Annotated in this window: 52 protein-coding genes and 2 pseudogenes (1 of these 54 running past the window's edge); 26 read left to right on the top strand and 28 right to left on the bottom strand. The window is 70.7% G+C overall.

Going from position 1 to position 55,175, the window contains the following annotated elements; translation table 11 throughout:
• The 4 genes from FHS87_RS13890 to FHS87_RS13875 all read left to right on the top strand — a co-directional run.
• Positions 1-592 carry the 3' portion of an alpha/beta fold hydrolase gene (locus tag FHS87_RS13890; protein ID WP_184519382.1) on the top strand. Its footprint begins 101 nt before the window's first position, so only the last 592 of its 693 coding nucleotides appear in the window; the start codon falls outside the window, past its left edge; its stop codon occupies positions 590-592.
• Between the two features lie 44 nt (positions 593-636).
• Positions 637-993, top strand: a complete 357-nt coding sequence (locus FHS87_RS13885) for a hypothetical protein (RefSeq protein ID WP_184519379.1) — start codon at positions 637-639, stop codon at positions 991-993.
• Between the two features lie 43 nt (positions 994-1,036).
• A complete protein-coding gene (locus FHS87_RS13880; RefSeq protein WP_184519376.1) occupies positions 1,037-2,197 on the top strand; it encodes a DNA topoisomerase IB in 1,161 nt (386 codons plus the stop codon).
• Positions 2,198-2,279: 82 nt separating this feature from the next.
• On the top strand, positions 2,280-3,266 hold the full coding sequence (locus FHS87_RS13875; RefSeq protein ID WP_246418400.1) for an amidohydrolase family protein: 987 nt from the start codon (positions 2,280-2,282) through the stop codon (positions 3,264-3,266).
• 48 nt (positions 3,267-3,314) lie between these two features.
• Here FHS87_RS13875 and FHS87_RS13870 read toward each other — a convergent pair whose 3' ends face one another.
• Entirely contained in the window at positions 3,315-4,313 is a 999-nt protein-coding gene (locus FHS87_RS13870) for an aldo/keto reductase (protein ID WP_184519373.1), read from the bottom strand.
• 95 nt (positions 4,314-4,408) lie between these two features.
• Between FHS87_RS13870 and FHS87_RS13865 the strand changes: the two genes are divergently transcribed.
• The gene (locus tag FHS87_RS13865) at positions 4,409-5,296 is read left to right on the top strand and encodes a LysR family transcriptional regulator (protein ID WP_184519370.1); all 888 of its coding nucleotides are present in this window, start codon (positions 4,409-4,411) and stop codon (positions 5,294-5,296) included.
• Between the two features lie 4 nt (positions 5,297-5,300).
• Here the strand turns inward: FHS87_RS13865 and parE are convergent, their stop codons facing one another.
• Positions 5,301-7,274 carry a DNA topoisomerase IV subunit B gene (parE, locus tag FHS87_RS13860; RefSeq protein ID WP_184519367.1) on the bottom strand — a complete coding sequence of 658 codons (1,974 nt, stop codon included), beginning with the start codon at positions 7,272-7,274 and terminating at the stop codon, positions 5,301-5,303.
• Between the two features lie 134 nt (positions 7,275-7,408).
• On the bottom strand, positions 7,409-7,930 hold the full coding sequence (gene dps / locus FHS87_RS13855; protein WP_184519364.1) for a DNA starvation/stationary phase protection protein Dps: 522 nt from the start codon (positions 7,928-7,930) through the stop codon (positions 7,409-7,411).
• Positions 7,931-8,156: 226 nt separating this feature from the next.
• Between dps and FHS87_RS13850 the strand changes: the two genes are divergently transcribed.
• Positions 8,157-8,966, top strand: coding sequence for a fumarylacetoacetate hydrolase family protein (locus FHS87_RS13850; protein WP_184519361.1), 810 nt, complete (start codon positions 8,157-8,159; stop codon positions 8,964-8,966).
• Positions 8,967-8,970: 4 nt separating this feature from the next.
• Here the strand turns inward: FHS87_RS13850 and FHS87_RS13845 are convergent, their stop codons facing one another.
• Entirely contained in the window at positions 8,971-10,566 is a 1,596-nt protein-coding gene (locus FHS87_RS13845) for an MFS transporter (protein WP_184519358.1), read from the bottom strand.
• A gap of 104 nt (positions 10,567-10,670) precedes the next feature.
• On the opposite strand from FHS87_RS13845, the gene FHS87_RS13840 reads away from it, so the two are divergent.
• A complete protein-coding gene (locus tag FHS87_RS13840) occupies positions 10,671-11,000 on the top strand; it encodes a DUF962 domain-containing protein (protein ID WP_184519355.1) in 330 nt (109 codons plus the stop codon).
• A gap of 12 nt (positions 11,001-11,012) precedes the next feature.
• Here the strand turns inward: FHS87_RS13840 and FHS87_RS13835 are convergent, their stop codons facing one another.
• The 3 genes from FHS87_RS13835 to FHS87_RS13825 all read right to left on the bottom strand — a co-directional run bounded on the left by FHS87_RS13835 (position 11,013) and on the right by FHS87_RS13825 (position 14,090).
• Positions 11,013-11,861 carry a hypothetical protein gene (locus FHS87_RS13835; RefSeq protein ID WP_184519352.1) on the bottom strand — a complete coding sequence of 283 codons (849 nt, stop codon included), beginning with the start codon at positions 11,859-11,861 and terminating at the stop codon, positions 11,013-11,015.
• Between the two features lie 113 nt (positions 11,862-11,974).
• Entirely contained in the window at positions 11,975-13,267 is a 1,293-nt protein-coding gene (locus tag FHS87_RS13830; protein ID WP_184519349.1) for an NCS2 family permease, read from the bottom strand.
• Positions 13,268-13,343: 76 nt separating this feature from the next.
• A complete protein-coding gene (locus FHS87_RS13825; RefSeq protein WP_184519346.1) occupies positions 13,344-14,090 on the bottom strand; it encodes a GntR family transcriptional regulator in 747 nt (248 codons plus the stop codon).
• A gap of 367 nt (positions 14,091-14,457) precedes the next feature.
• Here FHS87_RS13825 and FHS87_RS13820 point away from each other — a divergent pair, with 367 nt between their 5' ends.
• The 4 genes from FHS87_RS13820 to FHS87_RS13805 all read left to right on the top strand — a co-directional run bounded on the left by FHS87_RS13820 (position 14,458) and on the right by FHS87_RS13805 (position 18,496).
• Positions 14,458-15,204: a Bug family tripartite tricarboxylate transporter substrate binding protein gene (locus FHS87_RS13820; RefSeq protein WP_312862003.1), complete on the top strand. Its 747-nt coding sequence runs from the start codon at positions 14,458-14,460 to the stop codon at positions 15,202-15,204.
• Positions 15,205-15,292: 88 nt separating this feature from the next.
• Complete coding sequence (gene araD, locus FHS87_RS13815) at positions 15,293-17,086, top strand: L-arabinonate dehydratase (RefSeq protein WP_246418399.1); 1,794 nt, start codon at positions 15,293-15,295, stop codon at positions 17,084-17,086.
• Between the two features lie 10 nt (positions 17,087-17,096).
• Positions 17,097-17,813: a ribonuclease activity regulator RraA gene (locus tag FHS87_RS13810; protein WP_184519343.1), complete on the top strand. Its 717-nt coding sequence runs from the start codon at positions 17,097-17,099 to the stop codon at positions 17,811-17,813.
• Between the two features lie 71 nt (positions 17,814-17,884).
• Positions 17,885-18,496 carry a cysteine hydrolase family protein gene (locus FHS87_RS13805; RefSeq protein WP_184519340.1) on the top strand — a complete coding sequence of 204 codons (612 nt, stop codon included), beginning with the start codon at positions 17,885-17,887 and terminating at the stop codon, positions 18,494-18,496.
• A gap of 31 nt (positions 18,497-18,527) precedes the next feature.
• Here the strand turns inward: FHS87_RS13805 and FHS87_RS13800 are convergent, their stop codons facing one another.
• The 4 genes from FHS87_RS13800 to FHS87_RS13785 form a co-directional block, all read right to left on the bottom strand.
• Positions 18,528-20,045 (bottom strand): glycosyltransferase family 4 protein, encoded by a 1,518-nt coding sequence (locus FHS87_RS13800; protein WP_184519337.1) that lies wholly within the window; start codon positions 20,043-20,045, stop codon positions 18,528-18,530.
• Positions 20,046-20,255: 210 nt separating this feature from the next.
• Entirely contained in the window at positions 20,256-20,957 is a 702-nt protein-coding gene (locus FHS87_RS13795; protein ID WP_184519334.1) for a histidine phosphatase family protein, read from the bottom strand.
• Positions 20,958-20,961: 4 nt separating this feature from the next.
• Positions 20,962-22,731 (bottom strand): histidine kinase famiy protein, encoded by a 1,770-nt coding sequence (locus tag FHS87_RS13790; protein WP_221299903.1) that lies wholly within the window; start codon positions 22,729-22,731, stop codon positions 20,962-20,964.
• 154 nt (positions 22,732-22,885) lie between these two features.
• Complete coding sequence (locus FHS87_RS13785) at positions 22,886-23,152, bottom strand: helix-turn-helix domain-containing protein (RefSeq protein WP_184519327.1); 267 nt, start codon at positions 23,150-23,152, stop codon at positions 22,886-22,888.
• Positions 23,153-23,544: 392 nt separating this feature from the next.
• Here FHS87_RS13785 and gnd point away from each other — a divergent pair, with 392 nt between their 5' ends.
• Together gnd and FHS87_RS13775 are read left to right on the top strand one after the other, a co-directional pair.
• The gene (gene gnd, locus FHS87_RS13780) at positions 23,545-24,549 is read left to right on the top strand and encodes a phosphogluconate dehydrogenase (NAD(+)-dependent, decarboxylating) (protein ID WP_184519694.1); all 1,005 of its coding nucleotides are present in this window, start codon (positions 23,545-23,547) and stop codon (positions 24,547-24,549) included.
• 45 nt (positions 24,550-24,594) lie between these two features.
• Positions 24,595-25,170 carry a gluconokinase gene (locus FHS87_RS13775; RefSeq protein WP_184519324.1) on the top strand — a complete coding sequence of 192 codons (576 nt, stop codon included), beginning with the start codon at positions 24,595-24,597 and terminating at the stop codon, positions 25,168-25,170.
• A gap of 111 nt (positions 25,171-25,281) precedes the next feature.
• Here FHS87_RS13775 and FHS87_RS13770 read toward each other — a convergent pair whose 3' ends face one another.
• The 8 genes from FHS87_RS13770 to FHS87_RS13735 all read right to left on the bottom strand — a co-directional run bounded on the left by FHS87_RS13770 (position 25,282) and on the right by FHS87_RS13735 (position 33,891).
• Positions 25,282-26,001 (bottom strand): ABC transporter permease, encoded by a 720-nt coding sequence (locus FHS87_RS13770; protein ID WP_312861995.1) that lies wholly within the window; start codon positions 25,999-26,001, stop codon positions 25,282-25,284.
• Complete coding sequence (locus tag FHS87_RS13765; protein ID WP_184519322.1) at positions 25,998-26,945, bottom strand: ABC transporter ATP-binding protein; 948 nt, start codon at positions 26,943-26,945, stop codon at positions 25,998-26,000. The genes FHS87_RS13770 and FHS87_RS13765 overlap by 4 nt, the downstream gene beginning before the upstream one ends.
• Positions 26,942-28,093 carry an ABC transporter permease subunit gene (locus FHS87_RS13760; protein WP_184519688.1) on the bottom strand — a complete coding sequence of 384 codons (1,152 nt, stop codon included), beginning with the start codon at positions 28,091-28,093 and terminating at the stop codon, positions 26,942-26,944. The genes FHS87_RS13765 and FHS87_RS13760 overlap by 4 nt, the downstream gene beginning before the upstream one ends.
• Entirely contained in the window at positions 28,093-29,013 is a 921-nt protein-coding gene (osmF, locus tag FHS87_RS13755) for a glycine betaine ABC transporter substrate-binding protein OsmF (protein WP_184519320.1), read from the bottom strand. The genes FHS87_RS13760 and osmF overlap by 1 nt, the downstream gene beginning before the upstream one ends.
• A gap of 83 nt (positions 29,014-29,096) precedes the next feature.
• Positions 29,097-31,358, bottom strand: coding sequence for a xanthine dehydrogenase family protein molybdopterin-binding subunit (locus tag FHS87_RS13750; RefSeq protein WP_184519319.1), 2,262 nt, complete (start codon positions 31,356-31,358; stop codon positions 29,097-29,099).
• 3 nt (positions 31,359-31,361) lie between these two features.
• The gene (locus FHS87_RS13745; RefSeq protein WP_184519317.1) at positions 31,362-32,390 is read right to left on the bottom strand and encodes an FAD binding domain-containing protein; all 1,029 of its coding nucleotides are present in this window, start codon (positions 32,388-32,390) and stop codon (positions 31,362-31,364) included.
• A 1-nt stretch (position 32,391) separates the two neighbouring features.
• A complete protein-coding gene (locus FHS87_RS13740; RefSeq protein ID WP_221299902.1) occupies positions 32,392-32,862 on the bottom strand; it encodes a (2Fe-2S)-binding protein in 471 nt (156 codons plus the stop codon).
• 429 nt (positions 32,863-33,291) lie between these two features.
• Complete coding sequence (locus FHS87_RS13735) at positions 33,292-33,891, bottom strand: helix-turn-helix domain-containing protein (protein WP_184519313.1); 600 nt, start codon at positions 33,889-33,891, stop codon at positions 33,292-33,294.
• A 252-nt stretch (positions 33,892-34,143) separates the two neighbouring features.
• Here FHS87_RS13735 and FHS87_RS24255 point away from each other — a divergent pair, with 252 nt between their 5' ends.
• From FHS87_RS24255 to FHS87_RS13710, 6 genes are read left to right on the top strand one after another with little or no spacing between them, the layout of a single operon-like run.
• Positions 34,144-34,278, top strand: coding sequence for a hypothetical protein (locus FHS87_RS24255; RefSeq protein WP_281394422.1), 135 nt, complete (start codon positions 34,144-34,146; stop codon positions 34,276-34,278).
• 4 nt (positions 34,279-34,282) lie between these two features.
• On the top strand, positions 34,283-35,239 hold the full coding sequence (locus tag FHS87_RS13730; protein WP_184519311.1) for an ABC transporter permease: 957 nt from the start codon (positions 34,283-34,285) through the stop codon (positions 35,237-35,239).
• Between the two features lie 11 nt (positions 35,240-35,250).
• Positions 35,251-36,135 carry an ABC transporter permease gene (locus tag FHS87_RS13725; protein WP_184519308.1) on the top strand — a complete coding sequence of 295 codons (885 nt, stop codon included), beginning with the start codon at positions 35,251-35,253 and terminating at the stop codon, positions 36,133-36,135.
• Between the two features lie 14 nt (positions 36,136-36,149).
• Positions 36,150-37,196 carry an ABC transporter ATP-binding protein gene (locus tag FHS87_RS13720; RefSeq protein ID WP_184519305.1) on the top strand — a complete coding sequence of 349 codons (1,047 nt, stop codon included), beginning with the start codon at positions 36,150-36,152 and terminating at the stop codon, positions 37,194-37,196.
• Complete coding sequence (locus FHS87_RS13715) at positions 37,193-38,218, top strand: ABC transporter ATP-binding protein (RefSeq protein ID WP_281394419.1); 1,026 nt, start codon at positions 37,193-37,195, stop codon at positions 38,216-38,218. Before FHS87_RS13720 ends, FHS87_RS13715 begins: the two co-directional genes overlap by 4 nt.
• Positions 38,215-38,949 (top strand): MOSC domain-containing protein, encoded by a 735-nt coding sequence (locus FHS87_RS13710; protein ID WP_184519302.1) that lies wholly within the window; start codon positions 38,215-38,217, stop codon positions 38,947-38,949. The genes FHS87_RS13715 and FHS87_RS13710 overlap by 4 nt, the downstream gene beginning before the upstream one ends.
• 15 nt (positions 38,950-38,964) lie before the next feature.
• On the opposite strand, the gene FHS87_RS13705 is transcribed toward FHS87_RS13710, so the two are convergent.
• The 4 genes from FHS87_RS13705 to FHS87_RS13690 all read right to left on the bottom strand — a co-directional run bounded on the left by FHS87_RS13705 (position 38,965) and on the right by FHS87_RS13690 (position 44,198).
• Positions 38,965-40,638 (bottom strand): peptide ABC transporter substrate-binding protein, encoded by a 1,674-nt coding sequence (locus tag FHS87_RS13705; RefSeq protein WP_184519299.1) that lies wholly within the window; start codon positions 40,636-40,638, stop codon positions 38,965-38,967.
• A gap of 247 nt (positions 40,639-40,885) precedes the next feature.
• Positions 40,886-42,157, bottom strand: a complete 1,272-nt coding sequence (locus FHS87_RS13700) for an NAD(P)/FAD-dependent oxidoreductase (protein WP_184519296.1) — start codon at positions 42,155-42,157, stop codon at positions 40,886-40,888.
• A gap of 2 nt (positions 42,158-42,159) precedes the next feature.
• On the bottom strand, positions 42,160-43,497 hold the full coding sequence (locus FHS87_RS13695; protein ID WP_184519293.1) for an NAD(P)/FAD-dependent oxidoreductase: 1,338 nt from the start codon (positions 43,495-43,497) through the stop codon (positions 42,160-42,162).
• Positions 43,498-43,526: 29 nt separating this feature from the next.
• A complete protein-coding gene (locus FHS87_RS13690) occupies positions 43,527-44,198 on the bottom strand; it encodes a haloacid dehalogenase type II (RefSeq protein ID WP_184519290.1) in 672 nt (223 codons plus the stop codon).
• A gap of 245 nt (positions 44,199-44,443) precedes the next feature.
• Between FHS87_RS13690 and FHS87_RS13685 the strand changes: the two genes are divergently transcribed.
• From FHS87_RS13685 to FHS87_RS13675, 3 genes are all read left to right on the top strand, one after another.
• The gene (locus FHS87_RS13685) at positions 44,444-45,304 is read left to right on the top strand and encodes a GNAT family N-acetyltransferase (protein WP_184519287.1); all 861 of its coding nucleotides are present in this window, start codon (positions 44,444-44,446) and stop codon (positions 45,302-45,304) included.
• Between the two features lie 6 nt (positions 45,305-45,310).
• Positions 45,311-46,237, top strand: coding sequence for a 2-hydroxyacid dehydrogenase (locus FHS87_RS13680; protein WP_184519284.1), 927 nt, complete (start codon positions 45,311-45,313; stop codon positions 46,235-46,237).
• 106 nt (positions 46,238-46,343) lie between these two features.
• Positions 46,344-46,841, top strand: coding sequence for an Lrp/AsnC family transcriptional regulator (locus FHS87_RS13675; RefSeq protein WP_184519281.1), 498 nt, complete (start codon positions 46,344-46,346; stop codon positions 46,839-46,841).
• Between the two features lie 59 nt (positions 46,842-46,900).
• Here FHS87_RS13675 and pdxR read toward each other — a convergent pair whose 3' ends face one another.
• Positions 46,901-48,421, bottom strand: a complete 1,521-nt coding sequence (pdxR, locus tag FHS87_RS13670) for a MocR-like pyridoxine biosynthesis transcription factor PdxR (RefSeq protein ID WP_184519278.1) — start codon at positions 48,419-48,421, stop codon at positions 46,901-46,903.
• Positions 48,422-48,514: 93 nt separating this feature from the next.
• On the opposite strand from pdxR, the gene FHS87_RS13665 reads away from it, so the two are divergent.
• Positions 48,515-49,138, top strand: a complete 624-nt coding sequence (locus FHS87_RS13665) for an FMN-binding negative transcriptional regulator (protein WP_184519275.1) — start codon at positions 48,515-48,517, stop codon at positions 49,136-49,138.
• Positions 49,139-49,221: 83 nt separating this feature from the next.
• Entirely contained in the window at positions 49,222-49,872 is a 651-nt protein-coding gene (locus tag FHS87_RS13660; protein WP_184519272.1) for a LysE family translocator, read from the top strand.
• A gap of 176 nt (positions 49,873-50,048) precedes the next feature.
• Here FHS87_RS13660 and FHS87_RS13655 read toward each other — a convergent pair whose 3' ends face one another.
• Entirely contained in the window at positions 50,049-50,786 is a 738-nt protein-coding gene (locus FHS87_RS13655) for an HAD family hydrolase (protein ID WP_221299901.1), read from the bottom strand.
• Positions 50,776-51,984, bottom strand: coding sequence for a hypothetical protein (locus FHS87_RS13650; RefSeq protein WP_184519269.1), 1,209 nt, complete (start codon positions 51,982-51,984; stop codon positions 50,776-50,778). Before FHS87_RS13650 ends, FHS87_RS13655 begins: the two co-directional genes overlap by 11 nt.
• A gap of 574 nt (positions 51,985-52,558) precedes the next feature.
• On the opposite strand from FHS87_RS13650, the gene FHS87_RS13645 reads away from it, so the two are divergent.
• Both FHS87_RS13645 and tnpC read left to right on the top strand, forming a co-directional pair.
• Complete coding sequence (locus FHS87_RS13645; RefSeq protein WP_184519266.1) at positions 52,559-52,792, top strand: hypothetical protein; 234 nt, start codon at positions 52,559-52,561, stop codon at positions 52,790-52,792.
• Positions 52,770-53,617: pseudogene (gene tnpC, locus FHS87_RS23785) on the top strand (IS66 family transposase); the annotation flags it as partial. The gene FHS87_RS13645 and the pseudogene tnpC, both read left to right, overlap by 23 nt.
• Positions 53,618-53,665: 48 nt before the next feature.
• Here tnpC and FHS87_RS13625 read toward each other — a convergent pair.
• Together FHS87_RS13625 and FHS87_RS13620 are read right to left on the bottom strand one after the other, a co-directional pair.
• Positions 53,666-54,143 (bottom strand): annotated as a pseudogene (locus FHS87_RS13625) (transposase); the annotation flags it as partial.
• A gap of 153 nt (positions 54,144-54,296) precedes the next feature.
• A complete protein-coding gene (locus FHS87_RS13620; protein ID WP_184519257.1) occupies positions 54,297-54,914 on the bottom strand; it encodes a hypothetical protein in 618 nt (205 codons plus the stop codon).
• Positions 54,915-55,175 lie beyond the last annotated feature (261 nt).

Genomic DNA, 55,175 nt, shown 5'->3' with positions numbered 1-55,175 from the left:
GGCGGATCTCACGCTCGATTCGGATGTGGCGACCATGGCGGCGCGGGCCATTGCCTCGGTCGAGGGGCCCTTCGCCCTGGCCGGCCTCTCCATGGGCGGCTACGTCGCGCTGGAGGTGATGCGCCGGGCGCCGGGGCGCGTCGAGCGGCTGGCGCTCTTCGACACCTCGGCCCGGCAGGACACGCCGGAGGGGTCCCGCCAGCGGCGCGGGCTGATTTCGCTCACCCGCTCCGGGCAGTTCCGGGGCGTCACCCCGCGCCTGCTGCCGCGCCTGCTCCACGAGCGGAACCTCGGCGGGCCGCTGGCGGGGGAGGTGATGGAGATGGCCGAGCGCGTGGGGCGTGAGGCCTTCCTGCGCCAGCAGGCGGCCATCCTCGGGCGCCCGGATTCCCGCGGCGATCTGCCGGGCATCGCGGTGCCGACGATGGTGGTCTGCGGGGAGGCGGACATCCTCACCCCGCCCGATCTCGCGCGGGAGATCGCGGAGGGCATTCCCGGCGCCGCACTGCACATCCTGCCCGGCTGCGCGCACCTGCCAAGCATGGAGGAGCCGGAGCGGGTGACGGCGCTGATGCGGGACTGGCTAGGCTGATCCGGGGGCTTCCGCCGGGTGGGGCGGCTTCCCATCTCAGGAGGATGATCGATGCCAGGCGCCTCCTCCTCGCCGCGGCGCTGCTCGCCGCCCCTCTTTTCCCCGCTGCGCCCGCCGAGGCGCGGGGCGGGGTGAGCTTCGGCGTCGGGATCGGGACGGGGTATCCGTACTACCCCGCTTATCCCTACGATCCCTTCCCCTATGCCTACAGCGTGCCGGTCGTGCCCGCCGTGCCCTATGTGGCGCCCTATCCGGCCTACGCCCCGCCCGCGCGCCCGCTGGGCCAGGCCTGCTATGCCGGGGCCTATATCTGCCCGCTGGAGCGCGCGGCGCCCGCCGGCGATGCCTGCGCCTGCCCCGCGCGCGGCGGGCAGAGCGCCTGGGGGCGTGTCGGCGGCTGAAACCGGGATCGGGGCGGGGGGGTTCCTCAGCTGGAGGAACATGATGCCCGCCACCGACCAGGACGATAACAGCAGCGCAGGCGCGATCGTGGAGCCGCGCGAGGCCGCCCGCGCCGCGGGGCTCCGCTATGTCAGCGACACCAGGCCCGGCATCACGCGCCATCCCAAGGGGGACGGCTTCGTTTACCGCGCGCCCTCGGGTGACCCGATCCGGGACGAGGCGGAGCTGGAGCGGATCCGCTCCCTGGCCATTCCCCCTGCCTACACCGATGTCTGGATCTGTCCCCACGCCAACGGCCACATCCAGGCCACGGGGCGCGACGCGCGCGGGCGCAAGCAGTACCGCTACCACCCGCGCTGGCGGGAGACGCGGGACGCGACGAAGTACGAGCACATGGCCGAGTTCGCCGAGGTGCTGCCGAAGATCCGCGCGCGGGTGGCCGCCGATCTCGCGCGCAAGGAGCTGGGCCGGGAGAAGGTGCTCGCCACCGTCGTCCGCCTGCTGGAGACGACGCTGATCCGCGTGGGCAACGACGACTACGCGAAGGAGAACGGCTCCTTCGGCCTGACCACGCTGCGCAACAAGCACGTGAAGGTCGAGGGCGGCAGCATGCGCTTCGCCTTCCAGGGCAAGAGCGGCAAGACCTGGAAGCTCGGGCTGCAGGACCGGCGCATCGCGAAGGTGGTGAAGGCCTGCCAGGACCTGCCGGGGCAGGAGCTCTTCGCCTGGCCGGCCGAGGACGGCACGATGCACGACGTCACCTCCGGCGACGTGAACGAGTACCTGAAGGAGATCACGGGGCGGGACATCACGGCGAAGGACTTCCGCACCTGGGCGGGCACGGTGATGGCCGCGCTCGCGCTGCGCGAGTTCGAGGCCTTCGACAGCCACACCGCCGCTAAGCGCAACGTGCGCGCGGCGATCGAGAAGGTCTCCGCCAAGCTGGGCAACACGCCCACTGTCTGCCGCAAATGCTACGTCCATCCCGACCTGCTGGAGGGCTACATGGCCGGGCAGCTCGCCCTGGAGATCGCCGAGCGCGCCGAGGAGGAGCTTCGCGAGGAGATGGAGACGCTCCGGCCGGAGGAAGCGGCGGTGCTCGCCCTTCTCGCCCGGCTGAAGGCGGACAAGCCGGCCCCCGCGGCCAAGGCGGGGCGCGCGCGGGCCGTGAGGAGCGCGAAGGCCCTGGCCGCCGCGGCCTGAGCCCCCCGGTCGACACGGCAGCCGGCTTGCCGCCATTCTTCCCGCGCCCGCCCGCAACGAGAGGCGCGGCAGGAGGAAAACGATGCAGCAATCCATGTCCCGTCGCGCCACGCTGGGCGGCGCGGGGGTCTTCCTCGCGGGCGCCTCCCTCACATCGGGCGGAGCGATGGCGCAGCCGCCGGCGAGCCCTGTCCGCGGCGAAGCGGGGGCGGTGAAGTTCTCCGCCGGCACGGAGGCGCCCCGCATGCCGGCCCCGCCACTGGCCGCGGATTGCCACCACCACGTCTACGACGCGCGCTTCCCCGCCGATCCGCGCACGCAGCTCCGGCCGCCCGATGCCTCGCCGGAGGACTATCGCGCCCTCGCGCGGCGGCTGGGGACGCAGCGCTCGGTTCTCGTCACGCCCTCCACCTACGGCACGGACAACCGCCTCCACCTCCAGGCCCTGCGGGAGCTGGGGCCGGAGCGGACGCGCATGGTCGCGGTGGTCGACACGAGTGTGACCGATGCCGATCTGCGCGCGATGCACGAGGCCGGGGTGCGCGGCATCCGCTTCAACCTCGTCCAGGCCGGGGTGACGACGATCGACATGGTGGAGCCGCTCTCGGCCCGCGTCGCGCCGATGGGATGGCACGTCCAGATCCACATGCTGGGGGGGCAGATCGCCGAGAACGAGGCGCTCTTCGCCCGCCTCCCCTCGCAGGTGGTGTTCGACCATCTCGGGCGCGTGCCGATGGACAAGGGGGTGGAGCATCCGGGCTACCTCGCCGTGCGCCGGCTGCTCGAGGGCGGCAAGGCCTGGGTGAAGCTCTCCGGTGCCTATATGGACACCAAGGTCGGCGCCGCCGGGCGCTGGTCGGACACGGTGCCGGTTGCGCGGGGCTACGTGGCGGCCGCGCCGGAGCGCTGCGTCTGGGCGAGCGACTGGCCGCACGTCACCGAGCCGGCCGAGAAGCCCGACGACGCCGCGCTCTTCGACCTCCTGACCGAATGGGTGCCGGACGAGGCCGCGCGGCGGCGCGTGCTGGTGGACAATCCTGCCGCCCTCTACGGCTTCCCCCGCGCCTGAGCCGGGCGGGGCCCCGTGCCGGTGTGCCCGGCCCGGGGCCGCTGCCCGTCAGCGCCGGGCCTCGCTGTCCATATGGGCGAGCTGCGCCTCGGGATAGCGGGCGCCGGCGGCGGCGCCGGGCGGGATGGCGGCCTCGATCCCGGCCAGCGCCGCTTCGTCCAGCCGGATGTCGAGCGCGCCGAGCGCTTCCTCCAGCCGGTCGCGTCGCCGCGCGCCGACGAGGGGCACGATGTCCTCCCCTCGCGAGGCGACCCAGGCGATGGCGAGCTGCGCCGTCGTCACGCCCAGCCGGGCGGCCACGGCGCCCAGCGCTTCCGCGAGCCCGAGGTTGCGGTCGAGGTTCTCCCCCTGGAATCGCGGGGAGATGCCGCGGAAGTCGCCCCTGGTCGTCGGCTGCCGCGACCAGTGCCCGCTGATCAGCCCGCGCGACAGCACGCCATAGGCCGTGACGCCGATGCCCAACTCCCGGCAGGTGGGCAGGATCTCGTCCTCGATGCCGCGGGAGAGAAGGGAGTACTCGATCTGCAGGTCGGCGATGGGGTGGACGGCATGGGCACGGCGGATCGTCTCCGCCCCGACCTCGGAGAGGCCGATATGCCGGATCCAGCCCTTCCTCACCATCTCGGCCATGGCGCCGACCGTCTCCTCGATGGGCACGTCCGGGTCGAGCCGGGCGGGGCGGTAGATGTCGATGTGGTCGGTGCCGAGGCGGGTGAGGGAGTAGGCAAGGAAGTTGCGGATGGCGGCGGGGCGGGAGTCGTAGCCGCTCCACCCGTTCTCCGGGTCGCGCAGCGCCCCGAACTTCACGCTGATCTGGAGCCGGTCGCGCGGCAGGCCTCGCAGCGCCTCGCCGATCAGCATCTCGTTGTGGCCCATGCCGTAGAAGTCGCCGGTGTCGAGCAGGGTGACGCCGCGCTCCACCGCCATGGCGATGGTGGCCAGGCTCTCGGCCCGGTCGGCGGGGCCGTACATGCCCGACATGCCCATGCAGCCCAGGCCGAGGGCGGAAACCTGGGGGCCGGTGCGGCCGAGTTGGCGCTGTTCCATGGGATCTCTCCACTGGTTTCGGTGCCCCCGATATGCGCCCCATCCGCCCAGCGCTTAATCCCGTATGATCCGCATGGGCCGTTCGGGAATCGCGAATGATCGGGGCGTCGCTGGAGGATCTGGAGCTGCTGGCGGCGGTGGCGCGGCACGGCAGCTTCCGCCGGGCGGCGCTGGAGGCCCGCATCTCCCCCTCCAGCGCGACGGAGCGCATCCGGGCCCTGGAGGACCGGGTCGGGGCGCGGCTGCTGAACCGCAGCACCCGCAGCGTGGCGCCCACCGAGGCCGGGGCCGCGCTGCTCGCCCGCCTCGGCCCGGCGCTGGGCGAGATCGCGGCGGCGCTGGACGCGGCGGGGGAGGCGGGGAACGCCGTCTCCGGCACGCTCCGCATCAACGCGCCCCCGCCGGCGGCCGAGCTGGTGCTCGCGCCGCTGCTGCCGCGCTTCCTCGCGCGGCATCCGCGCGTGGTGGTGGACGTCACCGCCGAGAGCGGTTTCGTGGACATCGTCCAGCGCGGCTACGACGCCGGGGTGCGCTACGGCGAGAGCCTAGCGCGGGACATGATCGCGCTGCGGCTCGGCGGACCGCAGCGCTACGTTCTCGTGGCCTCGCCGGCGCTGGTCGCGGCGACCGGCCTGCCGGAGGAGCCGCAGGCGCTCCTCCGCATGCCCTGCATCCGCCTGCGCTTCGCCGGCGGCACCATGCCGCCCATGGAATTCGAGCGGGACGGGCGAGTGGTGACCGTCCGCCCGGAGGGTGGGCTGGTCACCAATGACGGGCATCTCGGCCTCATCGCCGCGATCGGGGGGCTCGGCTACTTCCTCACCTTCGAGGGCTGGGCGCGGCCCGCCATCGATGACGGGCGGCTCGTCTCCGTGCTGGAGGACTGGCTGCCGCCCTTCGAGGGGCCCTTCCTCTACTACCCCTCCCGCCGGCACATGCCGGCGGCGCTGCGGGCCTTCGTGGACTTCGTGAAGGGGGCCTGAGGGATCAGACGTCCACCTCCGCCTCGTCCAGCTTCGACGCGTTCTCCTGGATGAACCTGAAGCGCAGCTCGGGCTTGCGGCCCATCAGCGCCTCGATCAGCTCCGCCGTCTCGGCCCGGGCCTCCTGCGGCAGCACCACCTTGAGCAGGGTGCGCTTCCGCGGGTCCATCGTGGTCTCCTTCAGCGAGGCCGGGGGCATCTCGCCCAGGCCCTTGAAGCGGGAGACCTCGACCTTCTGGTTCGGCTTGAATTCGCGCTTGAGGATGCGCTCGCGATCCGCGTCGTCCCGCGCGTAGATCGACTTCGCGCCGTGCTGCAGCCGGTAGAGCGGCGGCTGGGCGAGGAAGACGCGGCCCTCGCGCACCAGCGCCGGCAGTTCCTTGTAGAAGAAGGTCATCAGCAGGGCCGCGATATGGGCGCCGTCCACATCGGCATCCGTCATGACGATGATGCGGCCGTAGCGCAGCCGCGCCATGTCGAAGCGCTCGCCCACGCCGCAGCCCAGCGCCTCGACGAGGTCGCGCAGCTCCTGGTTGGCGCGCAGCTTCTCCGTGCTGGCGGAGGCGACATTCAGGATCTTGCCGCGCAGCGGCAGCACCGCCTGCGTCATCCGGTCCCGCGCCTGCTTGGCGGAGCCGCCGGCGGAATCGCCCTCGACGAGGAACAGCTCGGTCGCCTCGGCATTCTCGCTGGAGCAGTCGGCCAGCTTGCCGGGGAGGCGCAGCTTGCGGGTGGCCGTCTTGCGCGGGACGTCCTTCTGCTCGCGCCGGCGGATACGGTCCTCGGCCCGCTCGATCGCCCAGGAGAGAAGGTTGTCGGCGTTGCGGGTGTCGCCGGTCAGCCAGTGGTCGAAATGGTCGCGCAGCGCACCCTCGACGAGGCGCGCGGCCTCGGGGGAGGTGAGCTTGTCCTTCGTCTGCCCCTGGAACTGCGGTTCGCGGACGAAGACGGAGACGGTGCCGGCGAGGCCGCCGAACAGGTCCTCGGCCGTGACATTGGCCGCGCGCTTCTCCTTGCGCAGCTCGCCATAGGCGCGCAGCCCCTTCACCAGGGCGTTGCGGAAGCCGCTCTCATGCGTGCCGCCCTGGGGGGTCGGGATGGTGTTGGCATAGGTGTTGAGGAAGCCCTCGCCGCCCTCCAGCCAGGTCGCCGCCCATTCCGCGCGCCCGGCCCCGCCGGGGAAAGTCGCCTCGCCCGCCCAGGGGGCGGGGGTGACGGTGGGGCGGCCCTCGATGGCGGCGGCGAGGTAGTCGGAGAGGCCGCCGGGGAAGTGCAGCACCGCCTGGGCCGGGGTCTCGTCCTTGACCAGCGAGGGGTCGCAGGACCAGCGGATCTCCACGCCCTTGTAGAGATAAGCCTTGGAGCGGCAGAAGCGGTATAGCCGCGCCGGCAGGAAGTGGAGCTTGCCGAAAATCTCGGGGTCCGGGCGGAAGCGGATGGTCGTGCCGCGGCGGTTGTGCACCGACCCGGCATTCTTCAGCTTGCCCAGCGGCTTGCCGCGCGAATAGGCCTGGGTGAACAGGGTGCGGTCGCGCGCGACCTCCACCTCCATCCGCTCGGACAGCGCGTTCACCACGGAGGAGCCGACGCCGTGCAGGCCGCCCGAGGTGTCATAGGCCTTGCCGGAGAACTTACCTCCTGAATGGAGGGTGGTGAGGATCACCTCCAGCGCCGAAAGCTTGGGAAACTTCGGGTGCGGGTCCACGGGAATGCCGCGGCCGTTGTCGCGCACGGTGAGCCAGTTATCCGGCTCCAGCGTGACCTCGATGCGGTCGGCATGGCCGGCCACCGCCTCGTCCATGGCGTTGTCGATCACCTCGGACGCCAGGTGGTGCAGCGCGTTCTCGTCCGTGCCGCCGATATACATGCCGGGGCGGCGGCGGACGGGCTCCAGCCCCTCCAGCACCTCGATGTCCGCGGCGGAATAGCTCTGCTGGGCCGGACCCTTCGCAGGGCGGCCGCCGAAAAGATCGTTCATGTCTTGTTCTGGTTCCCTGGCCCAAAATAGACAGCCGGGGGTCCATATGCAACCGCCGCCAGCATCCGGGATGCCGGCGGCGGAACATTCAGGCCGGGCCGTGGCCCGGAGAGGTCAGAAGGCGCGGGAAGGGGTCAGTTCTTGCCCTGGAGATGGGCCTCGATCATCCACAGCATCTTATCCAGCTCGCGGGAGACCTGGGTCAGCAGGTCGGAGGTGTCGGCATCGCCGGCCTCGTCCGTCTGGTCGATGCCCTCGCGCAGCTCCTTGGCCATCTGGGCGTAGCGGTCGGCCAGCGCCGCGCAGTGGTCCAGCCCGTCCAGCAGCTTGCTGTCGTAGCGCTCGATCCGCTTGGTGGCCCCGATCGTCTCCGTCGTGCCGTCCGGGATGCCGCCGAGCTGGACGCAGCGCTCGGCGATCTCGTCCGCCTGCGCGTTCAGGATCGTGTAGAACTCCTCGAACATCTTGTGCAGGCCGTAAAAGTGGCTGCCCTTGACGTTCCAGTGCGCCTGCTTCGTGGAGTTGGTCAGGTCGGCCATGTCCACCAGCGCGCCCTGCAGCACGCCGATGGAGACGGCCTTGCCGTTGTTCGGCGTGTCGTTGCGGGTGGGGATCTTGCCGGGAACCTTGCCGGCGGCTTCGGTCTTGGTCGCCACGGGGCGCTCCTTCGTTCTCGTGTCCGATGGGCGGATCCAGGATGGGCTGGATGCCGTCCCCGGCAAGCCGAATGCACGGAGCCGGGGAAGGTTTCCCGGGTAGGGCTGCCGCCCTCCCGGCGCATGGCCGGGGGGCCCCGTTCTCCTGTGCTATGGCAGGCGGGGAGGTCCGGCGTGCTAGCCTCGGCCTCCAAGCCCCGCACGGGGCGGGACGGAGGAGATGGACATGAAGACGAACCGAAGGGCGGTGCTGGGCGCCGCTTTGCCGTTGGGCGCCGCCGGGCTGATCGGGGCCTCGATGGAGGCGGAGGCGCAGGTGGCGAGCGGGACGCGCACCCTCTTCGCCCTGCCGCAGCCCGTGGTGCCCATCGCCGGGAACGAGGCCGCCTTTCCCGTGCGCCGCATCTACTGCATCGGCCGCAACTACGCCGCCCATGCGCGCGAGATGGGCTCGGACCCCGACCGCGAGCCGCCCTTCTTCTTCCAGAAGCCGTCGGACGCCGTGCAGCTCGTGCCGCCGGGCGGGGTGGTGGACCATCCCTATCCGCCGCTGACGAGGAACTACCACTACGAGGTGGAACTGGTGGCGGCGCTCAAATCCGGCGGGCGGAACATCTCCGCCGACCGCGCGCTGGAGCATGTCTATGGCTACGCCGTCGGGCTCGACATGACGCGGCGGGACCTGCAGCGCGGCATGGGCGACCAGAAGAAGCCCTGGGAGATCGGCAAGGCCTTCGACCGCTCCGCCCCGATCGGGCCGATCCATCCCGTGCAGGACGGGAAGCACTTCGCCCGCGGCGCCATCTCGCTCGCGGTGAACGGGCAGGTGAAGCAGAACGCCGACCTCTCCCAGATGATCTGGAGCGTGGCCGAGCAGATCTCCCGCCTCTCCGAGGCCTTCGAGTTGATGGCGGGCGACATCATCTATTCAGGCACGCCGGAGAATGTGGGGCCGGTGGTGCCGGGCGACGTGATCCTCTGCAAGATCGAGGGGCTGCCCGACCTCTCCATCCGGATCACCCCGGCCCAGGCGTGAGCGCCTAAACCGGGAGCTGCACGAAGCGCTCCGCCTGCGCCGCCGTCCCCTCCTGCTGGAAGGCGGTGGCGGCGGCGAGCACGGCGTGGTCCCCGTCCGAGAGGCGGGACTGCTCCCGCAGGTGGTCCGTCCAGGAGCGCACGGCCCAGAGCTCCACGTAGCGCTCGGGATGGGCCACGTCCTCGTAGAGGCGCCAGACGATGGCGCCGGCCCGCAGCCGCACCCCCCGCACCTCCGCCATCGTTGCGAGGAAGGCCTCGCGCGAGGCGGGCGGGACGGCGTAGCGGACGGACTCCAGCAGCCGCGCCTCATCCCCCTGGAGCAGCGGAAGAAGCTCGGCCGCGGGGGCTTCCGGCACCGGCTCGGGATGGGCGGGCGCGAGGGGCGGCGCCACCGGGGCGGCGTCCATCGGCAGGTGGCGGACGAGGACGGAGAGCACGATGCTCGCCACGCCGAAGGCGGCGAGTGTCTCCGGCAGGCCGATGAGCGCCCCGCCCACCCCGCCGAGGGTGGAGCCGAGCGCGAGCGACCCGAAGGTCGCCACCTGATAGAGCCCGATCACCCGCGCCCGCACCCAGGGGCGGGCCGCGAGCTGGGCGGAGGCGCTGAGGGTCGAGGTCATGCCGAGCCAGGAGGCGCCGTAGAGCAGCATGGCCAGACCCGCCGGCGCCGGGTGCGTGGACAGGGCGAGCAGGATCATCGAGAACCCCACGCCGCAGGAGCAGAACACCACCACCCCCGAGCGGGAGAGGCGGTTGCGGAGCGCCGGCAGGAAGAAGCCCGCCACCACCGCGCCCACCCCCATCGCGCCCAGCATCAGCCCGAAGGCCGAGGGCCCCAGGCCGAGGCGGAAGCGCACGACCAGCGGCAGCAATCCCCAGACCGCCGAGCCGGCGAAATGGGGAAGGGCAGCGCGGATGATGATGCCGCGCATCACCGGGCTGGCGAGGACGAAGCGGACCCCGCTCTCCATCGCATCCAGCAGCTTCTCCCGTGGCATGGTCACGGTTTCGGGCGCGCGCTTCCAGAGGAAGAGCGCAGTGATGAGATAGAGGAAGCAGGCGGCGTTGAGCGCGAAGGCCAGCTCCGCCCCCGCCCAGCCGAGCACCAGCCCGCCCAGCGCCGGGCCGATCGCGCGGGCGAGGTTGAAGCCCATGGCGTTCAGCACGATCGCCTGCACCAGGTCCTCCCGCACCACCAGCTCGGGGGTGGTGGCGCCGAAGGCCGGGAAGTTCGCCGCCGCGCCGATGCCGATGCAGAAGGTGAGGGCCAGCAGCCCCCAGGGCCCGAGCAGCCCCGCCGCGGTGAGCGCGCAGAGAAGCAGCGCGCAGCCGAGGATCCAGAACTGGGTAATGAGGAGGAACCGCCGGCGGTCCATGATGTCCGCCAGCGCCCCCGCGGGCAGGGCGAGCAGGAAGACCGGCAACAGGGAGGCCGCCTGGACGAGGCTGACCATCACCGGGGAGGGGGAGAGGGAGGTCATCAGCCACCCCGCGCCCGTGCTCTGCACCCATCCGCCGATATTGCTGACGAGGGTCCCGACCCAGAGCAGCCGGAAGGCGGGGTTCCGGAACGGGACGAAGGCGGCTGGGGCGGGCATCGGGGCTGAGGGACCGATTCGTGGTGGGGTCCGCCGGGCTGGGCGGGCGGAAGGGGTTAGCGGAATTCTCGCCTCCCGTCCCGGCCATGGTCTAGGCTCGGTCCATGGCACAGCGCATCGCCACCTATGCCGAGTTCTGGCCCTACTACCTCCGGGAACATGCGGATCCCCGCACGCGGCGGGTCCATGTGCTCGGCACGCTGCTCGGCATCGGCCTGTTCGTCGCCGGGTTGGCGAGCGGGCGGTGGTGGCTGGTGCTCGCCGGGGTGGTGATCGGCTACCTCTTCGCCTGGGTCAGCCACATGCTCATCGAGCGCAACCGCCCGGCCACCTTCACCCACCCCCTCTGGTCGCTGGGGTCGGACCTCCGCATGGCCTGGCTGTTCCTGACCGGGCGGCTGGAGCGGGAGCTGCGGCGGGCCGGATTGGGCTGAGGGGAGGGAGCGCTACTCCCACAACACCCATTGCAGGGCGAGGGCGACCTGGAAGCGCGGGGTGTCCCGGCTCAGCCCCGTGCCCGCGGCCAGCCCGATCACGGCGCGCCCGCCGGCCAGCCTGTGCCGGACCCCGGCCTGGAGCAGGCTGAAGTCGCGCTCGTCCCGCTCCTGCCGCGAGCGGCTATAGGCGACGACCAGCGCCGTATCCGGGCTCACCGCCTGGGCCAGGGCGGCGTTGAGGAGAGATCGGTTCGTGCGTTCCCCCGGTTGCGGATCGATGCGCGTCGTCCAGCCGAGATTCGCGTAGGCCCCGAAAGGAAGATCCCGGAAGCCGCGGAACGTCTTGCCGAGCAGCAACAGGCCCTCGGCCTCGTAGCCCTTGCGCCCTGGGCCGTACAGCGTCCTCAGCCGCCCGAGCGCGCCGATCGCGGGGGCAGCGTCCCCCTCCTCCGAGATCTGGTAGAGGGCTCCGATGCGCGTCGTGCCGCCCCAACGCGCGCGCTCGTCGCTACCCGTCGCACCTGTCTCCTCCTCCAGCCCGGGCGCGTTGCCGAGCCGGCGCCGCGTCTCCAGCGCGCCATAGGCGCCGCTCCCGCCGATCTGAAGCTCCAGCTGGGGCGCGACGCCGAATTTGAGCTCGGTCTCGCCCGCTCCGGTGCTGCGCACCCTTCCGCGCCGGGCACGCTCGTAGACCCCGACGAAACCGATCCCCGCCGAGCCGGGCGCCGCGGCGGCAGGGCCGGAGATCTCGAAGGGGGCGTCGGCCATCTCCATCGGCTCGTCCTGCGCCGAGGCAGGTGCGGCCGCGGCCAGGAGCGCCGTGAGGAGGAGGGTGGGGCGGGGCTTCGGGCGGCGCATCTCTGCGCTGTAGCCTTGGTCAGCCCGGCAGCGCCAGGAGGAGGACGGGCGGGACCCCGGCGATTTCCGCCGGCGCCCTTGGCAGGGGGACATCTGCCGCCCCGCCCGCGCCTTCAGCCGCCGCTGAGGGCGAACTTCGCCGCGGAGAGCGCCGCGATGAGCCACACGGCGCCGTGCACGTCGCCCGCCCGCCCGGCGACCAGCTTGATAAGGGCATAGGCGATGAAGGCGATGCCGATGCCCGTTGCGATGGAGAAGGTGAAGGGCATCGCGATCGCGCCGAGGATGGCCGGTAGGTACTCCGTCGGCTCGTCCCAGGCGAGGTCGCGCAGCGAGTGCGCCATGAGGCAGGCGACGAAGACGAGGGCGGGGGCGGTGGCGAAGGCCGGGATGGCGGTCGCCAGCGGCGCCAGGAAGAGGGCGAGGAGGAATAGTATGCCCACCGTCAGCGCCGTCAGCCCCGTGCGCCCGCCGGCCTGGATGCCCGCCGCGCTCTCGATGTAGCTCACCGTGGTGGAGGTGCCGAGCACGGCGCCGATCATCGCCCCGCCGCTATCGGCCATCAGCGCGCGGCCCAGCCGCGGCACCGTGCCATCCGGCCGCATCAGCCCCGCGCGATGGGTGGTCGCGATCAGCGTGCCGGCATTGTCCAGCAGGTCTACCATGAAGAAGGTGAAGACGATGCCCGCGAGGCCGAGCGAGACCGCGCCCGCCAGGTCCATCTGCAGGAAGGTGGGAGCGAGGGAGGGCGGGGCGGAGACGATCCCGTTGAAGTTCGTGAGCCCGAAGGGGATGCCCGCCAGCGCCGTGAGGAGGATGCCGATCACGATCGCCCCCGGGACGCGCCGCGCGACCAGCCCGGCGATGAGCACGAAGCCCGCGCAGCCGATCAGCACCGGGGCCGAGCCGATCCTGCCCATGCCGACGAGGGTGGCGGGATGCGCGACGACGAGGCCGAGGTTCTTCAGCCCGATCAGCCCGAGGAAGAAGCCGATCCCCGCCGCGATGCCGAGCTTGAGGGAGATGGGGATGCCGTTGATCAGCCATTCCCGGAACCCTGCGAGGGAGACGAGGAAGAAGATGATGCCCGACAGGAAGACGGCGCCCAGCGCCACCTGCCAGGACACGCCCATGCCGCCCACCACGGCGAAGGCGAAATAGGCGTTCAGCCCCATCCCCGGGGCGAGGGCGATGGGATAGTTCGCGAGGAAGGCCATCAGCGCGCAGCCGATGGCGGCGGCGAGGCAGGTGGCGACGAAGGCCGCGCCCGCATCGATCCCGGCGGCCGCCATGATCTGCGGGTTGATGACGATGATGTAGGCCATCGTCAGGAAGGTGGTGAGGCCGGCGACCAGTTCGGTGCGCGGCGTCGTGCCGTTCTCGGCAAGCCTGAAGAGCCGGTCCATTCCCCCTGCAATCCCCTCTGCGAATCCGCCGGACAGGGAAACAGGCCGCCAGCCCCGGGGCAACCAACAGGTGGCCCTAGCTGAAATAAGCCGGGGAGGCCGCGCGCAGCCCCTCAGCCTCGGCGAAGGTTCCGGCGAGGTGCTGCCGCAGCCGCGCCTCCGCCCGCGCCGCGTCGCCGGCCAGGATCGCACCCGCCAGGGCCTCGTGGTCGGCCAGGATCGCCTCGGCCTTGCCCGGCGAGGGCAGGTGCAGCCGTCGCAGCCGGTCCAGATGGCCGCTCCAGCCATGGACGAGGTCCCGCAGCCCCGGCACGCCGGCGGCCAGGTAGAGCGCGGCGTGGAAGGCCTCATCCGCCCCGGCGACCCCCGCATGGTCCTCCGTGGCGAGCGCCGCCCGCATCCGCGCGATCCCCTCCCGCAGCACGCCAGCCAGGGAGGGGGCGGGGGTCTGCGCAAGCTGCCGCACGATCTCCAGCTCGATCGAGAGCCTGAGGAAATGCGCCTCCCGCGCATTCGCGAGGTCGATCCGCGAGACGCGGGTGGCCGAGTGCGGCACCACCTCGACCAGCCGTTCCTCCTGCAGGCGGATCAGCGCCTCCCGCACGGGGGTCTGGCTCAGGCCCAGCCGCTGCGCGATGGCCCCGCGTGCCAGCACCGTGCCCGGCGGGAGGGAGAGGGAGATCACGGCCTCGCGCAACTGCTCATAGGCGAATTCGGCGGCCGACTTCCGGCGCCCGAGCGGGGCCAGCCCGTCGAGCCCGGTATCCGCCAGGACGGCACCCGGCGCCGCAGGGGCCCGGTCGGAGGAGCGCAGCGAGTTCATCCTTCCTCCTTTCCTAGCAGCCACGGGCGAGTGCCGACAGCGCGGCTTGACTCAGCTCGCATCTCATATATCAGATGTGGGGAGAGAACGAGAGCGGCGAAGCCGCGCCAAGAGGGACTTCCGCCATGCACCTTCTCCATCGCCGCGCCGCGCTCTCGGCCCTTCTGTCGGCGGCCGCGCTGCCCGCCCTCGCCCAGGGCACGGCCCCCTCCTGGCCCAGCCAGCCAATCCGCCTGATCGTGCCCTTCTCCGCCGGCACCTCGGACACGGTCGCGCGGCTGGTCAGCATTGAGATGGGCAAGGCGCTCGGCCAGGCCTTCGTGGTGGAGAGCCGCCCCGGCGCCGGCGGCAATATCGGCTCGGAGGCCTGCGCCCGCGCGCCCGCGCGCCCGCCGACGGCAACACGGTCTGCCTGGGCACGATCAGCAGCCACGCGATCAATCCGTCGATCTACCCGCGCATCCCCTATGACAACCTGCGGGACTTCGCCCCCGTCACGCAGCTCGCCACCCAGCCCAACGCCCTGGCCGTGGCCACGAACTTCCCGGCGAAGAACATCCCCGAGCTGATCGCACTCCTCCGCTCCCGCCCGGCGCGCGACCTCGCCTACGGCACGTCAGGCGTCGGCACCTCGGTCCATCTCGCGGGCGCGCTCTTCGGCCAGCTCACGGGCACGGAGATGGAGCACGTGCCCTATCGCGGCAGCGGGCAGGTCACCACGGCCCTGCTCTCGGGCGAGTTGTCCATCGCCTTCGACAACTTCTCCTCCGTCTGGCCGCTCGCCCGCGAGGGCAAGATCCGCATCCTCGGCGTCACCTCGCAGGGTCGCGCGGAGGCCGCGCCGGACATCCCCGCCATCGCGGAGACGGTGCCCGGCTTCGAGAGCCTCTCCTGGCACGGCCTCTTCGCCCCCGCCCGCACGCCCGCGCCGGTGGTGCAGCGCCTGCAGCGCGAGGCGGCGGCGGCCCTGGCCGCGCCCGCCGTCGCGCAGCGCTTCCGCGAACTCGGCATCACCCCCGTCGGCAGCACGCCCGAGGAGTTCCGCGCCTTCGTGGAAGCGGAGACGAAGCGCTGGGGCGACGTTGCCAAGCGCGCGAATATCAGCATCGATTAGGCGCTCCGGCGGGCCGCCACCTCCCCGCCGCCGCCCTCGCATCGCTGCCGAGGGGGAAACGCCGGAACGAAATGAAGGCAGAATGACCATGGCTGACGATCCGAACCTGCCCCCCGACCCGCTGGAGCCCGGCACCACCAGGAAGGGCCCCGACCGCAAGACTGCGGCCGATCTACGCTCCGCTCGCTGGTTCGGCCCGGCCGACCTCCGCAGCTTCGGCCACCGCTCCCGCGCGATGCAGATGGGCTACTCGCCGGAAGAATGGACGGGCAAGCCGGTGATCGCCATCGTCAACACCTGGTCCGACCTCAACCCCTGCCACGTCCACTTCAAGCAGCGCGTGGACGACGTGAAGCGCGGCATCCTGATGGCGGGCGGCTTCCCCGTGGAGCTGCCGGCGATCTCGGTGAGCGAGAGCTACGTCAAGCCGACGACGATGATGTACCGCAACTTCCTCGCCATGGAGACGGAGGAGCTGCTGCGCTCCCACCCCGTGGACGGCGCGGTGCTGATGGGCGGCTGCGACAAGACGACGCCCGGCCTGCTGCTCGGCGCGACGAGCATGAACATCCCCTGCATCTTCCTGCCGGCCGGCCCGATGCTGCGCGGCAACTGGCAGGGCAAGGTGCTCGGCTCGGGCTCCGACAGCTGGAAGTACTGGGACGAGCTGCGCGCAGGCAAGATCACCGACCAGGACTGGCTCGGCGTCGAGGGCGGCATCGCGCGCTCCTACGGCACCTGCATGACCATGGGCACGGCGAGCACCATGACGGCCATCGCCGAGGCCGTTGGCATGGTGCTTCCGGGCGGCTCCTCCATTCCCGCCGCCGATGCGGGCCATATCCGCCTGGCTAGCGAGAGCGGGCGGCGCATCGTGGAGATGGTCTGGGAGGACCTGACGCCCCAGCGCATCCAGAGCCGCGCCTCCTACGAGAACGCGATCGCGGTGGCGATGGCGATGGGCTGCTCGACCAACGCGATCATCCACCTCATCGCCATGGCGCGCCGCGCGGGGCAGGACATCGGCCTCGAGGACTTCGAGCGCTACTCCCGCCGCGTGCCGGTGATCGGCAATGTCCGGCCTTCCGGCAATGCCTATCTGATGGAGGACTTCTTCTACGCCGGCGGCATCCGGGCGCTGATGAACGAGATCCGGGAGCACCTGGACCTCTCCTGCGTCACCGTCACCGGCAAGACGGTGGGTGAGAACATCGAGGGCGCACGCGTCTACAACAGCGACGTCATCCGCCCCACGAGCAACCCGATCTACGGCGAGGGATCGCTGGCGGTGCTCAAGGGCAACCTCGCCCCCGACGGCTGCGTGATCAAGCCGGCGGCAATGGACCAGAAGTTCCTCAAGCATTCCGGCCCGGCCGTAGTGTTCGACGACTATCCCTCCATGAAGAAGGCCGTGGAGGACGAGGACTATCCCTTCACCCCCGACACGGTGATGGTGCTGCGCAACGCCGGGCCGCAGGGCGGGCCGGGCATGCCGGAATGGGGCATGCTGCCCATGCCGAAGAAGCTGCTGAAGATGGGGCTGCGCGACATGCTGCGCATGTCGGATGCCCGCATGTCCGGCACTTCCTATGGCGCCTGCGTGCTGCATGTGGCGCCGGAATCCTACATCGGCGGGCCGCTCGCCCTGCTGCGGAACGGCGACATCGTGACGCTCGACGTGGATGCGCGGACGATCAACATGGAGGTGTCCGAGGAGGAGCTGGCGCGCCGCCGCGCGGAGTGGAAAGCGCCCGAGCCGCGCTACGAGCGGGGCTACGGCTACATGTTCAGCAAGCACATCCAGCAGGCGAACGAAGGCTGCGACTTCGACTTCCTGCGCACCGAGTTCGGCGCCCCCGTGCCCGAGCCCGCCATCTACTGAGGAACGATCCATGGCCCTGTCCAACGAGACGCGCGAGAAGCTGAAGGGCGTCTCGACCGCCACCCTCGCCACCGCGCTGTACAAGCGCGGCTTCCGCCAGCAGTTCATCCAGGACGTGCACCCGCTCCGCGTGCGGGGCGAGAGCATGGTCGGGGAGGCCTTCACGCTCCGCTACATCCCGGCGCGCGAGGACCTGAACAAGCTCGAGGTCTTCCGCGACCCCGAGCACCCGCAGCGCCGCGGCGTGGAGATGTGCCCGCCCGGCGCCGTGCTGGTGATGGACAGCCGCAAGGACGCGCGCGCGGCCTCCGCCGGCTCCATCCTCGTCACCCGGCTGATGGTGCGGGGCGTCGCCGGCGTGGTGACCGATGGCGGCTTCCGCGACGCGGTGGAGATCGCGGCGATGGACATCCCGACCTACCACTCCCGTCCCTCGGCGCCCACGAACCTGACGCTGAACCACGCGATCGACCTCAACGTGCCGATCGGCTGCGGCGATGCGCCGGTCTTCCCGGGCGACGTCATCGTGGGCGACGGGGACGGGGTGATCGTCATCCCCGCCCATCTGGCCGACGAGATCGCGGCCGAGGCGGTGGAGATGACCGCCTATGAGGACTTCGTGACCGAGCGCGTCCGCGGCGGCCAGCCCATCATCGGCCTCTATCCCGCGACGGACCCCTCCAACCTCGAGGCCTTCGCGGCCTGGCGGAAGGAAAAGGGCCGCTGAGCCCGCGGCCGCGGTAATCCCGCGGCTGCCCCGCGCGTTCCTCCCGGGTCCAATAGCCCGGGGGGAACACGATGCCGGACGAGAAAGGGCTCTACCAGGGGCCGCTGGGCGAGAACTGCGCCCATCTCTGCATCGACATGCAGAACCTCTTCGCCGAGAAGACGGACTGGCACACGCCCTGGATGAAGCGCGTGCTGCCCGTGGTGGAGCGCATCGTCGCCGCCCATCCCGAGCGCACGGTCTTCACCCGCTTCATCACCGCTGCCCGTACAGGGGAGGGCGAGGGCACCTGGCGCCACTACTGGGAGCGCTGGAAGAGCATGACGCAGGAGGCGCTGCCGCCCTCCATGATGGAGCTCATCCCATCGCTCGCGCGTTTCGTGCCGCCCGCGACGGTGCTGGACAAGAAGGTCTACTCGCCCTGGGTGCAGCCGGAGCTGCACGCGCTGCTGAAGGGGCGCGGCGTGGACACGCTGATTATCACCGGCGCGGAGACGGATGTCTGCGTTCTCGGCGCCGTGCTGGGCGCGGTGGACCTGGGCTACCGCGTGGTCGTGCCGACCGACGCCCTCTGCTCATCCTCCGACCACACCCATGACGCGCTGCTCACCCTCTACCGAGAGCGCTACGGCCAGCAGGTGGAGACGGTGACGACGGACGAGTTGCTGGAGGCCTGGCGCTGACGCCGGTCAGGCCTGCCTGACCGGAACCCGGTCAGGCCGGGGTGACCGCCGGCTCCTCCAGCGCGCGGAGGACGGCCCGTGCCGCCTCGTCCCAGGCGACGGGGCGGAAGTCGCGCGCCACCCTCGCCTGCCAGTTCCGCAGCCCCTCCGGGTCCTCCACCACCTCGCGGATCACGTGATAAGCCTCGGTGGTGCTCTCCGGATCGAAGTAGCGGGCCAGCGCGCCGCCGGCCTCGGGGAGGGAGGTGGTGTTGGAGATGATGGCGGGCTTGCCGAAGGCGAGGCTCTCCGTCACCGGCAGGCCCCAGCCCTCGTAGAAGGAGGGGAAGAGGGTGAACTGCGCGCCCTGGTAGAGGGTGGTCAGCTCGCCATCCGTCGGGTCCTGGAAGAGGACGAGCTTGCCGTCGAGGTAGTGGGCGTTCCGCAGCTGCTGCATCAGGTCGGCGACCATCCAGCCCACGCGCCCGGCGAAGACGAGGGTGGGAACCTTATCCCGCGGCATCTCCTCCAGCATCCGGCGCCAGACGCGGAAGAGAAGGATGTGGTTCTTGCGAGCCTCGATGGTGGAGACGATCAGCGCGTAGCTGCCGGGTTCCGGATACTCCCGCCCGGGCAGGCGGATGGCGGGGGCGGGGGCGCCGAAGCCCGTGCCCATCGGGATGGCGACGGGCCTCGCCTGGAGCGGCCAGCCCTTCTCCTTCGCATAGGCCGCGAGGTCGTCCGCACTGGCCTGGGAAATGGCCATCAGCGCGTCCGCATGCGGCAGCACCGTGCTCAGCCAGCCCTCGAAGAGCTGGATCAGGGTGTGGTCGCACCATTCCGGGCGGCGCAGCGGGATGATGTCGTAGATCAGCACACCGAAGCGCAGGCCCTTCTCGGCCTTCACGGCCTGGATGAGCGAGGCGTAGTCCCGATGGAACCAGGGTGAGCCGAGAACGAGGAGGATGTCGCCGGTCCGGGCATCGAAAGACTGCGGCAGCGGCTCCGCCACCACCGGTGCCTTTCGGCCCGGAGTGGGGATGGCCTCCTCCGAGGCCGGTGGGGAAGCGGCCTCCACCTGGGGCAAGGGCGCGGGGCGGCGAGGGAAGGCCGCTTCCCATGCGATCCGCCCGGCATGCATCGCAGTGTGGATTGCGTTGACTTGGTGCAGGAAGGCAGTGCCGAGGGGTTCCCGCAAATGACCAGGCACGCGGCGCGCGGCCCAGCTCAGGAAGCGGCGGCGCAGGCGGCGGCGGGGGGGCGGCGGGATCAGGTCGGGGACGGAAGGCGTGAGGGTTCCCGTCGCGGGGGCCGGATCGTTCGCCGCCTCCTCCTCCGTCGTGGGAGCGGGTGTGCTGAGGCCGGTGAACAGGGTGTCGACCTCGGTCCAGGGCACGGCCTGGAAGGAGGTGCCGCCCGGGCCGTGCCGCAGGAATTTCACGCGCTCCACACCCGCGGAGCGGACAAGGCAGCGGCAGATCTCGTATTCGACCCGCTGGATGCCGCTCGGCCGGGGGTTGACCCGCGCGTAGTCGAACAGATCTTCCACATCGATCCAGATCGTCGTCATGGTTCGTTCGCTCCTGGAAAGGTGGACCGGCTGGCGGTTGGTCGCTGAAAATCGTCCCCGGAGCAAGCCGTCCCCTACCTCGGGAGGGCGCCGGGGCGGTTCATGATCCAGCTTGGGGAAAACCTGCGCCCTGGGTGGAGCTCGGCCGAAAAGGAGCGGGGAAGGGGCGATCCGAGGGGGCGAGCCTAGCTGAGAGAAGCCGTCTGGCCGTCAGCGGCAGGACGGATTCCCGCCGTTCAGCGGCGGCACCAGCGCCAGAATGCCCAGTTCCCGGAACCCACGGCCCGGATCCGGCTCGGCCACGAAGATCCCGGCTTCCGGCAGCCGCGTGCCCGCCACGGGCTCCCCCAGAAGGATCTGCACGGGGCCGCGATGCCCGACGAGGACGCGGTTCGTCCCTGCCGGAACCGGCTCGGATAGCAGGCGCCGGTGCTCCGCCAGCACCCAGGAGAGGCGGGGGCCGGCATAGTCATCGGCCATCAGCCCATCGGTGACCGTCACCTCCGCGGCTCCGAAGGCGAGTTCGGCCGTGTCCCGCCCGCGAAAGACCGGGCTGGCGAGGACCGGCTTCATGAGCGGGATGCCGAGGGCCGCGATACGGCGCCCGAGTTCGGCGGCCTGCGCCCGCCCGGCGGGCGAGATGTTCCGCTGCCCCGCGCGATCGCCGATGACGAAGCTCCGGTCGCAGGGCTCCCCGGCCGTGTCGGCGTGCCGGATGAACAGGACCGTGCCGCCCCGGCGTATCCGGTCGAGCAAGGCGGCGCCGGCGGGCAGGTCCGGGGTCAGCGGAGCGGCATCGAGGGCGCGGGCGGGCCGCGCGAGGGAGGCCGATGAGAGCAGGGCGATGAGGGAACGTCGCCCGCCGCCCAACGCCCGGCCGCGGCGGGAAAGGGAGGGCGGGGCCGCGGTCATTACCTCATCCCTCGTGTCGGGGCCCGGTCTCCCCCCGTGGGGGTGGCGCGCCGTCCGGCCCGCCGCTGGAGCCGCGGTTCAGCGCCGAGCGCACCCGGTCGGCCAGCTCGTTGGGGCGGTAGGGCTTGCCCAGGACGTCCATCGAGGGCGCGCGCGGCGTATCCGCCACGAGGTCCTCGTTGTAGCCGGTGGTGAGGAGCACGGCGATGTCCGGCCTCCGCTCGCGCACGCGCTCGGCGAGAACGATGCCGTTCATGCTCCCGGGCATGAGGATGTCCGAGAAGAGCAGGTCGATCCTTCCCATTCCCGGCCGTTCCAGCAGCGCGAGGGCCTCGTCCGCGCTGCCCGCTGTCAGCACGCGGTAGCCGAGCAGTTCCAGGTGCTCGCGCGCGACGGCGAGCACGTCCTCGCTGTCCTCCACGATCAGCACCGTTTCGGCGGCCTCCCGCAGGGCGTCGCGCGGCGGCTCCTGCGCCTGCGGGCCGGCCGGGCGAGGGATCTCGGACTTCTCGGCCAGGGGAAGGATCATGCGGACGCTGGTGCCCTGGCCAGGGGCGCTGTCGATCTCCAGCCTGCCCATGGACTGCTGGATGAAGCCCGCCACCATTGCCAGCCCGAGGCCGGTTCCCTTCCCCGTGCCCTTGGTGGTGAAAAAGGGCTCGGTCGCGCGCTCCAGCACGTAGGGCGGCATGCCCGTGCCCTCGTCGGTGACGGAGAGCATGACATGGGAGCTTGGCGCCTTCCCGTCCTCGGACGGCACCGCCGAGGTCGAGACCGTGACCGTCCCGCCCCCCGGCATGGCGTCCCGCGCGTTGATGACGACGTTCAGCAACGCCATCTCCAGGTGAACGGGATCGACCTGCACCGGGGGAAGCTTCCGGCGGAGGTTGATCTGCAGGTTCACCCGCGCGCCCACGGTGCTCTCGAGCATGTCCGCGAAATCGGTGACGAGGGAGGTGAGGTCCACCGGCCTCGGCTCCAGCCTCGTCTTGCGCGCGAAGGCGAGGAGCTGCTTCGTCAGGCGCGCGCCGCGCTCGGCGGCCTCGCTCGCACGGTCGACATAGCGGCGCAGCCCTTCGTCGGCGAGCCTCGCGCGGAGGAAGTCGAGATTGCCGGAGACGACGAGGAGGAGGTTGTTGAAGTCATGCGCCAGCCCCGCGGTGAGCTGGCCGATCGCTTCCATCTTCTGGGCCTGCCGGAAGGCCTGCTCGGAGGTGCGGCGCCGCGTGACGTCGAGCTGCGAGGCGAAGAAGTAGAGGAGCCGCCCCTCCTTCTCATAGACCGGCGCGACGTAGACAGCGTTCCAAAAGGGCGTGCCGTCGCGCTTGTAGTTGAGCAGCTCCACGGAGACGGCGCGCTGCGCGGCCACGGAGTCGCGCAGCTCGGCCACCTTCTCCCGGTCGGTCTGCGCGCCCTGCAGGAAGCGGCAGTTCCGGCCGACGATCTCCTCCTGCGGATAGCCCGTGAGGTCCTGGAAGGCCCGGTTGGCGAAGACGATCGGGTTGTCGGGAAGGTTGGGGTCGGTGAGGATCATCGGCATGCGGGTCATCTCGACCGCCGCGAAGAACACGTCCCCGCGGTCGTCGAGCCCGGGCTCGGTGATCCTCGCTTCCTGCCAGTGGTTCATCCCCGGACCCCCGGTGGGGGAGTAGCTCACCCCCTCGTGCAGGCCCGCGGCCGGGACGCCGCTGCTTGCCTGGTCCCCGCTGCCCTGCCTGTCCAGAAAACGTCCCTCGCGCGTCCCGTTCTCCTGCCTGCTCTCACCGTCGTTCACGCCGGCCCCTTTACCCATTCCGCTCCCTTGCCCCCACATGCCGGCCGGGCAGGCGGCCCGCCCGGAAACGGTCAGGACTCGACGGGCCCGGATGCGCCTTGGCTCCATCGCGAGTTATCGTCGTTGAATCAGATAGGAGAGGCGACCGGGATGGCTAGCCCGGGTGCTCCCGGCAAGAGGAGAGCATCGTGCCGCGCTGGTCGCGCAGCTTCACTCTCGCCAGCCCTTGCGGTTCCCTCACGAACTCGATCCCGGCCTCCTCCAGCGCGGTCCGGAGGGCGGCGATGGTGGACGGCCTTGGCCGGCATCGCTGCTCCTCGAGGTTCCGCACCGTGACTTCCGCGCAGAGCGCGCGGATGGCGAGTTCGAGGCGCTTCCAACCTAGCAGCCTGCGGGCCTCGTAGCACTGCACCGGCGTCAAGCTCCGACCTCCACCGCTTCCATCCCAGCCCTGCCGAAAGGAAGAGCTACCGGCCCCCGTGGCCGGGCCATCCCGGCCGGGTTCCAGGGAACCAGGTGCAGAAATGGGCAACGGGACTCGTCACGGCGGCGGAGTTAACCTGCGATAAGCAGGGGATGCCCATACACGTATCGAGTAGGTGAGGGGGGTTGTCGTTCTGTGCGCGACCCTGGCCGACCGGTGTTGCCTGCGGGAAGGGGCGGCGCCTCCGGCGTTCCCGCCGGAGCAGGAACGAGTGGCCCGACCGTCGAGCCTACGCCCCTGGGGGGCGGCCGCCCGGGCAAGACAGCTTGCCAGCCGGCCGAAACAGGGTGATGAACCCGCCGATTCCTATCGTGGTGCGGGAGAGCGGGATGCAGCTCGGGATGATCGGCCTGGGGCGGATGGGCGGCAACATCGTCCGCCGCCTGATGCGCGGTGGCCATCGCTGCGTCGTCTACGACACCAATCCCGAGGTGAGGCAGGCGCTCGGCGCTGAGGGCGCGACCCCGGTGGAGTCGCCGGAGGCGATGATCGAGGCCCTGGACGGGGACGGCCCCCGCATCGTCTGGATCATGCTCCCCGCCGGCAGGATCACCGACGAGATGGTCACGCGTCTGGCAGCCGCCATGAGGGCCGGCGACATCATCATCGACGGCGGGAACTCCTACTACAAGGACGACATTCGCCGCGCGCGTCAGCTCGCCGGGCAGAGGCTGCGCTACGTCGATGTCGGCACCTCCGGCGGCGTCTGGGGCCTGGAGCGCGGCTACTGCATGATGATCGGCGGGGACACGGAGGCGGTCGAGCATCTCGATCCCATCTTCGCCACCCTCGCCCCCGGGCTCGGCTCGATCCCCCGCACGCCCGCGCGGGAGGGACACGATCCCCGCGCCGAGCTGGGCTACATTCATGCCGGGCCGACCGGCGCGGGCCACTTCGTCAAGATGATCCACAACGGCATCGAGTACGGGATGATGCAGGCCTTCGCCGAGGGCTTCGACATCCTGAGGACGAAGGCGAGCGACAAGCTGCCGGAGGAGGAGCGCTTCGACCTCAGGCTGGCGGATATCGCCGAGGTCTGGCGGCGCGGCAGCGTGGTCTCCTCCTGGCTGCTGGACCTCACGGCCGCGGCCCTGGCGAGGGATGAGCCGCTGGAAGGCTTCTCCGGCCATGTGGACGACAGCGGCGAGGGGCGCTGGACGATCGAGGCGGCCATCGAGCAGGCGGTCCCGGCCAATGTGCTGGCGGCATCGCTCTTCGCGCGGTTCCGCTCCCGCCAGGATCATACCTATGGGGACAAGATCCTCTCCGCCATGCGCTTCGGCTTCGGCGGGCATCTCGAACCGAAGACGCAGTCGCCGGCCAAGGCGGACTGACCGGGCCGGCATGACGGCTGCGGCACCGAGACGGGAGTTGCCCGCTTGAATCCCGAGCCCGAGCTGACCGCCCTGGCGGCGCAGCTTCCGAAGCCGCGGCTTCGGCGGCCCGCCGTCATCCTGGTGATGGGCGTGTCCGGCAGCGGCAAGTCCACGGTCGGGAAGCTGCTCGCGACGGTCCTGGGCTGCGCGCTGCAGGAAGGCGACGAGCTACATTCCGACAGCAACGTGGAGAAGATGCGCGGCGGGACCCCGCTGACCGACGAGGACCGCGCCCCCTGGCTGCGGTCGATCGCGGCGGTGATCGACGGGTGGCTGGAGACGGGCAGTGCCGGCGTGGTGACCTGCTCCGCCCTGAAGCGCAGCTACCGGGACCTCATCATCGGTCCTCGCGAGGGCGTGCAACTCGTCTACATCGAGGGTACGGCGGCGCTGATCGGGCCGCGCATGCTCACGCGGGCGGGGCACTACATGCCCGCCTCGCTGCTGGACAGCCAGCTCGCCACGCTGGAGGTGCCGCGCGAGGAGGAGCGCCCGATCGTCGTGTCGGGCAGCGGCACCCTCCTCGACATCGCGGGCTACATCCTCGACCAGCTGGCCAGGCGCGACGCGGCGGGCTGAGCGCCTCCGGCGCTGCCCGCAGAGAGGAAGCGGGCCGACACGGTGTGACGCACGCTCACGAAGGAGGGCCGGCCCGCCCCCGCCGGAACAGGTCGCGGCACCGGCTGGATGTCACCGTTCCGGCCGTGAGAGCAGCCCCATCCCGCGGTCCAGCAGCAGTGCCAGCCAGGCGGTGAAGAGTGCGCCCTGCAGCACATAGGCCGGGTTGGCGTTGGACAGGCCGATGATGATCGGCGTGCCGAGGCAGCGCGCCCCGGCCACCGCCCCCACCGCCGTGGTGGCGACCGAAACCGTCAGCGCCACCCGCCAGCCGGAGAGCAGCACCGGCCAGGCCAGCGGCAGCTCGACCCTCCTCAGCCTCTGCCAGGGGGAGAGGCCGAGCCCCCGGGCGGCGTCCAGCGCATCGCCCGGCACGGATTCCAGCCCGGCAACCGTCGCCCGCAGCACCGGCAGGACGGCGTAGAGCACGAGGGCCAGCAGGGTCGGTGCGGCGCCGAAGCCGAGCAGCGGGAGGGAGAGCGCGATCGCCGCCACCGGGGGCACCGCCTGGGCGAGGCTGAAGGCCGCGTCCACCACCGGCATCAGGCGCCGCCCCCCGGGCCGCGTGGCCGCGAGCCCCGCCGGCAGCCCGATCAGCACCGCTATCCCCGCTGCCCCGACCGAGAGCGCCAGATGCGAGGCCAGCAGCGCGAACCAGGAGTCCTGCGTGTAGGCCGGCCGGGAGACCTCCGGGAAAAGCCAGCCCCAGAGAGAACCCGCCCGCGGCGCGGCCCAAAGGGCGGCCAGGAAGGCCATCGCCTCCGCGCCCAGCCAGGCCAGCCGACGCCTCACGCCCCGGCCTCCCGCGTCTCCGCCCAGGGCGCGGCCAGGACGCCGGCGACGGTGAGGTGCCGTGGCGCCGCCCCTTCCAGCGAGACGCGATCAGTCCCCTCCGCCAGCATGAGCAGCAGCGCGTCCCGGAGCGTCGCATCCCCCGGCAGGCCGGGCGCGCCGGGAACCGGCCCGGCCTCGGCGAACGCCGCGGCGGGCAGGACGCCCAGGCGCTGGAAGGCCAGGGCCTCCGGCCGCAGCATCCGCTGCACCGCGGGCGGCGCGTCGCGCCCCAGCACCGCCAAGGCCGGCCCCTCCGCCGCCAGCGACCCCGCCTCCATCACCGCGATGCGGTCGGCCAGGGCCAGCGCCTCCTCCACGTCATGGGTGACGAGGAGGATCGTCTTGCCCGTCTCCCGGTGGATGCGCCGCAGCTCGGCCTGCAATCCCCGGCGGGTGGCGGGGTCCAGGGCCGAGAAGGGCTCGTCCATCAGCAGCACGGGCGGATCGGCGGCCAGCGCCCGCGCCAGCCCCACCCGCTGCGCCTGCCCGCCCGAGAGCGTGGCCGGCCGCCGCCCGCCGAAGGTGGCGGGGTCCAGCCCGACCAGGGCGAGCAGCTCCTCCACCCGGGCCGCGACCCGCCCCTCGTCCCAGCCCAGCAGCCGCGGCACCGTGGCTACGTTCCGCGCCACGTCCCAGTGCGGGAAGAGGCCGACGGACTGGATGACGTAGCCGATGCCCCGCCGCAGCGCCTGCGGGTCCAGCCCCGCCACGTCGCGGCCTTCCAGCAGCACGCGGCCGGCATCGGGCTCAACCAGCCGGTTCACCATCCGCATCAGCGTGGACTTGCCCGAGCCGCTCTCCCCCAGCAGCACGCAGAGCGAGCCCCGCGGCACCTCGAAGGAGACGTCGCGCACCGCCCGCACCTCGCCGTAGCGGCGCCCCGCGCCCTCGAAGCGGATCATGCGGCGGGGATCAGCCGGGCCAGCAGGGCCAGCCCCGCATCCGCCAGCAGCGACAGGGCGAGCACCGGGAAAACGCCGAGCAGGATCAGGTCGGAGGCGAGCTGGCCGATCCCCTGGAAGAGCAGCGATCCCAGCCCGCCGCCCCCCACCAGCGCCGCCAGCACTGCCAGCCCCACCGCCTGCACCGCCGCCAGCCGCAGCGCCGCCAGCATCACCGGCGCCCCGAGCGGGAGCCGCACCGAGCGCAGGATCCCCGCCTCGGAGAGACCCTGTCCCCTTGCCGCCTCCAGCACCTCCGCCGGGGCCACGCGCAGCCCCGCCACCAGCCCGCGCGCCAGCGGCAGCAGCAGGTAGGCGGAGATGCCGATCACCGCCGGCGCCGGTCCGATCCCGCCCAGCCCCAGCGAGCGCAGCGCCGGCACTGCCGCGGCGAGCGCCGCCAGGGGCGCGATGAGCAGTCCGAACAGGGCGAGGGAGGGGATTACCTGAAGCCCGGAGGCGAGGCCCAGGAAAGCGGCCTCCAGCGCCGGCCGCCGTAGCGCCAGGGCGGAGAGCGGCGCGGCGACGAGCAGCGCCAGCGCAAGCGATCCGCCCGCCAGCGCCGCATGGCCCAGCAGCGCCGCCCGCAACTCCCCGGCTCGCCCCGCCGCCTCCCGGGCGAGGGAGAGGGAGTCGAACACCCCGGCCACGGCCATGGCACCGAGGCCGAGCAGCGCCGCGGCCAGGGGGAGGGCGGGCGTGCCCCCGCGCGCCGCGGAGGCAGTCGCAGTGGCGAGGGCGAGCACCAGCAACGCCACCCAGGCCCCCGCCGCGGGCGAGGCGCGGGCCAGCGGGGAGCCCGCCGGCAGCGCCGCCGCCGCGCCCAGGCCGACGGTCGCCGCCAGCGCCAGCACCGCCAGGACCGCGACGACCTCCGCCCAGCGCTCCACCCGGCCACGCCAGGCCAGCGCGAGCAGCGCGAGGCAGGAAAGGTGGAAGGCGGCCCAGGCGACGGTCACCGGCAGCGCGCCGGGCAGGGGGACGAGCCGTGCGGAGAGAAGCCGGTTCGGGGCGACCGAGACCCAGCCCAGCCACCAGGGCGCCGCCATCGCCGTCAGGGCGAGCAGCGCCAGGGCGGGCTGGCCGCCCCCGGGCAGCAACCGCCCCATCACCGGGAGGCGCCGAGGCTCCGCAAGTGCTCCTGCGCCACCTCCCGCACGGGACGCCCCTCCACCACGATCCTCGCGTTGAGCGCGCGCAGCCGCTCGGCCGTGAGGCTGGCGAAGACCGGCCCCAGCCAGTCCGCCAGCGCGGGCAGGCGGTCCGCCACGGGCTTCCGCACCACCGGCGCGGGCTCGTAGACGATCTGGGCGCCCTTCGCGTCCTCCAGCACCCGCAGGGAGAGGGCGGATATGGCGCCATCCGTCCCGTAGACCATGGCGGCGTTCACCCCGTTCAGCCCCTCGGCCGCGGCCCGCATCGTCACGGCGGTGTCGCCCCCGGGCAGGATGAGCATCTGCTCCGGCCTGAGGGTGAAGCCGTAGGTCGACTGGAAGGAGGGCAGGGCGGCGGGGCTCTCCACGAACTCGGCCGAGGCCGCGAGCCTGAAGGCGCCGCCCCCCGCCAGGTGCCGCGCGAGGTCATCGAGGGAGCGGATGCCGCCCGCCGCGTCCTCGCGCATGGCGATCGCCCAGGTGTTGTTGGCCGGGGCGCGCGGCAGCCAGAGAAGGCCGTTCCGCTCCGCGTCCAGCCCGCGCACGCGCTCGAAGGCCGTGTCGGCGCGGCGCCAGGCCGGGTCGGTCTCCTGCTGGAAGAAAAAGGCGCCGTTGCCCGTGTACTCGGGATAGATGTCCACCTCTCCCGCGAGGATCGCCTGGCGCATGATGCGGGTCGGGCCGAGCTGCAACCGCGGGCGCACCGGCACCCCCTTCGCCTCCAGCGCCAGCGCGATCATCTGGCCGAGCATCGCGCTCTCCGTGTCCAGCTTCGAGCCGACGGTGACGGCGGGCACGACCTGGGCGCGCAGCGGAAGGGCCGGGGCGGCCAGGACGGCCCCGAGGAGGAGACGGCGTGTCGGTTGGGCGGGCATCGGCGTCTCCGGTCCGTTCGGGGCGAGGGTAGCCCGCCCGTCCGGGACGACAAGCCACGCCTCCGTGGGCCGGGGCAGGCGCGTCAGAGCAAGTCCTTAATCCGGATCGGCAGGTTCCGGATGCGCCGCCCCGTGGCGTGGAAGACGGCGTTCGAGATGGCCGCGTTCATCCCGACGATCCCGATCTCGCCGATGCCCTTGATGCCGAGCGGGTTCACCTCCTCGTCCCGCTCCGGGACCATGATCACCTCGATCGAGCGGATGTCCGCGTTCACGGGGATCAGGTACTCCGCGATGTTGTCGTTGACGTAGCGCGCCGCCTTGGGATCGATCTCCGTCTCCTCGTGCAGCGCGCTGCCGATGCCCCAGATCATCCCGCCCATGTACTGGCTGTGCGCGGTGAGGGGGTTGATGATCGTCCCCGCGGCGAAGGCGCCGACGGCGCGGGGCACGCGGATCTCGCGCGTGCGCTCGTGCACGCGCACCTCCACGAATTGCGCGCCGAAGGTATAGGCCGTGACATCCTCGCGGCTGTGCCCGCGGGACATGGACATCTGGCCCTGATAGGCCTTGTCGATCGACTCCGGCGGCAGCCCCTTCGGGATGTTCTCCGAATAGAGCTCCAGCGCGCCCGGCGCGACGCGGGCGAGGGCCCTGGCCAGGGGCTCGCTCCGCCCTCCCGGGCCGTGGAGCGCGCCGTCCCGCAAGGTCAGCGTCGCGGGGTCGAGACCGATGAGCGGGCCGTCATTGGTGACGGTGGCGGCCCCGGCCAGCCGCGCGCGGATCTCGGCGCAGGCCTTGGCCACGGCGTTGCAGATCCCGGCCGTGTGGCTGGATCCGGCGGCGAGGCCGGCCGCGGGCAGCTCCGTGTCGCCCAGCTCGACGGTGACGTCCTCGATGCGCAGGCCGAGCCGGTCCGCGGCGGTGATGGCGATCACGGTGTAGGCGCCGGTGCCGATGTCGTGCGCCGCGATCTGCACCCGCGCCTTGCCGGCGGGCTCGAGCGTGATGCGGACAGCGGCGGGGCCGATATTGGCCGCGTAGGCGGCGGTGGCGCAGCCCCAGCCGATCAACCAGTCCCCCTCTCGCATCGAGCCGGGCACGGGGTTGCGGCGGGACCAGCCGAAACGCTCGGCGGCCTGGTCGAAGCAGGGCATCAGCGAGCGCGAACTGTAGCGGCGGCCCGTGGCGGGATCGGTCCCCGTGTCGTTGATCCGGCGCAGCTCGACGGGGTCCATGCGCAGGGCGACGGCCAGCTCGTCCATCGCGACTTCCAGCGGGAACATGTAGGGCGTCTCGGGCGGGGCGCGCATGAAGCCAGGCGTGTTCCGGTCAGCGTGGACGATGTTCACCTTGGTCAGGATGTTCGGGCAGGCATAGACCCGCGCCGTCGTCTCCGTGCCGGAGACGTTGTACTGCGACGGGCGAGAGGTGACCTCCCACCCCTCGTGGCGCAGCGCCGTCAGCCTGCCGTCGCGCGTGGCGCCGAGCTGGATGTGATGGCGTGTCTCCGCGCGGTAGGTGACGATGGTGAAGCCCTGGTCGCGCGTCGCCACCAGCTTCACCGGGCGCCCCAGCCGCCGCGCGGCGATGGCGATCCAGGCGGTGCGCGCCGTGGCCGCGCCGCGCGATCCGAAGGCGCCGCCGACGAAGCGCGAGACCACGTGGATGTCCTGTGCCTCCATGCGGATCTGCTTCGCCAAGCCGCCGCGCAGCCCGTAGACGAACTGGCTCGGCTCGAAGATCGTCAGCTTGCCGCCGTTCCAGGCGCAGGTCGTCGTGAAGAGCTCGATCGGGTTGTGGTGCTGGGTGGGCGTGCCGTAGTGCTGGTCCACCTTGTACTCGGCGGCCTTGAAGGCCGAGTCCGCGTGGCCGACCTTGTAGTCCTTGTGCTCGCCGGCCTTACGGACCTCCTCCTCGGCGCCGGGGCTGCCGAAGCTTGCCGAGGGGGCTTCCTCCTCGTAGTCCGGGCGCACCCGGTGCGCCGCCTCGCGCGCGGCCTCGAAGCTCTCGGCGACGACGACGGCGATGATCTGCCCGTCATGCCAGATGCGATCGGATTCGAGGGTCGTGGTCGTGTCGCCGCCCGCCATCGGCTTCGGCTTCTCCGCCTCTCCGCCGACATTCTCATGCGTCAGGATGTCGAGCACGCCGGGAACGGCGCGCGCCTCGTCCAGCCGGAAGCCGCGGAGCCGGCCGCGCGCGATGGCGCTCGTCACGAGGAAGGCCCAGGCGGGGTTCGCGACCACCTCGTCGGAGGCGTAGCGCGCGCGGCCCGTGACCTTGGCGCGGCCGTCGATGCGGAGGGCGGGCTGGCCGATGGCGGCTTGGTTGCCGTCGGGCATGGGTCAGATCTCCATCTCGGCGGCTTGCAGCAGGGCGCGGACGAGGGTCCGGCGGCCCAGCTCCGGCTTGAACGCGTTGTCGCCATGGGTGACGGCGGTCCGGAACGCGGCCTCCGCCGCTTCGCCTGCCGCCGCCTCGTCGAGCCTGCGGCCCTTCAGCACCGCCTCGGCCTCGCGGGAGCGCCAGGGCTTCGCGGCGAGGCCGCCCAGGCCGATGCGGGCGTCCCGCACCACGCCGCCCCCGATGTCCAGCGCGACGGCGGCGGAGGCGAGGGCGAACTCGAAGGACTCCCGGTCCCGGACCTTCAGGTAGAGCGATCGGCGGGTCCACGGGCCTGCCGGCACGCGGAAGCGGGTGATCAGCTCGCCCGGCCGGAGCGTCGTCTCCAGATGCGGCGTGTCGCCGGGCAGGCGGTGCAGGTCCTCGAAGGCGATGCTCCGCCCCGTTCCGTCGGGAGCCACCAGGTCAACCTCCGCGCCGAGCGCCGCGAGGGCATTGGCGAGGTCGCCGGGATAGTTGGCGATGCAGTGATCGCTCACCCCGAGCACCGCCAGGCGCCGGTTGATGCCCTCCATCGCCGCGCAGCCCGTGCCGGGCTCGCGCTTGTTGCAGGCGTGCCAGCTCGGGTCGCGGAAGTAGTTGCACCGCGTGCGCTGCAGCACGTTGCCGGCGAGGCTTGCCATGTTGCGGAGCTGCTGGTTGGCCGCGAGCCTCAGCGCCTGGGCAATGGCGGGGTAGTCGCGCAGCACGGCCGGGTGCTCCGCCGCCTCGGCCATGCGCGCCAGGGCACCCAGGCGCAGGCCGGAAGCGTCGGCCTCGATGGCGCCGTGCTCTGCCCGGAGAGGGCCGATGTTGATGAGCGCGGGCGGATGCGACACTCCGATCTTCATGAGGTCGAGAAGGTTGGTGCCCCCCGCGAGGTACTGGGCGGGCGCCTGGATCCGGCCCTCGCCGTGGGGCGGAACATGCCGGGCGGCGGCCCCGATCGCTTCCGGCGTGCTGGCGGGCTGCTCATAGAGGAAGGGGCGCATCTCAGGCGCGCTCCATCAGGGGCTTGGCCTGGCGCACGGCGGCGACGATCTTCGGATAGGCGCCGCAACGGCAGAGGTTCCCGCTCATGTACTCGCGGATCTCGTCGTCGGAATTCGCGTGCCCCTCATGGACGCAGGCGATGGCCGCCATGATCTGCCCGGGGGTGCAGTAGCCGCACTGATAGGCGTCCTGCTCCAGGAAGGCCTGCTGCATCGGGTGAAGCGGGTCCTCCTCGCCGGCAAGGCCCTCGATCGTCGTGATCTCCGTCCCCTCGGCCGCGACGGCGAGGGTGAAGCAGGAGAGCACGCGCTGCCCGTCCATCAGCACCGTGCAGGCGCCGCACTGGCCGAGGTCGCAGCCCTTCTTCGTGCCGGTGAGGTCCAGGTGCTCGCGCAGGGCGTCGAGCAGGGTGGTGCGGACATCGACGGCGAGGCGCCGCTCGGTTCCGTTCACCTTCAGGGTGATGTCCATGGGCGCTCCGTGACGTCTGGAGAGGGGAGGCATGCAGTCATGCGCGGCGCCGCTGTCGTCGGCGGGTGGCCGTGCGCGCCTCGGCTGGGGTGGGGCACGATGCGGCGTAGGAAGCCGGGAGCGGTGCGATGAACGCCGCAACGGGTGACGCGCATGATCACCTCGTCCGTAACGGTCACGCGGCCGCGCGTGCGGGCTTCTTTCGCTCTCTCAGGGATCGCGGCCCGGGCCTGCATCCGCATCTTCCCTCCAGGGGCGCCGCGGCGCGTCGGGCCGAGAGCACCTAGCTCGAACGCCCGGAGAGAGGCTGGGATGCAGGGCCGCCGGCCCGTGGCGCGAGCCGCGCCGGCGTCGAGCGTAAGTCGAAGGAGCGCGGCTCGTCGCGGCCTGCCGGCCCTTGCCACAACCGGGCCGCGGAGGGCCCGCGCTTCAGAAGTGACCCTCGAGAACGCTCATGATCCAGAACACCACCGCTTCCTCCCCCGTCGGGTTGGCCAGCTGGTGGGGCAGGTGGCTCTCGAATTGAAAGCTGTCGCCCTCGGACAGTTCCGAGCGCCGTCCATCGACCGTGAGCTCGACGCGGCCGGAGAGGACATAGCCACCCTTCTCCCCCCGGCCGACGAGCACGTCCTCGCTGACCCCGCCCGGGGGCAGCGTGATGAGCATGAAGCGCAGGGCACTGTCGCTGCGCGGGGAAAGAAGCTCCTTCACCAGCCTCGTCCGCCCGACCACGATGCGGCCGCGGCGGTCGCGGCGGCGCACGAAAGGCGGCTCCTCCTCGTCAGCCACTGCGGCCTGGCCGAAAAACTCCCAGATGTTGATCCCGAGCGCGCTCCGCAATCGCTGGATCGTTCTCATCGACGGGTTGGAGTTGCCGCGCTCGATCTGGCTGATCAGCCCGGCGGAGAGGCCTGCCTTGGCCGCCAGCTCGAGGATGGTCAGCCCACGCTCCGCCCGGAGGGCACGAAGTTGGGCGCCGATCTGCTTGGCGCCGTCCTGGGTTGCCGGGGCGGGCTTCGCCAACGTCATGCCGAGAGGTCCTTGCCAGGGGGGGCGGGTTACCGCTTCCTCGTTCAATATTCTGCATCGTTGCCGGGGAAAAGCCGAATGCCCAACCCGCGTACAGCCATGCCTTCCTGCTGGTCAGTAGCCGACAATCCATGTCTGGCAACGGGTAATGTCGCCGAGAGGGGGCAAGAAGCTGCTTGACCCCGTTTTCATCATAATGAACCGTTGCGTCCATTCCGCCGCCTTCCTACGACGGATCGAAAGGAGATAGGCATGAGCGCCTCAAGCCATCCCGCCTGCCATCCTTCCTTCGCCTCCTGCGGGCAGCGCGGACCGGGCGTTCGGCGGACGGTCGCCGCCGCAGATCCGTTCCTGCCCGTGCACGCCCTGCGCTGGCACCGGTCCTGACGCCATGGGAGGCTATGTCGGCAAGCGATTGCTGCAAGCTGCGGGGCTCCTGCTCATCGTGTCCGTGATCGGCTTCGCCATCCTGCACATGGCGCCCGGCGGTCCCCTGTCGCAGTTCGCCGCGGGCGGCGACATGACGCAGGAGGATCTGGACCGGCTGGCCGAGCAGCTCGGGCTGAACCGCCCGCTGCCAGTGCAGTACGTGGACTGGCTCTGGCGCATGCTGCGCGGCGATTGGGGCGCGTCCTACCGGGACGGGCAGCCCGTTCTCTCCGTCATCGGCTCCCATATCGGGGCGACGCTGGAGCTGATGCTGACCTCCACGCTCCTGGCGATGATCATCGGCGCCTGGGTGGGCATCCTGGGCGCGATACGCCGCTACTCCCTCTTCGACGCGCTCGCGACCATCGGCGCGATGGTGGCGCTCTCCATTCCCACCTTCTGGTTCGGGCTGGTGGTGATCTACGTCTTCTCGGTCGGCCTGGGATGGCTGCCGGCGGGGAACCGCTACACCATCGGCGACGAATCCCTGGCCGACCGGATCCATCACCTGATCGGCCCCTGCATCGTGCTGGCCCTCGTCAGCACGGCGGTCTGGAGCCGCTACATGCGGTCCTCCATGCTGGACGTGATCCACCAGGACTACATCCGCACCGCGCGTTCCAAGGGCATCCCGGAGCGGCGCATCCTCATCCACCATTCCGTCCGGAACGCCTTGCTGCCGATGATCACCATCACCGGCCTGCACCTGCCCACCCTGCTCAGCGGCGCGCTGGTGACGGAGACGGTGTTCACCTGGCCGGGCATGGGCCGCCTCTTCCTCGATTCCATCAGTTACCGCGACTATCCCGTGGTGATGGGCATCCTCATGTTCACGGCGGTGCTGGTGCTGCTGGGAAGCCTGCTGGCGGACCTGCTCTACCACGTCGCGGATCCGCGCCTGGGGGCGCATGGTGCATGAGCGGAACTTCGATGAGCACGGCCGCCGCGGATGCCGCCCTGCCACGTCCGGCGCGAAGGCGGGACAGCGCCCTGCGCCGCTTCATGCGCCACCGGCTGGCGGTGTTCGGCACGGTGGTCATCGGCCTGCTGGCCCTCGCCTGCGCGGTCGGACCCTATCTCCTGCCCTTCTCCGACACCGAGATCGACATCATGCAGCGCTTCGCGCCACCCTTCTCGGGCGCGCATCTCCTCGGCACAGATCCGCTGGGGCGGGACATCCTGGCGCGCATCCTGATGGCGGGGCGCATCTCCCTCTCCGTCGGCTTCGCCGCGATGGCGATCAGCATGGTGATCGGCATCGCGGTCGGGCTCGTCGCCGGCTACTACGGCGGCTGGCTGGGCACGGTGCTGATGCGCTTCGTGGACGCGATGCTCTGCTTCCCCAGCATCTTCCTGCTCCTCGCCGTCTCCTCGCTGATCGGGCCGGCGGTGGGGTCCATCATCCTGCTCATCGCCGTCACCTCCTGGATGGAGGTGGCGCGCATCGTGGAAGCGCAAATCCGCGCCCTGAAGGCGCGCGATTTCGCAGTGGCGGCCGAGGCCCTGGGCGCGAGCGACGCGCGGGTGATGACGCGGGAGCTGCTGCCAAACGCGATCGCGCCGATCGTGGTGGCGGCCACGCTGAACGTGGCGCACGCCATCCTGGCGGAGTCCTACATCAGCTTCCTCGGCTACGGCATCCAGCCGCCGACGCCGAGCTGGGGCAACATGCTGGACAACGCCCAGAGCTACCTGACCAGCGCGCCCTGGCTGGCCATCTTCCCCGGCGCCGCCATCACCTTGGCCGTGACGAGTTTCAACTTCATCGGCGACGGCCTGCGCGATGCGCTGGATCCGCGGATGGGAGGGCGATAATGCCGGATCTCCCCATGCCCCTGGATACGCGCCCGGCGCTGCTGGCCGAGGACGAGGTGCTCTCGGTGCGGGACCTCTCCATCGCCTTCCACACGCCGGCGGGCGCCCTGCCGGCCGTGCGCGACGTGTCTTTCACCCTCCGCCGGGGCGAAACGCTGGCCCTGGTGGGAGAGTCCGGCTCCGGCAAGAGCGTGACGAGCCTCGGCATCCTCCGCCTCACGCCGCGCGCGCCCTTCTGCCGCATCACCGGCCAGGTCCTGCTGCGCGGCCATGACGGGCGCGTGCGGGACCTCGTTTCCCTGCCCGAAGACGAGATGCGAGACGTGCGCGGCCGCGACGCCGCGATGGTGTTCCAGGAGCCGATGACTTCGCTCAACCCCGTGCACCGGGTGGGGGATCAGGTCGCGGAGGCCATCCGCTTCCACGAGGGGCTGGGCCGCCGCGCCGCGCTGACGAAGGCCGCGGAACTCCTGGAACTCGTCGGCATCCCCGATCCCCGCCGCCGCCTTTCCAGCTACCCGCACGAGATGTCGGGAGGGATGCGGCAGCGCGTGATGATCGCCATGGCACTCTCCTGCGAGCCGCAGCTCCTGATCGCCGACGAGCCGACCACGGCGCTCGACGTCACCATCCAGGCGCAGATCCTGGACCTGCTGCGCCGCTTGCAGGAGCGGACGCGGATGGCCGTGATCTTCATCACCCACAATCTTGGCGTCGTCGCGGAGATCGCGGACAGGGTGATGGTGATGTATTCCGGCCGCGTCGTGGAGCAGGCGCCGGTCCGCCCGCTTTTCGGCGCGCCGCTGATGCCCTACACGCGCGGCCTTCTGCGCTCCGTGCCGCGGCTGGACATGGCCGGGCGGGAGCGGGAGCGGCTGCAGGCCATCCCCGGCGCGGTGCCCGATCCCTTGGCCCCGCCGCCCGGCTGCAGCTTCGCGCCGCGCTGCGGCCATTTCGAGCCCGGCCTCTGCGACGCTGCGGTGCCGGGGCTCGACCTCGCCAGGCCGGAGCACCTCGTGCGCTGCGTGCGCTGGCCCGAACTGGCGAGGAATGCGGCATGATGGACGGGATGGTGACGGGCGATCCCGCGCTGCTGGAGGTGCGCGATCTCCGGAAATGGTTCGCCGGCCCGCGCCCCGGGCCCTTCCGCCCGCGCGCCAAGGTCCATGCGGTGGACGGCGTCTCCTTCGACATCCGCCGCGGGGAGGTGCTGAGCCTCGTGGGCGAGTCCGGCTCGGGGAAGAGCACGGTGGGCCGCACCGTGCTGCGGCTCGCGCGGCCGGACGGGGGCAGCATCCGCTTCGGCGGGACGGACATCACCGGCCTGTCCCGCGATGCGCTACGGCCGTTCCGCCGCCGCATGCAGCTTGTCTTCCAGGACCCCTACGCCTCGCTCAACCCGAAGATGACGGTGGAGGAGATCGTCGGCGCGCCGCTCGCGATCCACGAGCCCTCCACCAGCGCGGCCGAGCGGCGCCGGCGGGTGGAGGAGGCGCTCTCCCTCGTCGGCCTGCTGCCTTCACATATCACCCGCTACCCGCACGAGTTCTCCGGCGGGCAACGGCAGCGCCTCGGCATCGCGCGCGCGCTGATCCTGCGGCCGGAGCTCCTGATCGCGGACGAGCCCGTCTCGGCGCTAGACGTCTCTGTCCAGGCGCAGGTGGTGAACCTGATGCTGGACCTGAAGGAGCGGCTGGGGCTCACCATCCTCTTCATCTCGCACGACCTCGCGGTGGTCGGGCATATCTCGGACCGCATCGCCGTCATGTATCTCGGCCGGCTCGTGGAGGTAGCGCCCACCCAGGCGCTGTTCGCCACCCCGCGCCACCCCTATACCGAGGCGCTTCTCTCCGCCGTTCCGATCCCCGACCCGACGGTGAGGCGCGAGCGGATCGTGCTGGTGGGCGACGTGCCCAGCCCGCTGAACCCGCCCTCCGGTTGCCGCTTCCGCACCCGTTGCCGCTACGCCCTGCCGGCCTGCGCCGAAGCGCCACCGGCGCTGCGGGAGGTGGCGCCCGGCCACTTCAAGGCCTGCATCCGGGACGACATCGCGCTCGCCTCGCCTACCAGCGTCGCAGCGTGAACGCGGAGCCGCTCGGGCACGTCGCCGCGCTCTGGCGCTTTCCCGTCAGTTCCATGGCGGGAGAGCGGCTGGAGCGCGCGAAGGTCTTCGCATCGGGCATAAAGGGCGACCGCACGCACGGTGTCTTCCACGCGGAGTCCGGAGAGATCGCCTATCCCGGCCGGGACCGGCGGTGGTCGGCGCTGCCGCGCGCCTTCTCCCGACTGGGAGGCGCCGGCGGGCTGGAGGTGAGCCTGGATGGGCGGAACTGGGGCCGTGCCGGCGATCCTCGGTTCGCCGCCGATCTCTCCGCCTTCCTCGGCTTCCCCGCCGCCATTCGCGCCTATGCCGAAGATGGGCCAAGCCCGCGCTACCGCCGGGCGCCCATCCACCTGCTGACGACGGCCGCCCTGCGGACGCTGCGGGCGGTGCTGCCGGGCAGCGTGATCGATGAGCGGCGCTTCCGCCCCAACATCCTGGTGGAAACCCCGGAGGGCGTGGACGGCATCCCCGAATACGCGCTGCGCGGACGCCGCTTCCGCCTGGGGAAGGTGATCCTGCGCGGCACCATCCCCTGCGCGCGCTGCGCCTTCACCACCCTCGCCCAGGAAGGGCTGCCGGAAGATCGCGAGGTCTTCCGCGCCCTGCTGCACCGCTTCGGACGCGACCTCGGCCTGTACTGCGAGGTCGAGGAGGGCGGCTCGCTGCAGCACGGGGACGCCGTGCTGCAGCCCGAGCCCGCGCCGGCCTGACGGCGCCCCGGGCGTTCAGCTCGCCCAGTACCACTCCCGCATGTTCCAGGTGTTCTGGCGCGCGTTCACGTTCGGGCGGAAGCCGATCAGCGTGTCCTTCGTGCCCTCGGCCGTCGCGTACTGGTAGATCGGCAGGATCGGAAGCTCCTCCCGCACGATCTCCTGCAGGCGGGAGTAGATCGCCTTGCGGCGCTCCTGGTCGAAGGTGCTCTGGCCCTCGGCCAGCAGGCGGTCCACCTCGGCATTCGTCCATTGCATGTAGTTGCCGCCGCTGCCGCCGCGCACGGGGATGGCGTCGCTCGAGAAGCGCGTGGCCGGGTCGGGGTCGATGCCCGTTCGGAAGGCCGTGCCCACCATCAGCATCTGGAACTTCGAGCGGACATAGAACTCGCCCCAGATCACCGCCGCCGGCATGTTGTTGATCTTCATCGAGACGCCGAGCTTGCCCCAGTCCTGCATCAGGAGCTGCTGCACCTGCTCGCGCAGCGCCGCGCCGGTGGTGGTGGAGACGGCGAATTCCAGCGGCACGCCGTTCTTCTGGCGGATGCCGCCGCTGCCGCGCGCCCATCCCGCCCCGTCGAGAAGGTGGTTCGCCTGCGCCAGGTCGTAGCGGTGGGCGGGCAGGTTCGGGTTGTAGGCCCAGGATTCCTGCGGCGCGAAGGACTCCGTCGGCTTGTGCATGCCGTAGAAGATGACGTCGATAATGCCCTTCTTGTTCATGCCGGCGTAGAGCGCCTGCCGCACCGCCTTGTCCGCGAGCGCGGGGTGCTCGAGGTTGGGCATCAGCACCTCGAGCGAGGCGTTGGGCGAGGTGGCCACGCGGCGCCCGGGCAGCTTCTGCGCCTCGGCGAAGAAGTTCGCCGGGATGCCGGTGCCGATGATCGTGTCCACCGAGCCCGTGCGGAACTGCGCGTAGAGCGCCGTCTGGTCCGGCACGTATTTCAGCACCGCGCGCTCGAGATAGGGCCCGGTGCCGTGGTAGCGGTCATTGGCGACGAGCTGGATGTGGTCGCCGGGCACGCGGCGGTCCCAGCGAAAGGGCCCAGTGCCGATGGGGCTGTTGTTGAAAGGCGCGCTGTTCGGGTCGCTCGCCTTCTCCAGGACGTGCTTGGGCACGACGTAGGTGTTGGCCATCAGCGCGAGATAGGGCGCGTAGGCCTTCTCCATGCGCCAGGAGATCTCGTGCGGCCCCTTCACCACGATGTCGCGCACGAGGCTGTGGCCCACGCGCGTGCGGGTGCGGAAGGCCGGGTTGTTGATGAGGTCCAGGGTATAGCGCACGTCCTCGGCGGTGAAGGGCGTGCCGTCGTGCCATACCACGCCTTCCCGCAGCTTCACGGTCCAGGCCAGCCCGTCCTCCGAGATGCCGCCATTGGCGACGGAGGGAACCTCGCTGGCGAGGTCGGGCACCAGCTCGCCCTCCGGGGTCGGGTACCAGAGCGTGCTGAACACGTTCATCCAGACCGTCTCGTCCACCTCGATCCCCGGCATCAGCGGGTTGAAGACGGTGGGCTCCTGCGAGATCCCCACCACCACCTGTCCCTTTCGGGTGCTGGGCGGCGGCGGCACGGGGCGGCGGGACTGGGCCCGGGCCTGGGAGGCGCCCGCGATTGCCGCGCCGGCGCCCAGGGCCAGCAATCCGCGCCGATGCAGCGCGGGGCGTGAGAGAATGCGGCCGGTCTCGTCCATGGTGTGAGTTCCCCGCTGTGTTCCACCCGGGGCCTTGGGCGCCGGGTGCTGGTTGCCTTGCGCGCCGAGGGGCGCGGTCAGTGACACTTGCCGTGGGACGTGCGGCGCCCGGGTCGGGTTCTCTGCCCGTCTCACTCCCGATGATGCGCCGCCGAGGCCCGCAGGATCATGCCGAACTCGCACGGCCGCAACAGGGAATGTGCCGATCCCGCCCGCCCCGACCGCAGGGCCTGCCGCGCGCCCGGTTTCAGGAGATACGGTCCATCACGCGGTAGTAGAGGCCGACGAACGGCATGAACCAGGGCGGCCCGAAATGGCCGGGCACGGGATGCCATTGCAGGTCCCGGAAAGGATTGGCCTCGGGGCGGCCGCCCATCACCGCGGCCATCGCCTCGCCCATATGGACGGACATCTGCACACCGTGGCCGCTGTATCCCGTGGCGTAGAAGATGCCATCCTGCTCGCCCGCGCGTGGCAGCCGGTCCTGCGTCGCGTCGATCGTGCCGCCCCAGCAGTAGTCGACCCGCACGGGGCCGAGCTGGGGGAATGTCTCACGCAGCTGCGCTTCCAGCACGCGGCCGCTCTTCGCGTCCGAGGCCTGGGAGGGCAGGGCGAAGCGCGCGCGTCCGCCCCAGACGAGCCGTCCGTCCGGCGTGGTGCGGAAGTAGTTCCCGATGATCCGCGTGGTGGTGGCCGTGCGCTGCGTCGGCATGATGGCGGCGATGCGGTCCGGGCCGAGCGGTTCGGTGACGATGACGTAGGAGCCGAGCGGAACGAGGCGCCGGCGGAAGTACATCGGCCCGAGCTTGCTCGCGCCCGTCGCGAGCAGCACCTGCTTCGCCCGGAGCGTCCCGCGCGCGGTGACGATCCGGTGGCCGCCCGCCTCCCGCCGCATGGTTGTAACGGGCGCGTCCTCGAAGATGTGCGCGCCGCGGCGCGTGGCTGCCTCGGCGAGCCCGGCGCCGAAGCGGCCCACATGCATCTGCGCGCTCCTGGGGTGCAGGATGCCGCCGAAGAAGGCGTTGGAGCCGACTTCCTGGCGCAGCGCCTCGCGCGGGACCAGCCTTGCCTCGGGGTCGGCCTCGCGTTGCAGCAGCTCGAAGCCGCGTGCGATCTTCTCGTAGTGCTCCGGCTTGGCGGCCAGCTTGATCTTGCCCGAGCGCCGGAAGTCGCAGGCGATCCCTTCCTCCGACGCGATGCGCTCCATCGTGTCCACCGCCTCGTCGAAGGCGTGGTAGATGGCACGGGCGCGGTCCAGCCCGAGGCTTTCCACGAGGGCGGCGAAGTTGTGCGCGGTGCCGTTGTTCACATGGCCGCCGTTCCGGCCGGAAGCCTCCCCGACGACCTTGCCCTTCTCCAGCACCGCCACGCTCGCACCGCCGCGGGCGAGGGCGCGCGCGGCGGAGAGGCCGGTGAGCCCGCCGCCGATCACCGCCACGTCCACGCTCCCCTCCACCGGGCCCAACTCCGCGCCCGAGAAGGGCGTGGCGGTGTCGAGCCAGTAGGGCACCGGCTTCATGATCACATCATCCCGGGCTTCTGGATGCGGGAGCCGTCCACCAGGCGCTCGTAGCGGAAGGGGGAGGGGTCCACCGTGGGCGTCCGGCCCAGGATGATGTCGGCCGCGAGCTGCCCGGCGCCCGGCCCGATCCCGAAGCCGTGGCCGCTGAAGCCGGTCGAGAGATACAGGCCGGGCTGCGCGCCTATGGGAGAGATCACGGGCACCGCGTCCGGCGTGGAGTCGATCCAGCCGCCCCAGATCTGGCCCATCTTCACCCCGGCCAGGGCGGGGAAGGAGGCGGCGAGCTGCTTCAGCGCGGGCTCCGCCACCCCCGCCTTCGGCGTGGGGTCCAGCACGCGCATGTCCTCCTCCTCGAAGATCGTGGGCTGGTCCATGCGCCAGCGGCGGGGGAAGGCCTGCGGGCCCCGGAAGAAGGACTCGCCGATGCCGAACTTCACCATCTTCCGACGCGCGACGAGCGTCGGCCAGAACTTGCGGGCGTAGCGCATGCCCTGCGGCGTGATCTCGATCTGGCCGCGGTTGTTGGCCGCGATGATATAGCTGCCGTCCCCGCGACGCGCGATCGTGATGTCGGTGGTGTGCAGGCCGCCCGGCGTGATCTCCGGCGCGGGCTCGGTGACGAAGACGGTCGAGCGGATGCTCGACTGCGGCAGGTCCAGCCCGTGCCGGTGCAGGAACAGGGAGGACCAAGCGCCGCCCGCCAGCAGCACCTGCGCCGCGCGGACCCGCCCACGCTCGGTGATGACGCCCGCGATGCGCCCGCCCTGGATGTCCAGCCCGCGCACCGCGCAGCGCTGGTGGATGGTGGCGCCCAGCTTGCGCGCGGCGCCGGCGATGGCGGGCGCGGCCTTGCGCGGCTCCGCCATGCCGTCCCGCGGGGAGTGGACACCGCCGATCCAGCCGTTGTCCGGACCAGGCACCATGTCGCGCGCCTCGGCGGCGGTGAGGATGTGGCTGTGAAACTGGTAGTTGCGGGCCATCTCCACCCAGCGTCGCCAGTCCTCCAGGTCGCGCTCGTTGCGCGTGGCGTAGATCAGCCCCGTGCGGCGGAAGCCGACATCGATGCCGGCCTCCTTCGGCAGCGACTCCCAGAGCTCCATGCTGCGGAGCATGACCGGGATCTCGCGCTCGTCGCGGTTCTGCACGCGGCACCAGCCCCAGTTGCGGCTGGACTGCTCGCCCGCGATCACGCCCTTCTCCAGCAGGGCGACGCGCCGTCCCGCCTTGGCCAGGAAGTAGGCGGCCGTCACCCCGGCGATGCCGCCGCCGATGATGGCGACATCGACCTCCTCGGGCAGGTCCGGGTCACTGGCGACGGGATCGACGGGCGGCGACATGGGCGGGGCTCCTGGGCGGATCTGGACGATTAGAGGCCGAGCAGGCCGGGGAGGCCGCCGATATCGGCGAGCTCGTGGAAGCCGTAGAAGGCGTTCCCCCGTGGCTCGTGCCCGCGATTGACCCAGGCCTTGTCGCGGATGCCAAGGTCGTGCGCGGTCATCAGATCGTAGCGGAAGGAGGAGGAGACGTGCAGCAGGTCTTCCGGCCGCGCGTCCAGCTGCCCCAGCATGTACTCGAAGGCCTGCATGCGCGGCTTGTAGGCCTGCGCCTGCTCCGCCGTGAACACCGCGTGGAAGGGCGCCTCCAGCCTCGCCACGTTCTGGTGGATCTGGTGGTTGGCGGCGTTGGACAGGATGACGAGGGGGAACTCCCTCGCCACGCGCTTCAGCGGCTCCGGCACATCCGGGTGCGGGCCCCATGTAGGCACCGCGTCCGAGAAGCGCGCGCCGTCGCCCTCCCTGTAGGGGACGCCGTGCTTCTTGCAGGTGCGGCGCACCGCGCTGTCCAGCACCTCGGCATAGGGCTTCCAGGCACCGAGCACCTCGTCCAGCCGATAGGAGCCGAAGTCCTGGACGAAGGCGTCCATCCGCTCCGCCGGAACACGGTCCGCGAAGTGCTCGCGCGCCAGCGGGCCCATCTGGAAATTCGTCAGGGTGCCGTAGCAATCGAAGGTGATGAACTTGGGCCTTAGCTGCGGCATGGGGCGTCCTTCGGTCCGGTCCGGCATCGCCGGCTCTGCAACATCCTATGGGTCGGCCGCTGGCACGAAAGCCATGGCGGACCGGTGCGAAGCGAAGATCATGCCGATTCATGGGGGCGGATCGGCACAACCGGCGGCGCGTCGCCTTGCGCAGCCGAAAATGCTGAATCGGCTACGACTTCGGAAGCTCGTGCCGCGCGCATGCTTTATCCCTGCCCTTCGGAGAGGATGGTGGCGAGGCCCGCATGACTGCTCGACCGGCGATGGATGCCGTGCAGCTCCGCCCCTTGAGGGAGGAGGATCTTCCGGCGGCGCAGGCGCTGACGGCCGCGCTGCGCTGGCCGCACCGCCAGGAGGACTGGGCCTTCTGCCTGGCGCTGGGCGAGGGACTCGCCGCGGAGCTGGACGGGCAACTGGTCGGCACGGCGCTGGGCTGGCGCTTCGGGGCGGACGCCGCGGCATTGGGCTTCGTTGTCGTCGCGGATGCCGCGCAAGGGCGCGGAGTCGGGCGCGCGCTGACATCGGGGGTGATGCGGATGCTGGGCGAGCGGAGCGTGACGCTCTGCGCCACCGCCGCCGGGATGCCCCTCTACCGCAGCCTGGGCTTCGCCACCGTCGGCACGGTGCGTCAGTACCAGGGCAGCAGCTTCTCGGCGGATCTCGTCCCCCTGCCGCCGGGCCAGCGCCTGCGCCCCCTGGGCCGGCGCGACGCGCCAGTGCTCGCGGCGCTGGACGCGCAGGCCTCCGGCATGCCGCGGGACGCGCTGATCGAGGCCTTGCTGCCCGTCTCGGACGGCGTGGTGCTCGACCGGGAAGGGGAGGCGATCGGCTTCGCGCTGATCCGCCGCTTCGGGCACGGCCAGGTGATCGGGCCGGTCGTGGCGCCTGACGAGGCCGGCGCGCGGGCGATGATCGCGCACTGGCTCGGCTCGCGCTCCGGCCAGTTCATCCGGATCGACGTGCCGGACGGCACCGGCCTGTCCTCCTGGATCGAGGCCCTCGGCTTGGCCGAGGTGGGCACCGGCGAGGTGATGGTGAGGGGCGCCCCGCCACGCGGCAGCGGAGCGGTGGCCCGCTTCGCGCTGGTCAGTCAGGCGCTGGGCTGAGCGGGCATGAGCATCGTCTACAAGTCCGAGCCGCAGCGCGGCGCCGAGTGGCGGCGCCTCTTCGCCGAGGCACTCCCTGATCTTCCCTTCCACATCTGGCCGGAGACCGGCGACCCGGCCGAGGTGCGCTATCTCGCCGCCTGGCAGCCGCCCGAGGACATCGCCACGCGCTTCCCCGCGCTGGAGGTGCTGTTCTCCGTCGGCGCCGGCGTGGACCAGTTCGACCTGAGCGCCCTGCCACCCTCCGTGCAGGTGGTGCGCATGGTGGAGCCCGGGCTGACGGCGGGGATGGTGGAGTACGTCACCCTCTCCGTGCTCGCCCTCCATCGCGAGTTCCCGCTCTTCCTCGATCAGCAGCGGCGCGGCATCTGGGCGGCCACCAAGGGCGTGAGGGCGGAACGGCGCCGCGTGGGCGTGCTCGGTCTCGGCGTGCTCGGCCTCGCCGCCGTGAAGGCGCTCCGCGGCTTCGGCTTCGCTGTCTCGGGCTGGAGCCGCAGCCGGCGCGACCTGGACGGCGCGCCCTCCTTCGCCGGCACGGAGGAGCTGCCGGCCTTCCTCTCGGAGCTCGACATCCTCGTCTGCCTCCTGCCGCTCACGGAGGGAACGCGGGGCATGCTGTGCGCCTCGCTGTTCGACGCGATGCCGCGCGGGGCAGGGGTGGTGAACGCGGGCCGTGGTGGTCATCTGGTCGCGGCCGACCTGCTGGCCGCGCTCGATTCCGGCCAGCTCTCCGCGGCTATCCTGGACGTGTCCGACCCCGAGCCGCCGCCGCCCGACCACCCCTTCTGGCATCATCCGCGCATCTGGCTCACCCCGCATGTGGCGAGCATGACGCATGCGGAAACGGGAGGAGAGGCGGTGATCGAGAATGTCCGCCGCCACCGTCGTGGCGAGCCGATGCTCGGCCTCGTGGACAGGCTACGCGGGTATTAGCGGCCGCCCGCGCTTGTCACATACCGTCAGGGCAAGCTAGCCTCGTTCCGGGCGCGGCTCGCGTGCCCAGTCCGTGTTGCGACGGACATCGCCCGGATGATCGTGAATGGTGGCTGGCCTCCCGAAACTCGACCGGATCGACCTCCGGATCCTCGCCCATCTCCAAAAGAATGGCCGCGCCACCAATGTCGATCTCGCAGAGGCGGCCGGGCTCTCGCCGAGCCCCTGCCTCACGCGCGTGAAGCGGCTGGAGAAGGCGGGTTACATCACCGGCTACGGCGCGCATCTCAACCTGCAGAAGCTGGGCGACACCGTCACCATCTTCACGGAGGTCACGCTTTCCGACCATCGCAGCGCGGACTTCAAGCGCTTCGAGGCGAGCGTCCGCGGCATGAGCGAGGTGGTGGAATGCCACCTCGTCAGCGGCGGCTACGACTACCTGCTGAAATTCATGACCCGCTCGATCGCGCACTACCAGGAGCGGATCGAGCACATGCTCGCGCTCAGCATCGGGATCGAAAAATACTTCTCCTACGTCGTGATCAAGTCCGTCTTCGTGAAGCACGAGTTCGAGCTGGAGGCCTTCTTCCCGGCCGAGGGCTGAGCCTCCTGGCCTCGTGGTGATCGCGACGGGGAAGGGCCGCGCGCCTGCTTGGCCGCTGATCAATCCGCCCGGGCGAGTGGCGGCTCCTGCGACCGGCGGCGATCGGGTCCGTGACCTGCGCCCTCTCCCTCGGGAAAGGTCGCGAGAACCTCGCCGAGCGCCCGCACGCCTCGGTCGATGCTCCGCTCATCCAGGCTTGCATATCCCATCACCAGCCCCGCCATGCCGGGCCGGGCTTCAGCCGGAGCGGAGGCATAGAGGGGATTGATGGGATAGACGCCGATGCCCGCCGCGAGTGCATGCGCGACGAGCGCGTCCTCCTGCGCCTTCTGCAACCGGTTCAGCCAGACGACGACATGCAGCCCGGCATCCGCGCCGGTCACCGTCGCCGCGTCGCCCAGCGTTGCGGACAGAGCGGCGAGCAGGGCGGCGCGCCGCTCGCCATTCCGGCGGCGGACGCGCCGGACATGCCGTTCATAGGCCCCGCTCCCGATCAGTTCGGCCAGGGCTTCCTGTTCCAGGCCGGGCGTGTGCCTGTCCGCCAGCCGCTTCGCCCCGGCGAAGACCTCGGACAGCGCCACCGGAACGACGAGGTAGCCGAGGCGCAGGGTAGGGGAGAGCGTCTTCGAGACCGTGCCGAGATAGATGACGCGTGCCGCGCGATCGAGCACCTGCAAGGGTGGAATCGGGGCGATGTCGAAGCGGTACTCGCTGTCGTAGTCGTCCTCGACAACATAAGCGCCCGTATCCTGCGCCCAGGCGAGGAGGTCCCGGCGGCGTGCCGCCGACATGACGCTGCCGAGCGGAAACTGGTGGGACGGGGTGACATAGGCGAGCCGGGCGGGGGGCAGGCTGTCCGTGCGCATGCCCTCCTCGTCCACGGGGATCGGGACCAGCTCGGCACCGCACGCGATGAACACTTGGCGCGCGAGGTTGTAACCCGGGTTCTCCATGACGGCCCGGTCGCCGGGATCGAGCAGCAGCCGCGCGCAGAGATCGAGCCCCTGCTGCGAGCCGTTGACCACCACGATCTGTTCCGGATCGCAGCGCAGGCCGCGAGCCCGCCAGAGATAGCCTTGCAAGGCCAGCCGGAGGTCGGGCGAGCCGCGGGGATCGCCGTAGCGGAGCCGCCCGTGCCGGCGCAGCAGGGCAGCGCCGATCGCCTTTCGCCAGGCCAGCCCGGGGAAGTCCCCGGGGGAGAGGTCCCCGTAGCGGAAGTCGGCCATCATCCCGGCCCTGTCGGCCGCGGGCGGCGGGCCGAAGTCGGCCAGCCGCTGGCCGTAGGCGGACAGCCTGTCAGGGCCGCCATCGGAACTGCCCCGACGATCCAGGGTCGGCGGCGGGCCGAGCCCCCTCGCTACCCGCGCCCGGGCGCCCTGCCGGGTCTCGAGATATTCCTCGGCGATCAGTTGCTCGTAGGCCGCGGTGACTGTCGTCCGCGAGACGCCCCACTCTGCCGCCAGCGAGCGCGTGGAGGGCAGGCACGCGCCCGGGCCGAGCGATCCCGATGCGATCTGGCTCTTGATCCTCTCGCAGATCCTCTGGGTGATCCGCGTCTGCGCGGGAGCGACGGACGGCATGGTGGAAACTGGTCCAGCTAGATCGCGAGGAACTGGACGTTCCTTGTGGGCCATCTTCGGGGCAAGGTCGAGGCCGGTTCAGGAGCCAGCCGCATGTATGTCCCGCCCGCCTTTCGCGAAGACGACCTGCCAGCCCTGCATGGCGTGATGCGGGAGGCGCGCCTGGCCAATCTCGTCACGGCGACGGAGGAAGGATTGCTGGCCACCCCGCTGCCTCTCTTCCTCATGCCCGACGAGGGTCCGTACGGCACGCTCTACGGGCATCTGGCGCGGGCGAATCCGCAGGGGAAGCTGGTGCCTACCGGGGAAGCCATGGCACTCTTCATGGGGCCGGACGCCTATGTCACCCCTTCCTGGTATGCGTCGAAGCGGGAGCACGGGAAAGTGGTGCCCACCTGGAACTATGTCGCCGTCCATGCCTACGGCCCCGCCGAGTTCTTCGACGATGCCGACCGCCTGCTGGACGTCGTCACCCGCCTGACGAGGCTGCATGAGGAAGTCCGGCCGGAGCCCTGGGCCGTGACGGATGCGCCGGCCGCCTTCATCCGCGCGCAGCTCCGAGGAATCCTGGGGCTGCGGATGCCGATCTCTCGGATCGAGGGCAAGCGGAAGATGAGCCAGAACCGAAGCGCAGAGGACAGGGCAGGGGTGGCCGCCGGGCTCGCCACTAGCGAACGGGTTTCGGACCGCGCCGCGGCAGCCCTGATCCCGGGCTGAGGCAGGCCAGCAACGCCGGCAGCGACATAGCCCTGCGCACCTTTATCCTTCCGGCCGGGCAAGACCACCAGGAGTTCGCCGACATGCCAGACCTGCCCCAGTTCGCCCTTTACGTCGCCGCGGCCCTGCTGCTCGCCGTGACGCCTGGCCCAGGCATTTTCTACGTCGCCGCGCGGACGCTCGCCGGTGGCCGTTCGGAAGGGGTCGCCTCCAGCTTCGGTACGGGCCTGGGCGGCATGGCCCATGTCCTCGCGGGCAGCCTGGGCGTCTCCGCCATCGTGCTCGCGAGCGCCGAACTCTTCACCGCGCTCAAGCTGATCGGTTCCGCCTACCTCGTCTGGATCGGCTGGCGCACCTTCCGCTCCGCCGGCCGGGACGCGCTGACCGTCCTTGAAGGCGGTTCAGCATCGCCGTCCGTCGGCCCGAGGCGGGCCTTTCGGGAGGGCGTGCTGGTCGAGGCGCTGAACCCGAAGACGGCAGCCTTCTTCCTGGCCTTCGTTCCGCAGTTCGTCGATCCCACCGTGGGCCATGTGGCGCTGCAGTTCGTCGTGCTCGGCTTCGTGTCGGTCGCGCTGAACACCCTGGCCGATATCGTGGTCGCCTTTGCCGCGGGCGGTATCCGGGACGGCGCGGCAGCGAGGCCGGCGCTGATCCGGCGTCTCCGGGAGGCTTCGGGAGCCGCGATGGTCGCGCTCGGTATCGGCCTCGCTCTGGCCAAGAGGCCTGCGGCCTGACATCTGCTCCCAGTTGGGCGCTGGCGATAGGCCGGCTCGGGAAGGCGCCCTGGCCAGGGCAGACCAAGGCGCCTCCCGAGGGCTGAATGCCATTTGCGCCTTGGCAAGGCCCGAACTGTGAGGCAGGGGCATGGCGGCAACCAGCCCTGAACGGCGATGGGCTACGCGTCGCCAGTTCAGAAGGCCGCAGGGATCAGGTGCCGGAGGTCGCTGAAGCTTTCGATGACCTGCTCTGCCCCCGCTTCCAACAAGCGTTCCCGATGGCCGGGGGCGCAGTGCCGACCCCCCGTGAAGCCGAAGACGCGCATGCCTGCTGCAAGGGCTGCGCGCACCCCTGGAACACTGTCCTCGATCACCAGGCAGTCCGCCGTCGGTGCCCGCATCCAGCCAGCGGCGTAGATGAAGACGTCCGGGGCGGGCTTGCCCTGCGCGACGAGGGATGCGCTCACGACATTCGGCGCGAAGCGCTTATAAAGACCAACGGTATCCAGCCCAAGCTTGAGCTTTGCTGGATATGCGCTGGAGGCGACGCAGACAGCGGCGCGGAGGCTATCGAGTAGGTCGGCGATGCCGGGCATGATCTCGAGCTCGGTGGCGTAAGCCTGCTCCACCCGTGCCCTGATGCGCGTGAAGAACGCTTCTGGGACGGGACGGCCCCAATCCGCCTCGACATCGGCGATCATCTCGCGTTCCGGCCGGCCGGCGAAGCGCGCGATGACCTCTTCAGTGCTAACCCGGTAGCCTAGCCGCGTGAACTCCTCGGCCGTGAGGCGGCACACGACGATCTCGCTGTCGATCAGCACACCGTCACAGTCGAAGATGATGAGGCCTGGCCAATTCTGGGAAAGAACCTGTCCATCGCGCATGGCGGGACGGTGGAGAACCATCCCGGCAGCCTCGGGATCATGCGGCATTGATATAGGTCCCGGATGCGATGAGGCGAACCAAGCTGTTGACGGAGCGCATGGCGGCCTGAGGCGGTGCACCCTTGTACTCGGAGTAGGCGGTGATCGGATCTTCCACCCGGTCGGCGAAGCGCTTGGTGAAGGCCTGGATGGAGGTTGGCATCTCTGGGGTCGGAGCCTGGAAGCGCGCGAGGATGCGGCTCATCGGGTCGTCACTGCTCAGGAAGCGCTTGAGGATCGCCTCAGCCGATCCGCGCAGGTACTCCTCCGGATCAACGTCACGCACGAAGTGAGCGTATTCGGGCTCGCGGCGCAGGATCACGGCGATGCCCTCGCTCATCTCCGCCAGCACCGCTTTCGCGAATTGCAGGCGCTCCGGCTTCTCCTTCAGGAACTGGTTGAGCCTGAGCTCCCTGTCTCCATGGCTCTCCTCGAAGGCCTCGAGAGCCAGCAGCCAGTGACTTCCGTTGAGGAGCCAGCTCTTGAGCTGCTTCTCGACCGCGACGTAGCGGGTGAACTCGACGTGGCTTCCTTTGAGCTCCTGGGCAAGTCCCTCTGTCTCCGGCCTGAGCTCAAGCTTCAAGGATCCGTACTCCTCGGTGGAAACCACCACCGTGGAGTGTGACCCTTCGCGGCCCTCCTCCAGGCCCATGCAGACACGATCCACAAGCCCGTGCACACAGGTGACGTGCCGGCGCATTTCGTCAGAGATAGTATCCTGGAGTTCGGGATCCAGGAAAATCTCGGGCGCGCTGAGGGTGTTCTCGCAGGCCACCAGGAAGATCGCGCCAGTGGCTCCGAGGCTTCGCATCTCGGCCATGACCCGCAAGGCGCGCAGCACGGGTCGATAGTTGGCAGCGACAATGACAGATGCTGTCACAAGAATGCCCTTCAGGTGCTGGCGGGACCTGGTGAGGACCGAGCGAATGACACCCTCGATGTCGTCTTCGGCGTACTCGTAGAAGCCGTCGTATCGAACGGCGTGACGTTGAACGCTTTCCTCGACCCGGTGCTGCACGATGTACATGCGATCGGGGTTGCCGGCGAGGAGATCGTTGCGCCGGCGAGGCTCCAGCGCAGTGCTGCCAGTCGGATTCGCGGAAGAGACCGCGCGGTTGAGGATGAAGGTCTCCGAACAGGATGTCCGGAAGAACGGCACGATCAGGCCTAGGCCGAGCCTACCGGCACCGAAGTGAATATGAAGCATTTTCCTACCCGGAACGGACGACTGTGCAAGGACAGACTGAATGTGGGGTGGAAGCCCTGGCACACTCAGCAACCCATGTTCTTGCCGGTAAGTGAAAATAGAACACCTGGGTTCCAGAACAATGAATATGTGAATGAAGCTCAGATATTTAACTATGATATGTATGGATCCGAACAATATAGATGAATGTTTCTTGTGTTACTATTTACGCTCGAAAACAGTGGCGGGAGTGATCGCAATGATGATCGGTTCTCGTGTGACGCGTCTTCGAAGCAGGAGTATGCTACCCACTCAGGCAACACCCCTACGGCCTGTCGCCCCTCAGCGGCAGGTTCCAGCCGCTTACCACCGCGCGACCATCGCGACCGCCTCATCGGCCAGCTTGGGCGGCATGTAGTGGCCGCCCGGAAACTCGCGATAGCGCACATCGTGCCCATGCGCTGTAGCCGGAGTACAAGGCGTCGCTGCAGACGTTGATGGGCAACACGTCCCCCGCAATGCCATGCGAGACGAGGATGGGCGGCCGCCCAACCGGTTAGGGCGGCACCGCGAAGCCGGGCGAGAACGGCATGGCGTGGGTGAAGAGATCGCCGTTTCCTATCGCGAGCGAAAGTGCGTAGGACGCCTCGTCGGGGAAGCCGGCCAGGGCGATCCGCCGCGGATCCGCGCTGTGCTTCGAGAAGATGTGTTCCAGCGCTGCATTCAGGATAGTGACATCCGGGCCATGGGCGCCCCCGAAACGTCCCAGCCTGCTGCACGGCTTTCCGGCATTGAAATGAGCGCGTTCGGCGCGACTGTTCGCGGATGAGACGGTTGTGCCGGCTCTCGACCCCGGCCGCGGGCCGCACCAAGCAGGGGTATTTCTGGGCCATCGCCCGCGACGACCGGCCCTGGGGCGGGCTGGACCTACCTGCGGTCGCCTACACCTACGCGCCGGGCCCGGGGCGGCGAGCACGTCCGGGCCCTGCTGGGGCGCTGCCGCGGCATCCTCCAGTGCGACGGCTACGCGGCCTCTCCGCGCCTCGCCGAGCCAGGAGCCACTCCCGGGGAATCTCCGGGCGCCGTGGTGATCGCGACCTGCTGGGCCCATGCGCGGCGCCGGTCCTGGGATTTGGCCCGGAGCGGTGCGTCACCCATCGGCGGCGGTGAAGCCGCTTAGCGGACGAACCGCCGCCGCATCGCCGCCCTCTACGCCGTCGAGGCGGAACTGAGCGGGCAGCCGCTGGATGTCCGACGTGCCGGAGGCGACGCGCAGAGCCAGTTCCTCGTTGAGGATCTGTTCGCCTGGCTTGAGGAGCATCTCGCCCGCGTGCCCGGGCGGGGCGACTTGGCAGAGGCGATCCGCTACGCGCTGGAGGGCCGCGGGGGCCTGCCCAGGTTCCTCTGGGACGGCCGCATCGACCTCGACACCAACGCCGTCGAGCGCGCCATCCGCCCCATCGCGCTGAGCCGCAAGAACGCGCTGTTCGCGAGATCCGACGAGGGCGGGGAGCACGGGGCCACCGTCGCCTCCCTCATCGAGACCCGCAAGCTCAACGGCGTCGATCCCCAGACCTACCTCGCCGATCTCCTCACCCACCTCGTCGAGGGCTGGCCTCAGAGCCGCATCGACGAACTCATGCCCTGGCACTGACACGTAGCCACCTGCCCACCAAGGGCTTCAGAACATCGCTTGCGATCAGGCGACAGGGGCCTCGTTTCTCTTGGGCGGGATGGCAGGCCGCGCGCCGAGGCTCCAGACGTGCTCGCGGAAAGTATGACTGGAGTAGCCGCGGTCACCCACGACCCAAAGCGGCACGCTGGGGAGGGCTGCGAGGAGGGGAACGGCGTGGGGCGGCTCATGCGCTCGACCTGGCGCCAGTGAGAAGGCGACGGCGCGCCCGGCAGCGTCCGCGATCACGCAGGCCTTGGTGCCAAAGCCGCCACGAGATGAGCAGGCGTTCTCAGACACCCAGCCGCGACCAGCGGATAAAGGTCTGAGCCGCCATCCACCACGGGCCCTCCTCCGCAGGGAGGGCTCGCCATTTCGCACCGTTGTCGTGCCTCCAGAAAATGGCCCCCACTGTCCGGCGCAGGTGCTGCGGCGGCACCTTGGCGTGCGGGCGGCAGGCCTCGACCAGTGGCTCCAGCATCGCCCTTTGCTCATCCGTCAGCGCCATCCTTCCCTCCGAAAGATCGCAGAATGCCGACCTCCGGCGGTCAGTTCAGGCGCTAACAGGGCTTAGATCAGAACCCCCTCCGTCTCCGGGGCGCGACGTAAGGAGGTGCTGAGCCTGTCGATGGCTGCATCCGGCCCCAGGGCCTGAAACAGTTCAGCGCCGAGCTTCATCCGCCGCAAGCTGTGACGTGCTGACGCTGTCGGGCGCAGCGCCGGCGATGTTCATGAGCAGAAGGCCCGTCGCAAGGCTGGTGAGGCAACGAGCGGCGCGGAGGCGCACGGCGCCTTGCCCGTCAGAGCCTTCGGGCAGTGTGCAGCCTGCGAGCGTCAGCGCCGTGCCAAGAAGCCTCGCCTCCAGCGCCGCGATTACCGCCTCACCGCTGGCATCGCGCCCAAATTCCCGATCGATCGCCTCACCGGCGCTGTCGATCTCGGCTTCGACCCTCTGATCATCGGCAACGATCCGCTGGATTTCGGCGGGAGGATCAGGTTCCTCATCCGCGAGGATCGCCATGAGGCCCATGGCCGCCGTCAAAGTGTGGATCGGTCCACCATCCCCGCCGCGTGATGCGAAGGCGCCGAAGGCCACCGCCAGCGCCGCTTCGCCCAGCACTTCGCGTGTCTCCGGGCTGAGCGCCGTGATGGCGGGCGACGGATCGGGGGAGTCTCTTCCGCCTGCGTCACCGTCGAGGCTGGGTACGCCTCCATCGGCGAAGGCACGAGTTATTGTGGCAAGCGCCTCAAAAAGGCGGTGTTCGGACGCGGAAGTCACGGCGCGTTTCTCCCTTATAGCCAGTAACGGACCCGAGGCGCGGTCGTCGAGGCCAATCCGAGAAAGCCTTCGCGCCCGGCCCGATACCCTCTGCAATGCACAAGGACGCGAAAAGTTCTGGTATGGGTGCGCTTGGCCCGTCCTGGCAGTGTATCCCTAGCTGTTTAAAGCTCGGGACAAAACTTGGGTTGAGGCGTTGGGGAGAGATGGCACTCCTCGTCGCTGATGACCTTTGGGCGGTGGTGGAACCGCTGCTGCCGC

The organism is Muricoccus pecuniae (assembly GCF_014199205.1).
Lineage (GTDB): Bacteria > Pseudomonadota > Alphaproteobacteria > Acetobacterales > Acetobacteraceae > Roseomonas > Roseomonas pecuniae.
This window is presented reverse-complemented; position numbering and strand designations above follow the sequence as displayed.

What these genes read in the sequence shown, in the direction of transcription:
- FHS87_RS13885 (WP_184519379.1), top strand. Translation starts at nt 637, where the DNA reads ATGATCGATGCCAGGCGCCTCCTCCTCGCCGCGGCGCTGCTCGCCGCC.
- FHS87_RS13880 (WP_184519376.1), top strand. Translation starts at nt 1,037, where the DNA reads ATGCCCGCCACCGACCAGGACGATAACAGCAGCGCAGGCGCGATCGTG.
- FHS87_RS13875 (WP_246418400.1), top strand. Translation starts at nt 2,280, where the DNA reads ATGCAGCAATCCATGTCCCGTCGCGCCACGCTGGGCGGCGCGGGGGTC.
- FHS87_RS13870 (WP_184519373.1), bottom strand. Translation starts at nt 4,313, where the DNA reads ATGGAACAGCGCCAACTCGGCCGCACCGGCCCCCAGGTTTCCGCCCTC.
- FHS87_RS13865 (WP_184519370.1), top strand. Translation starts at nt 4,409, where the DNA reads ATGATCGGGGCGTCGCTGGAGGATCTGGAGCTGCTGGCGGCGGTGGCG.
- parE (WP_184519367.1), bottom strand. Translation starts at nt 7,274, where the DNA reads ATGAACGATCTTTTCGGCGGCCGCCCTGCGAAGGGTCCGGCCCAGCAG.
- FHS87_RS13850 (WP_184519361.1), top strand. Translation starts at nt 8,157, where the DNA reads ATGAAGACGAACCGAAGGGCGGTGCTGGGCGCCGCTTTGCCGTTGGGC.
- FHS87_RS13845 (WP_184519358.1), bottom strand. Translation starts at nt 10,566, where the DNA reads ATGCCCGCCCCAGCCGCCTTCGTCCCGTTCCGGAACCCCGCCTTCCGG.
- FHS87_RS13840 (WP_184519355.1), top strand. Translation starts at nt 10,671, where the DNA reads ATGGCACAGCGCATCGCCACCTATGCCGAGTTCTGGCCCTACTACCTC.
- FHS87_RS13835 (WP_184519352.1), bottom strand. Translation starts at nt 11,861, where the DNA reads ATGCGCCGCCCGAAGCCCCGCCCCACCCTCCTCCTCACGGCGCTCCTG.
- FHS87_RS13830 (WP_184519349.1), bottom strand. Translation starts at nt 13,267, where the DNA reads ATGGACCGGCTCTTCAGGCTTGCCGAGAACGGCACGACGCCGCGCACC.
- FHS87_RS13825 (WP_184519346.1), bottom strand. Translation starts at nt 14,090, where the DNA reads ATGAACTCGCTGCGCTCCTCCGACCGGGCCCCTGCGGCGCCGGGTGCC.
- araD (WP_246418399.1), top strand. Translation starts at nt 15,293, where the DNA reads ATGGCTGACGATCCGAACCTGCCCCCCGACCCGCTGGAGCCCGGCACC.
- FHS87_RS13810 (WP_184519343.1), top strand. Translation starts at nt 17,097, where the DNA reads ATGGCCCTGTCCAACGAGACGCGCGAGAAGCTGAAGGGCGTCTCGACC.
- FHS87_RS13805 (WP_184519340.1), top strand. Translation starts at nt 17,885, where the DNA reads ATGCCGGACGAGAAAGGGCTCTACCAGGGGCCGCTGGGCGAGAACTGC.
- FHS87_RS13800 (WP_184519337.1), bottom strand. Translation starts at nt 20,045, where the DNA reads ATGACGACGATCTGGATCGATGTGGAAGATCTGTTCGACTACGCGCGG.
- FHS87_RS13795 (WP_184519334.1), bottom strand. Translation starts at nt 20,957, where the DNA reads ATGACCGCGGCCCCGCCCTCCCTTTCCCGCCGCGGCCGGGCGTTGGGC.
- gnd (WP_184519694.1), top strand. Translation starts at nt 23,545, where the DNA reads ATGCAGCTCGGGATGATCGGCCTGGGGCGGATGGGCGGCAACATCGTC.
- FHS87_RS13765 (WP_184519322.1), bottom strand. Translation starts at nt 26,945, where the DNA reads ATGATCCGCTTCGAGGGCGCGGGGCGCCGCTACGGCGAGGTGCGGGCG.
- FHS87_RS13760 (WP_184519688.1), bottom strand. Translation starts at nt 28,093, where the DNA reads ATGGGGCGGTTGCTGCCCGGGGGCGGCCAGCCCGCCCTGGCGCTGCTC.
- osmF (WP_184519320.1), bottom strand. Translation starts at nt 29,013, where the DNA reads ATGCCCGCCCAACCGACACGCCGTCTCCTCCTCGGGGCCGTCCTGGCC.
- FHS87_RS13750 (WP_184519319.1), bottom strand. Translation starts at nt 31,358, where the DNA reads ATGCCCGACGGCAACCAAGCCGCCATCGGCCAGCCCGCCCTCCGCATC.
- FHS87_RS13745 (WP_184519317.1), bottom strand. Translation starts at nt 32,390, where the DNA reads ATGCGCCCCTTCCTCTATGAGCAGCCCGCCAGCACGCCGGAAGCGATC.
- FHS87_RS13740 (WP_221299902.1), bottom strand. Translation starts at nt 32,862, where the DNA reads ATGGACATCACCCTGAAGGTGAACGGAACCGAGCGGCGCCTCGCCGTC.
- FHS87_RS13735 (WP_184519313.1), bottom strand. Translation starts at nt 33,891, where the DNA reads ATGACGTTGGCGAAGCCCGCCCCGGCAACCCAGGACGGCGCCAAGCAG.
- FHS87_RS24255 (WP_281394422.1), top strand. Translation starts at nt 34,144, where the DNA reads ATGAGCGCCTCAAGCCATCCCGCCTGCCATCCTTCCTTCGCCTCCTGC.
- FHS87_RS13730 (WP_184519311.1), top strand. Translation starts at nt 34,283, where the DNA reads ATGGGAGGCTATGTCGGCAAGCGATTGCTGCAAGCTGCGGGGCTCCTG.
- FHS87_RS13725 (WP_184519308.1), top strand. Translation starts at nt 35,251, where the DNA reads ATGAGCACGGCCGCCGCGGATGCCGCCCTGCCACGTCCGGCGCGAAGG.
- FHS87_RS13720 (WP_184519305.1), top strand. Translation starts at nt 36,150, where the DNA reads ATGCCCCTGGATACGCGCCCGGCGCTGCTGGCCGAGGACGAGGTGCTC.
- FHS87_RS13715 (WP_281394419.1), top strand. Translation starts at nt 37,193, where the DNA reads ATGATGGACGGGATGGTGACGGGCGATCCCGCGCTGCTGGAGGTGCGC.
- FHS87_RS13705 (WP_184519299.1), bottom strand. Translation starts at nt 40,638, where the DNA reads ATGGACGAGACCGGCCGCATTCTCTCACGCCCCGCGCTGCATCGGCGC.
- FHS87_RS13700 (WP_184519296.1), bottom strand. Translation starts at nt 42,157, where the DNA reads ATGAAGCCGGTGCCCTACTGGCTCGACACCGCCACGCCCTTCTCGGGC.
- FHS87_RS13695 (WP_184519293.1), bottom strand. Translation starts at nt 43,497, where the DNA reads ATGTCGCCGCCCGTCGATCCCGTCGCCAGTGACCCGGACCTGCCCGAG.
- FHS87_RS13690 (WP_184519290.1), bottom strand. Translation starts at nt 44,198, where the DNA reads ATGCCGCAGCTAAGGCCCAAGTTCATCACCTTCGATTGCTACGGCACC.
- FHS87_RS13685 (WP_184519287.1), top strand. Translation starts at nt 44,444, where the DNA reads ATGACTGCTCGACCGGCGATGGATGCCGTGCAGCTCCGCCCCTTGAGG.
- FHS87_RS13680 (WP_184519284.1), top strand. Translation starts at nt 45,311, where the DNA reads ATGAGCATCGTCTACAAGTCCGAGCCGCAGCGCGGCGCCGAGTGGCGG.
- FHS87_RS13675 (WP_184519281.1), top strand. Translation starts at nt 46,344, where the DNA reads ATGGTGGCTGGCCTCCCGAAACTCGACCGGATCGACCTCCGGATCCTC.
- pdxR (WP_184519278.1), bottom strand. Translation starts at nt 48,421, where the DNA reads ATGCCGTCCGTCGCTCCCGCGCAGACGCGGATCACCCAGAGGATCTGC.
- FHS87_RS13665 (WP_184519275.1), top strand. Translation starts at nt 48,515, where the DNA reads ATGTATGTCCCGCCCGCCTTTCGCGAAGACGACCTGCCAGCCCTGCAT.
- FHS87_RS13660 (WP_184519272.1), top strand. Translation starts at nt 49,222, where the DNA reads ATGCCAGACCTGCCCCAGTTCGCCCTTTACGTCGCCGCGGCCCTGCTG.
- FHS87_RS13655 (WP_221299901.1), bottom strand. Translation starts at nt 50,786, where the DNA reads ATGCCGCATGATCCCGAGGCTGCCGGGATGGTTCTCCACCGTCCCGCC.
- FHS87_RS13650 (WP_184519269.1), bottom strand. Translation starts at nt 51,984, where the DNA reads ATGCTTCATATTCACTTCGGTGCCGGTAGGCTCGGCCTAGGCCTGATC.